The organism is Devosia sp. GW821-FHT12F11, assembly GCF_058806655.1.
The window spans coordinates 1-53,268 of the sequence record NZ_JBXAPX010000001.1 but is presented as its reverse complement, the minus strand read 5'-3'; the positions used below and the strand labels follow the sequence as shown (position 1 = coordinate 53,268).

Genomic DNA, 53,268 nt, shown 5'->3' with positions numbered 1-53,268 from the left:
GGGCTGTCGAGCACGGCGACGCCGCAATCCTTGAGTTTGGCAACCACCTCGGGCTTGAACAGCAGGTCCCAGCTATCGAGCGGCGCGGCGTCACCGAGCGCGGCCTGCACCTTGGCGACGTTGTAGCCGAGCCCGATGGTGTTGATCATGTAGGGCACGCCGTGGGCGTTGTCCGGATCCTGCGAGGCAGCCGTCGCCATCACGGCGGGGTCGAGGTTGCCGAGATTGGTCAGCTTCGACTTGTCGAGCGGCAGGATCAGGCCGGCCTTGATCTGGCGCTCGAGGAAGTTGCCCGAGGGAACGACGATGTCGTAGCCGGAATTGCCGGCGAGCAGCTTGGCGTCGACGATCTCGTTATTGTCGTAGACGTCGTAGTTCACCTTGATGCCTGTTTCGGCCTCGAAATTGGCAATGGTGTCTTCGGCGATGTAGTCGGACCAGTTGTAGACGTTGACAACATTGTCCTGTGCCAGGGCCGGCGTTGCGATGAGCAGCGCTCCCAGGGCCACTGAAATTTTGGCGACGAGCATCGGTTTGTGCATGGTGGTCTCTCCTTGATCGGTACCGCGGGTGGCCAGCGGTCATTGCCTCATGTCCGGACGCGTGCGGGCGCCGGTTGACGGATCGTGGGCGCAAGGCCCGGCGAATAGCGATGTATTGGGTGCTGTCGGCTCAGGTGACAAAGATGTCGGGGAGCGGGTGCGCGGGAGGGTAGGCCAAGCAGCGCGGGTGTCGCGCCGGGAGAATTCGGGTTCGCAATGTGCCCGGAGCCGGGCGCCCATCGATCCGGCGGAGGCTCCGGATCAACAATGACGGTAAGCAGTGACGTGACCCCTCGCGACAAGCCTTCCGGCCGGGCTGAAACCTAGTGGGAAATCCGACGTGGAGCAAGGGTATTAGGGGCATCGGAGCCCTGCGCAGCAGGCCATAAAGTCGGGATGCGACGCGCCGCCACAGGGGCGTGGCGTGCGCCCGGGGCCGGGGAGTTGAACTCGGGCGGTTTTCGGTTCAAGGGAAGGGCAAGACCTCCAAGAAAGAGCAACCCTCGTGAGCCTCAAGAAGCACCTGTCCATCTCACCCGCGGTCAAGAAGGCGCTCGACGCCGGCCAGCCGGTGGTGGCGCTCGAATCCACCATCATCACGCATGGCATGCCGTACCCGCAGAATCTCGAGATGGCGCAGAATGTCGAGGCGGTGATCGAAAAGCACGGCGCGGTGCCGGCGACGATCGCCATCATGGATGGCAAGTTCAAGGTGGGCGTGACGGCCAAGGATCTCGAGCGGCTGGCGCAGACCGGCGGCAAGGCCGCCAAGGCGTCGCGCCGCGATGTCGCGGCGCTGCTGGCGTCGGGTGAGGTGGCGGGCACCACGGTGGCGACGACGATGATGGCGGCGGAAGCGGCCGGCATCCAGGTGTTCGCCACCGGCGGTATTGGCGGGGTGCATCGCGGCGCCGAGACCACCTTCGATATCTCGGCCGATCTCGACGAGCTCGGCCGCACCCAGGTGGCGGTGGTCTGCGCCGGCGCCAAGTCGATCCTCGATATCCCCAAGACCCTCGAAGTGCTGGAGAGCAAGGGCGTGCCGGTGCTGGGCTTCCAGACCGCGGATTTCCCGGCGTTCTGGGCCCGCCAGTCGGGCGGCAAGGTCGACCATCGGGTGGAGAGCGGCAAGGACGCGGCCAAGGTGATCGCGCTGCAGTTCGCGCTTGGCCTCGGCGGCGTGCTGGTGGCCAACCCGATCCCCGAGAGCGCGGCGCTCGACAAGGATGAGATCGAGGGCCGGATCAACGAGGCGATCAGAGGCGCCGAGAAGGAAGGGGTGAGCCGCAAGGAGCTGACGCCGTTCCTGTTGAAGCGCATCTTCGAGCTGACCGACGGCAAGAGTCTGGTCGCCAATATCGCGCTGGTCGAAAACAACGCGCGGGTGGCGTCCGAAATCGCGGTGGCGCTGGCCAAGCTCAACAAATGAGCGACAGCACCGGCCGGGTCATCGTCATCGGCGATGTGATGACCGACGTCATCGTGATCCCGGAGGGCCCGCTGGTGCGTGGCTCAGACCGGCGGGCGCAGATCACGCAGCGCCCGGGCGGCTCGGGCGCCAACCAGGCGGTGTGGCTGGGGTCGATGGGCACGCTAGTCAGCTTCGTCGCCCGCGTCGGGGCGCGCGACAAGCCGCATCTCGAGGCGTATCTGCGCGGTTTCCATGTCGATCCGGTGCTGATCGCCGATCCGGTCAAGCCATCCGGCATCCTCGTGGTCATCGTCGATGCGGGCGGGGAGCGCAGCTTTCTTACCGATCGTGGGGCGAACCTCGATCTCCAGCATTCGGACATGCCGGTGTGGCTGCTCGAAGAGACGCGCTACGTGCTGGTTTCCGGCTACTCGCTGTTCGCCGAAAAGCCGCGACATGCGGCGCGCTGGATGGCCGGCGAGGCGCAATCGCGCGGTATCCCGGTGGCCGTGGATGCGGCGTCGGTGGGGTTCGTCGAGGAGGTCGGGGCCCAAAAGTTCCTCGAGTGGACCAAGGGGTTCTCGACCCTGTTCGCCAATGCCGACGAGGCGCTGGCGCTGGCCGGCAGCGACGATCTCGAAACGCAGATGCGGGTGCTCGGCCCGAACTATGGGCGCGTGGTCGTCAAGCTCGGGGCCGGCGGCGCGGCGGTAGGCGATGCGGCCGGCGTCAAGCTGAAGCTGCCGGCGCCGGTGGTGAAGGTGGTCGATACCACCGGAGCAGGCGATGCGTTCGCCGCAGCGTTCGTTTCGGCGGAGCTGCGCGGCGTCGATCTCGAGACCTGCCTCAGGCGGGGGATCGAGGCGGGGTCGGCGGCGGTGACCAAGGTGGGCGGGCAGCCGGACTAGGGGTTGAGAGCTGGGTCCTGGCGTCTTCCTGGCGCAGGCCCATGTGCTCTACGTTATGGTCGTGCTCACCCACCGGCTGTCATCCCAGCGAAAGCTGGGACCCACCTATCCGCTTGCGCTGCGGCGAGTTGGGTCCCTGCTTTCGCAGGGATGACACCGAGTTTGGGGCGTCGTCTGGTGGGGCCGCTTCGCCGGAATGAAGGCCGGTGGGTGGGCGATCGAGAGCCCAACTACTCCACTTCCATCCCGCACCAATCCAGCGGCTCCTGCACATACTTGCCCCGCGTGCCTTCGATGTCGCCGAGTTCGGCGATCAGGTGGGAGCGGACGTCGTCCACCGTGGCGTGCGGGGCGGTGAGGCCGCAGCCGCGGGCCAGCTGGTATTGCTGGTTGTCGATCGCGGCGACTTCCTTGCCGGCTTCGGTGATGCGCTTCAATAGCCGCAGCAGGTGGCCGTCGGGGGCGAAGTAGAGCCGGCCTTCACGGGTGAGGGCGGGGCCGGTGGCGCCCTCAGCGACGTTGGGTGAGACCATCTCGGAATAGAGGAAGGCAAGGCTGCCATCGGGACGGAAGCACGAGGTGTCGGTCTGGGTGGCGATGGCGTCGATCAGCCAAGTCTGCACCAGTACCGAGGGGGCATCGTCACCGCCATCGTGGAACTCGAAATGATCGGCATAGCCGCCATCGAAGTTGCGGCGCCAACCGGTCCAGTCGTTCGGGGCGGTCTCCAGCAGCTTCGAGCAGGCGTCCCAGGCGGCGCGCACTTCGTCGATCTGCGGTTCGGCGGCTTGCACCGCGGGCGCGAGCAGCAGGCTGAGGGCGAAGAGCAGTCGGCGCATCGGAGGTCTCCGTTTGGCGCGACGCTAGCTCATCACTCCTCGCGCAGGAAGCTGGCGGGACGGGTGGAGAGTGCCGACCAGGTGGTGAGCATGCCGACGGCAATGGCGAGCGCGATGGTGCCGACGGTGACCCAGACGAGCAGCGCCGGATCGGCCCAGAAATCGATCTCGAGCACGAACTCGACAAAGGCCCAGGTGCCGGCAAGGCCAAGCAACGCCGCGAGCACGGCGGCGAGGAGGCCGAGCAGGCTATATTCGACGAGGTAGGCGCGGATCACGTCGCCGCGCGTGGCGCCCAGCACCTTCATCACCACGGCATCGGATTCGCGCTGCTTCCGGCCGGCCGCCATGGCGCCGGCGAGCACCAGCACGCCGCTGACCACGGCGAGGCCGCCGATCACCTCGACCGCGGTGGTGACGTTGGCGAGGATGGCGGCGAAGGTTTCGAGGGCCTCGCCGACCGGCAGGAACAACAGCTCGGGGAAGTCGGCGACGAGGCGCTGCTGCACCGCGGTCTCCTCGCCCGGCACCGCCTTGAGCAGGCCGAGATAGCTCAGCGGGAAATCGGCGAAGGCGTTGGGCGACAGTACGAAGCCGAAGTTCACGCTGCCCGAGCGCCAGGCATAATCGCGGAAGCTGCCGATCTTCGCCTTCACCTCTTCGCCGAAGACACGGAAGGTGAGGACGTCGCCGAGCTTCAAGCCGAGCGGCTCCTTGAGCCGGTGGAACACCGAAACTTCCGGCGGGCCGATGAAATTGGGCGGCCACCAGCTGCCCTCGGTGATGGTCGATTGATCGGGCAGGGTGTCGGACGCCGAGAGCGGGATCTCACCCTCGAGCACGAAGGCAAACTCGGCCGGCGGCTTGCGGTCGAGCTCAGTGATCGGGGTGCCATTGATCGCCTCGATGGCGCCGGTGACCATGGGCAGCGAGGAGAAGGTTTCGACCGATTTGTCGCCGACCGAGAACTGCTTCAGCGCGTCCACCTCATCCTCGAACAGGTCCATGAAGACGAAGCTCGGGGCGTTGGGGATCGACTCGCGGGCGAGCTGGTGGCGGAGGTTCCCGTCGATCAGCGTGATGAGCAACAGCAAGGCCAGGCCGAGCCCGAGCGACAGGATGACCACCGGGGCGGGGGCGCCGGGGCGCCAGATCGATTTGATGGCGTTGCGGAGCGGCGCACTGGCGAGCGGCGGAACCAGCTTCAGGCCACGCTGCAACAACCAGGCGGCGCCGCGCAGCACGACAAAGGCGCCGAGCACGCCGAAGGCGTACCACAGCACCAGCAAGGGGCGACCGGTGGTGAGCGCGGCGAGCGCATAAATGCCGGCGGCGGCGAGACCGAGCGGCAGCCACAGGCCGGGCTTCAGCACGTCACGCCAATCGAGCCCGCCCTCGACGGCCGATCCGGCGGAGCGGAACAGCAGTGCCGGTTTCAGCTTTTCGGCGCGGCGCAGCGGCAGGTAGCCGAAGGCAAAGCCGGTGAGGGCGCCGAAGCCGGCAGCGGTCCACAGCGTCACCACATCGACCACCGGCGGCAGCGACAGGCCAAGGAGGCTGCCGAGAATGGGCAGCAGCACCATGGTGAGGAGCGTGCCGAGCAAGAGGCCCAGAATGATGCCGACCAAGGTCAGCAGCATCACCTGGGTGAGGAAGTGGACGAGGATGCGCGGACCAGTGGCGCCGAGCGCTTTCATGGTGGCGATGGAGCGCTGGCGTTCGGTGACATAGGCCGAAATGGCGTTGGAGACGCCGAGCCCGCCGACCAGCAGCGAGGACAGCCCCACGATGCTCAGGAAGCGGGCGAACATATCGAAGAAGCGGGCGAGGTCGGCGGTCGCGTCCTTCGGTCCGGCAAGTTTCCAGCCGGCCTTGGGGAAGCTGGTCTCGATCGATTGCATCGCTGCATCGGGATCCGTGCCATCGAGCAGGATCTTGTAGCGGTAGCTGGCGAGGACGCCGGGCGCCAGGATGCCGGTGGCGTTGAGCGCATCGACCGACATCAGCACGGGCAGGCCGAACTGCAGGCCGGCGGTGATGCGATCGGGCTCGGTGCCGATGACACCGGTGAGGGTAAAGCTGGCATCGGAAATGGTGAGCTGGTCGCCGAGCTTCAGACCCAGCCGATCGAGCAGCAGCTGGTCGGCGACGAGGCCGAAACTGCCGTCAGCGCGAGGGGCGAGGAGTTGGGGCAACGGGGCGTCGGCATCCTTTACGGTGACGCTGCCGATCAGCGGATAATTGCCGTCGACGGCGCGGATGGCGAGGAAGCTGTTCTGCTCGCCGGCGTCGCCGCGGCCCATCACCTCGATGACTTCGCCGAGTTTGCCGAGCCGCCCGAAGGCTTGCCGCTCCTCCGGGTTGGCGGCGCGATAGGAGAGCTGGGCCTCGATGTCGCCACCCAAGAGGGTTCGGGCATCGCGCAGCAGCGCCGATTGCAGCGCCGCGCCGACCGAGCCGACAAGCGTGATGGTGCCGACACCGAGCGCCAGGCAGGCCAAGAGGATGGTGAAGCGACGGAGGTCGCCACGCAGGTCCTTCAGCGCGACCCGCAGCCAGCCGCGCAGTGTCGCGGCAGCGGCGTTCACGCCGGCACCCGCACGCTGAGATGGCCCTCGTTCATGCGCAGTTGGCGATCGGCCTTGGCCGCAAGCGAAGGATCGTGGGTGATCAACAGGATGGCGGTGCCGCGCTCGCGGGCGATGCCGAACATCAGTTCGATGACGTGCGCGCCGGTTTCCTGATCGAGGTTGCCGGTAGGTTCGTCCGCCAGCAACAGCTTCGGGTTGCCGACGATGGCGCGCGCGAGGCCGACGCGCTGCTGCTCGCCGCCGGAAAGCGCGCTCGGCAGATGGGTGAGGCGGCCGGAAAGCCCGACATCGCCGAGTGCGGTGGCGGCGCGGCTCTGGATCTCGGTCCAGGGCAGGGACGGCTCGGCGATCTCGAGGGTGAGGGCGACATTCTCGAGCGCGGTCAGCGACGGGATGAGATGGAAGCTCTGGAACAGGATCCCCAACGCATTGCGCCGGAAGATGGCGAGTTGGTCTTCGTTGAGCTTGGCGATATCGGTGCCGGCGACGGTGATGGCGCCGGAACTCGCTTGTTCGAGGCCAGAAAGCACCATCAGCAACGAGGTCTTGCCGCTGCCGGACGGGCCGACGATGGCGGCCACCTCACCGGGGGCGAGGCTGAGATCGACGTCTTTGAGGATATGCAGCGAAGTGGTGCCGCTCTTCAGATGCAGGTTGATGCCTTTGGCATCGACGACGGGAGCGGGCATGGGGCGGCCGGGTTTGCTGCTGTTCAGAAGCACATAGTGTGTCGCCGCTGCCATTCAATGGAAGGCCTGGCGAGGGGACTAATCGATAGTGCGGCATTTGGGTTCCGGCGGTGACGGAGCTTTGCCTGCCATCTTAACCCTAGCGCACGACGGGGGATCGGGCGATGCGGCGGGAGTGCTATGGCAGAGGGTAAACGAAAGGTTACCCGGATGGCCGGCAAGCTCTACTCGGTACAGTACCTGCGCGGCCTCGCAGCATTGCTGGTGGTGATCGCGCATGCGTCGGCCCATCCGCTGGCGGACCCGACCTATCTGCAACTGCGGCTGGGCGAGTTCGGGGTCTACCTGTTCTTCGTGATCAGCGGCTTCATCATGGTGGCGATCTCGGGTTCGGGGCCGTTCTCGGCGTTGGAGTTCCTGAAGCGCCGGGCGATCCGCATCGTGCCGCTGTACTGGATATTCACCACGCTCGCGGCGCTACTGGCGCTGCTGGCCCCGACGCTGTTCAAGAGCACGGTGTTCACGCTGCAGCACTATGTGCAGTCGATGCTGTTCATCCCGCACGAGGCGCCGGGGCGCGGCGGCACCAGCCCGTTGCTGAGCCTGGGTTGGACGCTGAACTACGAGGTGTTCTTCTACCTGGCATTCGCGCTGCTGGCCGGGCTGGCGGCAACCGGACGGGTGGTGACGCTGACGATCGCATTCGTGGCGCTTTACGTGGCCGGCGCGACGCTCAAGCCGACCGATCCGCTGCTCGGCTTCTACATGAGCTATGCAGTGCTGGCCTTCGTTGCCGGCGCGTGGGTGGGCCTCGGACACATCAAGGGGGTGTTTGCGCGGTTGACAGGCCCGGCGATGCTGGGGCTCCTGGGGTTGGCCGTCGTTGCCGTGATCGTGGCGTTCGGGCTCGACCAGACACCCTATGAGACGGCGCCGGTCTTCGTGGCGCTGGTCGTCCTGGCGGTAGCGCTGCTGGTGCTGGGGCTGGTGCGCGAGGCGGTGCTGCCGCGCAGCACATGGCTGGAGAGGCTCGGAGATGCTTCCTACGCCATCTACCTGGTGCACATGTTCGTGGTCGGGGCGGTCGTCGGGGTCGGGACGCGCCTGCTGCCGGATGGTCCGGTCAGCTATTTCGGCATGGTGGCGGCGGCGATCGGACTGGCGCTCGTCGCCGGGGTGACCGTCCACGAGCGCATCGAAAAGCCGCTGCTGCGGATGCTGCACAAGCGGCGCGCGGCAGTGCGCGCGGCGGTGCCGGCGCAGTAGCGCCGGCCGCCCGATCGGGTGGCTCAGTACTCGGTCATTGCGAGAAGGAACCAGGCCGCGTGCGGGAGCCATTGCTCGCTCCAGCGCCAGGATTGGAACGGGTCCTCGGTCTCGCAGAAGCCGATATCGGTTTCGTCCGTGAGCGACGAGGTGATGCCGTTGCAGATGCCGCCATCGGCATTGGGGAATTTCGCCGGCCCGTAGATTGCCCAGTTGCGGCCGAACCCCTGCAGCATGCACGCATGATAGGGGTTGAGGCCAAGGATCCAGTCCAGCGCCCGCTGCGACTGCACGCGGGCAAGTTCGGCGGTCTCGGCATCGATATGCGGCATGGCGCGGCGCAGCGCGTAGGCGAGGCTGCCGAGGCGGGCGTTCTCGCCCTGCCACCAATAGCCGCTGTCATTGCCGTGCGGATAGAAGAACTGGGTGCCGATCTCGCCATCGCTGCGCTTCACCAGCTGGCGCGGGTAGGCGAAGGGGTTTGCCACCTCGGCAGTGATCCTGGCGAGATGGCGAACCACCTTGGCGAGGGCGGCGGAGACGCGCGGCCGATCGGCTTCCGGAGCGATGGCGAGGTAATCCACCAGGGCGGCGATCGGCAGGCCTTCGTCGGAGGCGTGGAAGAATGGCCGCGTGCCGTTATCGGCGCGCCACCAGCCATCATGGCCATGGCCGCTCGTCAGCCGGTTGAGCAGGCTCGTGGCGCGTTCGCCGGCCTTCACCAGATATTCGGGCTTGTGGGTGGAGCGGCTGAGTTCGGTGGCGGCGAGCAGCGCGCAGTAGTCGTCGATGATGTTTTCCTCGCCATTGTCGAGGTATTCGAGGTTGTGCACCTCGAGGTGGGCGAAGGCGCGCTCGGCGGTCGCCAGATACTCTGCGGCGGTGAATTCGCCGTCCTGTCTGAGCCGCGCGGCACGGGCGAGGGCGGCGATGGCCATGCCGCCGCCCTGGCGGTAGCCGGCCTCCCAGGTGTCGTGCTTATGGCCCTTCTGGGTGGCGTAGGAGCAGATCTCGCGCTGCGCGGTATCGCCCGACCAGCGGTCGAACACCGTCATGTAGAACATCCCTGCCGGATCGCACATGCGCACCAGGAAATCGGCGCCCCACAGCGCCTCGGCGCGGAAGGCGGCGTGGAGCTTGGCATCGATATGCGGGCAGATCGCCGCCTTCGACAGCGCCCAGACCACCAGCGGGGTCTGCTGCGGGTTCATGAAGTTGGCATAGCTCAGGTGGCTCAGGTATTTCGACACGTCGCCCGAGGCGTCGTACCAGCCGCCATGCACGTCTACGCGGGCGTTGCGCTTGTTGCCGATGAAGGCGATGGCGCGGTCAGCGCTGAGATAGGGCTCCGTCGTGCGCTGGCTCTGGAAATAGCCCAGCAGCGCTGTGGGGAAGCGCTCGGCGTAGAGTTGCTCGGCGATCTCGAAGGGCTCCGAGACGAGGCGGGCGCCGCTGGCGTCGAGGGCTTCGAGCAGGAAACGGCCGACGCCGGTGAAGGAGGTGAACTCGGCGCTTTGCCAGCGCTGGGTCTTCCAGCGGTCGACGCCGGTGGCCTCGCCGGGCGTCGTCTCGAAGACGAGCTCGCCGGTCGTTGCGTCACGCAGGCGGAGCGCAGTGAAGTCGGGGCCGTCGCCAAGCGCAAGAACGGCGAATTTCGGACCGGCGGCTTCGTAGCCGACCTGGTTGGTGGCGATGGCGCGGCTCGAAAACAGCGCGGGATACTGGGCGTTGATCGCCAGGAGCTGGTTCATCTTTGGAGGGTCCGGTCAGAGGTCGTGGCAACTTAGAGGTGATGGCAGCGGGCCATGTGGCTGTCGCCGACGGGCGTGGGGTCGGGCATGATTTCGCGGCAGATATCGGTGGCGCGCGGGCAGCGCGGCGCGAACGGGCAGCCGCGGCTTTCGGCGGTCCACAGCGGGATATCCGCGGCACGACGCACCGCGGCGCCGGTGATCTTGTGCTTCGGGTTGGGCACCGCGGCGATCAGCAGCTGGGTGTAGGGGTGGCGGGGGTGATCGGTGATCGCCTCGCTCGGTCCCTGTTCGACCAGGTGCCCGGCGTACATCACGGCGGTTTCCTCGGCGAAATAGCGGGCGGTGGCGATGTCGTGGGTGATGTAGAGGGCGGCGAGGTTCTTCTCGCGCTTCAGGTCCTCGAGCAGGTTGAGGATCCCGAGGCGCACCGAGACGTCGAGCATCGAGGTGGGTTCGTCGGCCAGCAGCACGGTGGGGTTGACCGACAGGGCGCGAGCGATGGCGACACGCTGGCGCTGGCCTCCGGAGAGCTCGTGCGGACGGCGCTTCAGGTACTCCGGAGCGGGGACGAGACCGACCTGGGTGAGCAGGGCTTCGCTCTCGGCCCGTACCTCTTTGCTGCCGAGCTCGGGGCGGTGGAGGCGGAGCGGCCGCTCGAGGATATAGCTGATGGTCTGAGTGGGGTTCAGCGAGCCGAATGGATCCTGGAAGATCATCTGCACCTGAGCGCGATAGTCGGTCAGCGCCTTGCCGCTGAGCTTTCCCACATCGGTGCCGCGGAAGCTGATCTCGCCGGCGGCCGGCTCGTAGACCCGGGCCAGCATGCGGGCGCAGGTGGATTTGCCGGAGCCGGATTCGCCGACCAGCGCCAAAGCGCGGCCGGGGGTGAGCTGGAGCGAAATGCCGCTCAGCGCCCGCAGCGTCGTGCGCTTGCCGACGAGGCCGCCGAGCACGAAGCGCATGTCGACATCGCGCATCTCGAGGATGGGCACTTCGCTCATGACAGCAGATGGCATGCTGCTTCTCCTCCGGTGGCGGGCGTGGGGCGGAGTTCAGGGGCAAGGCGCACGCAGACCGGGATGGCTTCGCCGCAGCGCGGCGAGAAGCGGCACCCCTCGGGCAGGGCGCTGAGGCTGGGTGGCGAGCCGGCGATGCCCTCGAGGCGGACGCGTGGCCCGCTGAGCGGCGGGAAGGAGCGGCCGAGGGCCCGGGTATAGGGGTGCTGCGGGGCGGTGAGGATGGCGCTGGCCGGAGCCACTTCCACCAGCTCGCCGGCATACATCACGCCGATGCGGTCGCAGAACTCGATCATCAGCCCGAGATCGTGGGTGATGAACAGCACCGAGAAGCCGAAGCGCGCCTTGAGCTCGCAGATCTGCTCGATGATGTCGCGCTGCACCACCACGTCGAGGGCGGTGGTGGGCTCATCCATGATGATCAGCTTGGGCTCGAGCGCCAACGCCATGGCGATGCAGATGCGCTGGCGCATGCCACCCGAGAACTGATGCGGATAGTCGTCGAGCCGGCGCGGGCTGATGCCGACCAGCTCGAACAGTTCGGCGGCGCGGGCCAGGGTTTCGGCGCGGCGGGCTTTCGGGCGATGCGCGAGGATGGCGTCCTCGATCTGCTCGGAGACCTTGATTACCGGGTTCAGGGCATTCATCGCCGACTGGAAAACGAAGCTGACTTCGCTCCAGCGATAGCGGCGCAACCGCTCAGCCGAAAAGCTCAGCACGTCTTCGCCCATGAAACGCACGGCGCCGCCCGACACGAGGCCGGGCAACCTGGTAAGCCGGGCCAGCGCGAAGGCGACAGTGGATTTGCCGCAGCCGCTTTCCCCGGCGAGCCCGAAGGCTTCGCCGGGGCGGATGTCGAAGTCGATGCCGTTGACGGCGCGCGACACGGTGTTGGCGCCGACATAGTCGACGGTGAGGTTGCGGACCTCGACGAGGGGTGCGTCAGACAAAGTCGGCACTCCGGTTGCGGCGCCTCAAGAACCGGCGGATGGGGCCGATGCGGCGGGTGGCGGCGAGTTGCGGGTTGGTGATTTCGTCGACGGCGAAGTTGACCATGACGAGTGCCGCGCCGGTCAGCATGATGGCGATGGCCGGTGGCCAGATTTCGTACCAGGCGCCGGTCTGCAGCGCCTGCGCCCGCATGGCCCAGTAGAGCATCGTGCCCCAGGTCACCGAGTTGGGACTGCCCAGCCCGATGAACTCCAGCGCTGCCTCGGCGAGGATGCCGTAGATGGTGGCGAGCACGAACCCGCCGACCACGAACGAGCTCATGTTGGGCAGGATCTCGCGCACGATGATCCGCCACTTCCTTTCGCCCATCAGCTCGGCGGCGAGCACGAATTCTCGGTTCTTGAGCGCCAGGGTCTGGGTGCGGATGGTGCGCGCACTCCAGCCCCAGCCCGTCAAGGCAAGGACGAGGCCGATTACGGTCGGCGACGCCTCCTCGATGAAACTGGCGAGGACGATGATCAGCGGCAGCGCCGGCAGCACCAGCGAGACATTGACGAAGAAGGTCAGCAGCTCATCGGTCTTGCCGCCGAAATAGCCGGCGGAAATGCCGACCGCGAGGCCGATCAGCGTGGCGGAGAAACCGGCGATGAAGCCGACGGTGAGGCTGGCGCGGCTGCCTTCGAGCAACTGGCTGAAATTGTCCTTGCCCTGGCGCGAGGTGCCGAGGAAGTGCTCGACCCCCGGCTGCACATGCGGCTTGCCGGCGCGACGATAGGGGTCATAGGGGGTGATCAGCGGCGCCAGCAGCGCGAGGAGCACGAAGATGGCGAGGATGGCGAGCCCGACCATGCCCTTCTTGTTGGTGACGAACAGCTGAGCCCAGCCGGGGAGCCTCGCGAGAAGGCGCGAGCGCGGGCGGAGGCCGAACTCGGCCATCAGTTCGCGCTGGGTCGGGGCCGTGAGTTCGGCGCGTAGTGGCGTGGCGGTGATGGCGGGGAGGATGTCGGTCATTCGACGGCCACTCCTGCCAGCGCGGGAAGAGTACCCCCCACCCTGTCCCTCCCCCGCAAGAGGGGAGGAGACCAAAACACTGACGCCGGTTTGAGCGTCTCCCTCCCCCTTGCGGGGAGGGGACAGGGTGGGGGGTGCTCTTCCCGCACCGGATATGTGATTGCCCGGCCTTGCGGGGAGGGGACAGGGGTGGGGGTCAGGTTGCGCAGAGCCATCATCATGCCCTCCCTGCCGAACGCAGACGTGGGTCGAGGATGACGTTGAGGACGTCGGAGGCGAGGTTGGCGACGAGCACGCTCATGGTCAGCAGGATCAGTTGCGCCTGGATGAAGGAGTAATCACGGGTCTGGATGGCATTGAGGGTGAACTTGCCGAGCCCGGGGTAGTTGAACACCACCTCGGTGATGAAGGCGCCGCCCAGCACAAAGCCGATCGACAGCGCCAGCGAGGTGATCTGCGGCAGGATGGCGTTGCGTGCCACGTAGCGGATGCGGATGCGCCGGTCGGATAGACCCTTGGCCTTGGCGAGCAGCACGAAATCCTCGTTGAGCAGGTTGATCATGGTGTTGCGCATGCCCAGGTGCCAGGCGCCGAAGCTGACGATGACGATCGAGGCGACCGGCAGCACAGCATGCCAGGCGACGCTGAGCAGCGTTTCGAGGTTGAAGCCGGGGGTGAGGTTCATCTCGTGGGCCCGGCCGAGCGGGAAGATCGGCCACTGCATGGTGAAGGCGTACCAGAGCAGCAGCGCCACGACCGCTGGGGTGAAGGCGTTGAGCATGACGTTGATCGGGGTGAAGAAGGTGTCGAAGAAGCCGCCACGCCGCCAGGCCGACCAGATGCCCATGGTGATGCCGATGCCGAAGGAAAGCGCGGTGGCGGCGCCGACAAGCACCAGCGTCCAGCCCGCGGCGTAGAACAAGAGGCTCGCCGTCGGCTCGGGGAAGTTGACGGTCGAGATGCCGAAATCGAAATGTGCGAGGCGCCAGAGATATTGCAGGTACTGGTCCCACAGCGAACCCTCGAAGCCATAGGTCTTGCGGATGGCGTCGATCTGGTCGGGCCGGAGCTTGCCGCGCAGTGACAGCAGGATGCGGGTCGCCGGATCGCCGGGCATCAGCCGCGGGATCAGGAAGTTGAGGGTGATCGCGACGAAGAACGCCCCGAAATAGAAGCCAAGTCTGCGGAGGAGGAAGGCCATTCCTGTTCCTGTCTGCCTGCCGGTGGGGGATGCGCAGTCGAGAGGGATGGCCCGGCGTCATGCAGGGCCATCCGAGATCAGCCTACTTCGCCACCGGCGTCAGGCTCAGCAGCACCTTGACGCGTTCGTGGATGCCGGCGGGGTTGTTGGGGCGGGCCCAGGCGTTGGACTCGTCCGGCCAGCCGGTGAAGTTGCGGGTCGAATACTCGTACCAGGCGGGGTTCGAGAACAGCGTGATCACCGGCAGGTTCTCGGCCACCTGCTTCATCACCGAGGTGATCTTTTCCTTCTGCACCGCGACATCGGCGGTGGCGCTGATGGCGGCCAGATCAGCCTCGATGCCCGGGATCTTCATCTGGTGCATGGCCTGCTCGTTGAGCGTGCCCGGCACCATCGAGCGCGGGTTGAACATCGAATAATAGGTGAACCAGGGGGTCGAGCTCAGGTTGGTCCACATGATGTAGACGTCGAAATTGCCGGTCGGGATATTGTCGAACCAGGCGCCTTCCTCGGGTGTCTCCATCTCGCCGTTGATGCCGATGTCCTGCAGGTTCTCCGAGACGGTCTGCAGCGTGTTCACCCAGTCGTCCCAGCCGGCCGGCACCGCCATCTTGAAGGCGATCGGGGTGCCGTCGGGGTTGTCGCGCCAGCCATCGCCGTCCTTGTCGACGAAGCCGGCGTCATCGAGCACTTTCTTGGCCGCCTCGGGATCATAGGTCATCAGATACTGGTAGGGCGCCAGCGCCGCGGTATCGATCCAGTCCTTGTAGAACATGCCCTCGCCGATCGGGTACTCGGCCGGCGTGGTCAACCCGAAGGTGGCGATATCGACCAGCGTGCCGCGGTCGATGGCCATCGACATGGCCTTCCTGAATTCGAGGTTGTTGAACGGCGCCTTGGTGGTGTTGAGCTGCAGGTTGGTGCCGGCGTCGGGCGGCAGCCAGTAGTGGTTGTCCGGGCTCTTCGAGGCGTAAGTGATCTCGGGATCGGTGATGCCGTCGGTGGCCCAGTCGAGGTCGCCATTGGTGATGGCGGCGATCACCTGCAGGTTGTCGCTCAGCTGCGGGTATTCGATGCAGTCGACCTTCACCTCGGCGGCTTCGCGATAGAGCGGGTTCTTGCAGAGCTTGAAGGCATTGCGCGAGAAATCGCGCACCTCGGTGAACGGGCCGGTCGCCACCACCTTGGGGTTGGCGTAGTTCACCGGGTCGGCAATGTCCTTCCAGATATGCTCGGGCAGCGGGAAGACCGGGCCGATATTGAGGCGCGCCAGCGAGTCGGCGGTCTTCAGCTCGAAGCGGACGGTGTGGTCATCGACCGCCACCACGTCGACGATCGAGCCGGTGTCCTTTTCGGCATTGTAGATGTCGTAGCCGATGGGGAAATCGAGATGCGCCTTGGCGTAATTGAAGGTGAAGACCACGTCGGCGGCGCTGAACGGCTCGCCGTCGGACCACTTGACGCCCTCACGCAGGTGGTAGGTGACGCTCTTCAGGTCGGCGCCGACTTCATATGAGGTGGCGAGCGCCGGGAAATCGTTGTCCGGGTGCCAGACATTGTCGATCCACAGCGGCTCATAGGCGAAATCCTGCACATAGGCGTGCGGGCCGGTGAGATTGTAGGGGTTGTAGTTCTCGACATGCGCATCGGTGTGGACCGGAGCGATGCGGATGATCACCTCGGCGTCGGCCGTGGTGGCAAGGGTAGCGCTCGTAAGCGCGGTGGTGGCGAGAAGGGTCAGTAAACGCAGTCGGTGCATGGCTTTGTCTCTCCCTGTGAGATCGATCCCATATCGATCAGCCGTTTGCAGTCGAAGAAGCTCCTGAGGCGTAGTCCTGGTTTCGTCGCGAGATACTGATTTCGCTCTGGTCAACTCGCAGTCAGCGCCGGCGCGGCAGTGCGGGGCGTCGGCGAAAGGCTCCGGACCGGGCCGACGCTCTGGCGCAGGATCAGTTCGGTGGGGATGGTGATGACGGGTGCAGCGGGCGGCTCGCCATCGAGGATGGAGAGCAGCAGCCGAGTGGCGACGCGGCCGGCCTCGTCGACCGGCTGGCGCACCGTGGTGAGGCCGGGGGTCAGATGCCGGGCGTGGAAATTGTCGTCGAAACCGAGCAGCGAGATCTCCTCGGGGACCCGCCTGCCGGCGGCCTTCAGCGCCAGCAGCGCGCCGGCCGCGACGTCGTCGTCGCCAGCGAAAATGGCGGTGGTCTCGGGGCGCTCGACCAGTAGCCGGGCGGTCGCCTGCTGGCCGAAGGTTTCCGAGAAGCTGCCATGCTCGACATAGATGTCGTCGCGGGCAAGCCCGAAGCCGGCCAGTGCCGCATCGATGCCGCTGAGGCGCTCGTGCGTGTCGCGATAGATGGTGCCGCCCGACAGATAGGCGATGTGGCGGTGGCCCTGTTCCAGCAGCAGGCGCATGCCGGCCTCGGCGCCGGTGGCGTTGTCGATAGTGACGCGCGCCCGCGCTGGCGGGCACTCGTTGCCGCCGACGGTGACCACCGGGGTCTTGGACCGCGCAATGATCTCCAGCACGTCATCGCGCAACGCATTTTCGAGATAGAGGATCAACCCGTCGCAGGCCCGGTCGAGCAGCTCGATGATGGCATGCGCCTCCTCGTCGCGATCGGCGTAGCCGGACGCGACGATGATGCTCTTGCCAACGCTGCGGGCGGTTTCCTGCATGCCGCCGATCATCTGGGCATAGAACGGGCTCGAGACGTTGACGACGACCCCGCCGATGATGTCGGATCGGTTGGAGCGCAGACCGCGCGCCATGGTATTGGGGCGATAGCCGAGTTCCCGGATGGCCGCTTCGACCGCCTTGCGGGCTTCGTCCGAGACATAGCCGTTGCCGGCGATCAGCCGTGAAACGGTGGATCGGGAAACCCCGGCCTTCTTCGAGACATCGGTAATCGTCGCCATGGGAGCTCGACATGAGATCGATCCCACATATCAGCGTGATGCAGATGGCGTTGTCAACGGGGTGCGACCAGCTGAGCGAAATCCAGAGGGATGCGTTCAGGTGACATTCAGTTGGCGAAGCCGAGGATATCCTCGTTCAATCAATAGTTTAGTACGGGAGAATTGCTATGCGCCGTGCCATTATCCTCGCGCTTTCGGTTGTCGCCATTTCGTCGCTCAGCGGCAATGCGATGGCCTTCCAGACGGGCACGATCTACGTGACGAAGGACGGCGAATGGATGTGCATCGACCGTTGGGGCAATGAGATTCCGCCCAGCTCCACTGGTGGCTGGACGGTTGTAACTCCGCCGCGCAAGGTCGGTGGCGACTGCAACAACCAGTATGTGGTGCGCACCGGCACGACGCTCGGTGTTGCCGCCGAGCTGGCATCGCCGCGGCTGCAGGGGCCGGCGGTCAGGGCCGAGAAGGGCATCACCGAAAAGGGTATCAAATAGCCCGCCACCCGGTCAGGCTGCCCGGTTGCATCGGGTCGCGGTTTGCGGCCTGATGCGGCTCTCAGCCTCGGCGAGGGAGCGATGACCAGCTTCTCGACAAGACCGCTCGATCCCGGCACCTGGCCGGCTTTCGCCGCGCTGGTGGAGCGCAGCAACGGCGTGTGGGGCGGTTGCTGGTGCATGGCGTTCCACGCCGAGGGGGTGGGGAAGGACCGGCCGCCCGCGCGGAACCGGACCGACAAGCAGGACCGCGTGCAGCGTGGTGAGGCGCATGCGGCGCTGGTGTTCGACGGCGAGACCTGCGTGGGCTGGTGCCAGTTCGGCTCGCCCGCCGAATTGCCGCGTATCAAGGCGCGACGGGCCTATGAGGCAGAGTCGGCGCCGTTGGCGGACTGGCGTATCACCTGCCTGTTCGTCGACAAGGCACAGCGCCGGCGCGGCGTGGCTGCCGCGGCGCTGGCCGGTGCATTGCGCGAGATCGCCCGGTTAGGCGGTGGGCTGGTGGAGAGCTTTCCCGAGGACACCGAAGGCCGCTCGGTGTCGGCGTCCTTTCTCCATAATGGGAACCTGGCTATGTTCGAGCAGGCCGGATTCACCCGTCTACGCCGGCTGGGAAAAGACCGCTGGCTGGTAACGGCCGTGGTGGCGGACGACCTTCTCAATCCCTGACGTCCAGTGCTTCGCCCCCCGTCAGCTCGAATTGAGGGACAAGGGCCGCATGGTCGGCAGATCGTGCGGGTGCAGTGGACTCAGAGCATCCGGAGGCCGGCGTCTCCCGGTGGCTTGCGGACTCCTGGTGCTCGCCGCGCGGCTTGTCGTATGTGACAGGGTATGCGACGGATGCACGGCATTGTCCAACGCGAGCCATTGTCTTGACGACCACGCAACGCGAAATTGCCCGCCGCGCCAAGACCTCGCTCAAGACCGTATCTCGAGTGATCAATCGCGACCCGCTGGTGAACGCCGAAACGCGAGCCCGGATCGAAGCGATCATTGCCGAGATCGGCTACGAGCCCTCGCAGGCGGCGCGGATGATGCGCTCACAACGCAGCAACATCATTGGTTTTCTCGCCGATGGAGTGACCACGACCACGTCCTCCATCGACCTGGTGCGCGGAGCGCAGGATGTGGCCTGGGAACGCGGCAAGCAGATGATGCTGTTCAACATCGAGCGCGGCACGTCCAGCGCGACGTTGGCTGACAGCCAGCTCGCCGCCTTCCGCGCGGAAGCGGTGATCTACGCGGCGGTGTTCCATCAGCGAATAGACATCGCGCCCGGCGATACGCCGCATGTGCTGCTGAATTGTTTCGATGGCTTTGGCCGCCATCCAGCGGTTTTGCCTGACGACTATCAGCTCGCCCATGACCTCACCCGGGTCATTTTCGAGCGTGGTTATCGGCGCCCCGTCTTCCTCAATCTCTCGACCGACATCGTCGCGAGCCACCTGCGGGCGAGAGGCTTCGTCGATGCCGCCGCGGCGCTGGGTCATGACGTGGCGGCCGACATCCATTCAGCGGTCATCTCCAAGGTCGGTACGCCCCCGGTGTTCATCGCCGACCAGATCCTGCCCAGGCTCTTTGCCGGAGATGCGCCCCCGGACCTGATCATCTGCGGGCAAGACATCCTGGCGATGAACGTCTACTTCGTTCTGGCGGAGCTCGGTCTCAAGGTGGGCAAGGATGTTGCCGTCGCCAGCTTCGACAACCTCGACCCCATCGCCGGCCTGCTGCAGCCCGGTCTGTCCACGATGGAACTGCCTTACTACGACATGGGCAGGATGGCGATGACCCTCGCCATCGATGGTGTCGCCGGCAATCAAGTCCTTCGACTCAAAGGCAAATTCATCGAACGCCAGTCCCTCTGATACGGCGGCATTTCTGATGATCGCCGACGCGATTGACAACGTGAGACAATGTACATTATCAATTGTCTCACGTTGTCAATGAACGACGACGCGCTCTTGGAGGAGACAACAGATGAAGCATGCCCTGTACGCGGGGGTGGCCCTGGCCGCCTGCCTGACGTCCTCGCACGCTCTGGCCGGCCAACTCACAGCCTGGGTCATCGACGGCGATAGCGAGAAGCCCTATTTCACTCAGCTGGAAGAGACCTTCAACGCCAAGTACGGCGCCCAGGGTATCTCCCTCGATGTGGTGCCAATCCCCAGCTACAACGAGGCAATCCAGGCGGCGACGCTTTCGGGCGATCTGCCCGATGTGATCATGCTGGATGGCCCCAACATGGCCTCCGTCGCCTGGGCCGGCACGATTCAGCCGATCGGAGATCTGCTCGATCCCGCGATCCTCGAGGATCTGCTCCCGGCCATCAAGGCGCAGGGCACCTATGGGCCCGAGCAGACATTCTACTTCGTCAGCCCCTATGACTCGGGCACCATCCTGTGGGGCAACAAGGCGCTCCTCGACAAGGCGGGCGTCCGCATTCCGACCTCGATCGAAGACGCCTGGTCTCGTGAGGAGATGGCCGAGGCGCTGGCAAAGCTCGATGCGTTGCCGGAGGTCGAGTGGCCGCTCGACGTCAAGATGAACTACGGCGCCGGCGAGTGGATGACCTACGGCTTCTCGCCCTTTGCGCAGTCCAATGGCGGCGACATCATCGATCGCCAGACCTGGGTCGCCGAGGGAGCGATCAACTCCGAGGCCAATGTCGATACGCTGACCGAGCTGCAGAGCTGGAACAAGAACGGCTGGATCGTGCCGGCGAGCGCCGGCGACAACAAGTTCTACGGCGAAAAGACCGCGGCCTTGTCGTGGGTCGGGAACTGGATGTGGCCTGCGCACCGTGAAGGGCTGGGCGACGATCTGGTGCTGATTCCGCCGCCGAAGTTCGGCGCAGCCGGGCCGATCTCGGCCAATGGCGGCTGGGGTTGGGCGGTGCCGGCGAGTTCGACCAACCTCGAAGATATCAAGGTGTTCCTCAACTACGCGATGTCGAGCGAGCAGGTCGCCGCCTATGCCGACATCACCGGCTATGTACCGGCGCGCGCCTCGGCAATTCCCCTGTCGAAGACCTATGGCGCCGGCGGTGAAGGCGAGCTCTTCGCCAAGCTGGCGGCCTGCTGTGCGGTGGTCCGGCCGGTGCATCCGGCCTATCCGATGATCACCAGCGCCTGGGCCACGGCCGTGGTCAACATCCTGTCGGGGGATGTCGATGTAAAGGCCGAGCTCGATCGCGCCGCCAAGACCATCGACCAGGATATTGCCGACAACGACGGCTACCCGCCCTTCGGCCAGTAGTCGAAGCTTCGTCCTTTCGGCTCCCGCAACGGGGCCGAGGGGGGCTCGTCGAGCCCTGGCCCCTTCTCCAATCCCCTCTCTATTGGGGAGGGGCCGACTCGCGAACGCGCCAGGACTGGGCAATGTCGTCGGCCCGAGGAGACCATCATGCGCATCAGAACCCGCAGCCATGGCCAGGAACTGGCCATGCTGCTCCCCGCGTTGATCTTCATCATCGCGCTCATCGTCGTGCCGTTTCTGCTCTCGATCTGGTTCTCTTTCACGGACCAGCGGCTGGTCCCCCGGCCGATCCCGACCAAGTTCATCGGCACGACGAATTACCAGCGCATGTTCGTCGATCCCCTGTTCTGGCAGGCGATCTGGAACACCGTGCTGTTCGCACTGGTGGTGACGCCGGTGCAGCTCGCCCTGTCGCTTGGCGCGGCAATGGCTCTGAATTCGGCCATTCCGTTCCGCAGTTTCTTCCGGTCGGTGGCCATCCTGCCCCTGCTGCTGCCGATGACGGTTATCGTGTCGATCTGGGCCGTGCTGTTCCGCATCCCCGCTGGACCGTTCAACGCGGTCTACCAGTGGTTTGCCGGCTCCGGGAGCTACGTTGATTTCCTTGGCAACCCCGCCACCGCGATGCTTTCCATCGTCGCGCTGTCGGCCTGGGCGACGTTCCCGTACCAGATGCTGATCTACCTCGCCGGCCTGCAGGACATCCCGGGCGAGCTCTACGAGGCCGCAAAGCTCGATGGCGCCAACGCGTGGGAGCGCTTCCTCCATGTCACCTGGCCGGGGCTGAGGAACGTCAACATCTTCCTCTTGATCATCACCACGGTGGGGGCGCTCAAGCTCTTCACCCAGGTCGATATTCTGACCAAGGGCGGGCCCAACGGCGCCACGACGACGATCATCCACTACCTGTTCAAGCAGGGCTATGCGACGCAGAAGGTCGGCTACGCCTCGGCCATTGCGGTGTTCTTCTTCCTCGCCGTCACCGCCATTGCACTGCTGCAACGCCGGGCGCTCAAGAACGAAGGGGAAGCATGATGCGCATTCCCCGCGAAGCGATCCTGCCGGCGTTGTTCGCGCTTGTTCTGGCGCTGGGCGTATTGCTGCCATTGCTGATGATGGTCACCATCAGCCTCAATCCCAACGAGCAGGACATCATGGTCTCGATGGGGTCGATCCGCTCGTTCATCCCGCAGGTGTTCTCGCTCGAGAACTATGTGGAGGTCTGGACCGATCCTGTGCATCCGTTCCCCCGCTATCTGGCGAACACCGCACTCATCACCTTGTCGACGCTCACCCTGTCGATCCTGTTCAATTCGATGGCTGCGTTCGTCTTGGCACAGGGCACCTTGCCGATCCGCAAGGCGGTGATGATCCTCATCCTCGCCACGCTGGCCGTGCCGGGGGAAAGCCTGGTGCTGCCGCAACTGATGATGGCGGGCTGGTTGGGACAGGTGGACAGCTATCAGGTGCAGATCGTGCCGGGCGTTGCCAACGCCATGTCGATCTTTCTGTTCTACCAGTTCTTCTCGCGGCTGCCCAAGGAGCTGATCGAGGCGGCGCGGATCGACGGCTTCTCCTTTTTCCAGACCTACCGTCACATCGCCATGCCGCTGTCCAGGCCGGTGATTTCGGCCATCGCGGTGCTGCAGTTCCTGGAGATCTGGAACGCCTATCTGTGGCCGGTCATGGTGACCCGTGGGCCCGAATACCGGCCGCTCTCGGTGGCGATGTCCGCCTATTTCGGCACCAACCAGGCGGCCTGGGGCAACATCATGGCCTTCGCGGTGTCGATGGCCATTCCCGTCATCCTGTTCTTCCTCATTATGCAACGCCAGTTCATCGCCTCGGTGATGAGTTCGGGCGTCAAAGGCTAGTTCATGACCGAAATATACCGCCCGAACCTGCATTTCTCGCCGCGCGCCGGTTGGATGAACGATCCCAACGGCATGATCCGCATCGACGGTGTGTGGCATCTGTTCTTCCAGCACGATCCGGACAGCACCAGTCATGGGCCGATGCACTGGGGGCATGCCACGAGCACGGATCTCGTCCATTGGGACGAACAGCCCGTCGCCCTCTATCCCACGGGATTGGGCACCTGCTTTTCGGGCAGCGCCGTGGAGACCGGCGAGGGCGAGGTGAAACTGTTCTACACCGCCCACAGCCGCACCCCGGAGGGTGCGGACCACCAGGTCCAGTGCCTCGTTCATGCCGACCATTCAGCGAGCCGCTTCGAGGCCGATCGGGCAAATCCGGTCGTGCCGAATCCGGGTCTCGCCGCGTTCCGTGATCCCAAAGTGATCTGGCACGCGCCGACCGGCCGCTGGATCATGCTGGTGACGGAGGGACAGTCCATCGGGTTTTACGGCTCCGGCAACCTCAAGGACTGGGACTATCTCTCAAGCTTCGGGGTGGGGCATGGCCGCCACAGCCCTGGCCCCTGGGAGTGTCCCGACCTGGTGCCATTGAGGGCTCCCGATGGGGAGATGACCTGGGGGCTGATCGTTGGTCTCAACCCCGGCGGCTATGCGCCGGGGTCGGGGACCCAGTATTTCCTCGGTCACTTCGACGGAACGCGCTTCACCAACAGCAATCCGGCCGAAACCGAGCTTTGGCTCGACTATGGCCGCGACTACTACGCAGCCCAGACGTTCTTCGAGCGTGGCGGCACAGAAACGCCCACGGCCATCGCCTGGGCGAGCAACTGGCTCTATGCCAGGCAAACGCCGACCGAGGCATTCCGCGGCGTCATGTCCCTGCCGCGAGAGTTGCATCTGGTCGAGACTGCCGACGGGCTACGGGTCGCTGCCCGCGTGCCCCTGGCAGTCCAGCAGATCATCGGGGCCGACGATCTGGCCGGCACCAGCCGGGTCGATCTGATCGCCGATCTGACGGTCGGCGAGGAACTCGTCATAACGCTGTTCGGCGAGGGGCGGCCGCATTACCTGGTGCGGCGCGACAGCGCCAGCCGCGGCAGCATCCGCACGGTGCGCGACATGGTGCCGGGGATGGATCAGTTCGCGCACGACTACTCAGTCGATCTGGCCTGGCCGGAAACCGGCCGGCTCGACGTCACGATCTTTGTCGATCGCGGGCTGGTCGAGCTGAGTGCAGCAGATGGCCTGGTGTGGATCACCAATCTGTTCTTTCCGGCGAACCCCGACATTGCCGTCCACACCGAGGTGCGTCGGCCGGAGCCGGCGCATGCCTAGATACTCTCACCGCTCAGATGAAACGGTGTGTGAGGCCAGGGCATGAGCAGGCGGTAGCTCTGCCGGCTCCGGGACTATCGGGTCTCCGGCAAATCCGGTCCGGCCTGGCGCAGCCGTTGCCGAACCTCCGAGACCAGGGCGTCCCGTTCGGTTTCCGTTATGGCGTCGGCCGCGAGCTTTCGTGCGGCGATGGGCCCCAGCCAGGGATCGATCTCCGCCTCCCCGATGCCGGTCAGGCTTTGATACTCCGTCGTGAACAGGCGGATGGAATGCTCGCGAGTGGCCTCGAACAGGCCGACGACCTCCGGCGGTGCGCCATGCGGCAGCCTGGCATGGCGGAGCATCAGAACGTACTCGGCCAGGTCGGCTTCCGGGTTGCCCAGCGTCGCATTGTTCCAATCGACGATGACGACACCGCCTTCTGTCAGCAGGAAGTTTCCGGGATTGGGATCGCCGTGGCAGAGCTGCCGCTTGTGCGGCAACGCCTCGAGCAGGCCGATCACCGCATCCTTTTCTCCGTCCGTCAGGTGGTCAGTGCGCCGGATGTCACGCTCGAGGCTGGCGCGTTGCCCTGGTAAGTCGTCGGAAGTCTTGCTGTGGATGAGATGCAAGGTTCGCGCCGTGGTCCGGGCCTCGAGGTAGTCTGGCCCGGCATCAGGCACTGGCCGGGACGCCGTGGACAGTGCGTAGCCCGCAAACTTTTGCAGGAGGGTGTCCCCGGTCGCCCGTGCGAAAACGATGCCATGGCGCCCGTTCGCCTGCACCAGATCATAGGGTTGGGGTACGGACAGGCCAAGTCGCCAGGCGATGTGGCAATGGCGAAGTTCACGCTCGAGGGCAAACAGGTTGGTGTTCGGTTTGGCCAGCTTGACGACTTTGCTGTCGCCGGCGCCCCAGGCGTAGATCTCGGCGCAGGCGCCCTCGGCAAGCTTCGCGCCCAAAAGCTGTTCCGTCACGCCAGATCCGCCACCTCTGAAGACACGCCAAGCGGCTCATGTTTGCCCAGTTGCCCGCAACCGGCAAGAGGGCGCTCGCCGCACCTGGCCCCGTGGCGGTCCCGCCAGTCGGCTATCGCCCGGGCCGCCACGGCATCTTGAGGCATCGGCTCCGGCTTTGCCTGCTCACGGCCACGGGTAGTCCGGAACCTCGATGCCGTCTTCGGCCAGCTTGTCGGCGACCACCCGGCGGTACTTGACCACGTTGCCGATCTCGGTCGCGCGCAGCGCTGTCACCGCATCGGCGGTGAACGGCTCGAACGGGACGGGTAGCGAGTCCCCCGCATAGATCTCCATCACGTAGTTGAGCAGGTCGGCAATCTCCTTGTCCGTCAGGCTCGAGCCGATCACTCCGGGGACGTGGAGCAGATAGGCGCGGCCTTCGGGCAGCCGGGCAAAGACACCGACCTTGCCGACGAAGTCGGGTATGCCTGCGCTGGGCAGACCCGAGCCATCCTGAAGGTGGCAGCCGATGCACTTGAGGACATAGTTGGTCTGAGGCGTCCGCTCGGCGGTTTGACCGGGCGCGGTTCCCGCCAGCAGCAGCGCCGCCGCGAGTAAGCGCTTCATGGCGCGGCCTCCTGCCGCAGCGCCTGCAGTTCGACGTGGCTGGGCGGCTTGGCGCGCATTTCGGCCACCGTGGATGCCGCCAGTCGCGCGTCCAGTCCGTTCAACTCGCCCAGTACGTAGTTGGCCACAGCTGCAAGTTCCTCGTCGGTCATCGAGCTCTGCGATGGCATGGCCAATCCGGCATAGACTTCGCCATTGGCGACGATCTGACCGGACAGGCCCCCGAGCAGCACACCGGCGACATAGGTGGAGGCGCCCTCACCAAACCCGGCAAACAGCGCGGCGTCGACCAGCGGCGGCGCCAGACCCGGAGAACCGATGCCGCCGATCTGGTGGCAGCCACTGCAATTGTCGTCGAACAGCACGCGGCCGGCGTCGTCGGCGAGGACCGGCGCCGTCAACAGCGCCAGTCCGGTTGCGATAAGTAAAAGCCTCATTGGGCGATACCGACCACGACAGCCAGCGTGCAGTGGATGCCCTTGTCGGTGTTGGCGACACACCAGCTGGACTCGCTGGCCAGCCCCATGCGGTAGCCCGGGCGATCGCCTTCCTGGCGCGAGCAGCCATCGCCGCAATCCCCACCCTTGCCGCAGCAATCGTTGTAGGACACCAGGTAGTCCTTGTCGTCGTTGGGGTTGCGGCAGGTGCCCACCCACGCGACCTTGGAGGGCGTGGAGCCGGGCGGGCACTGGGTGATGCTGCCGCCGCACTGGGTGCACAGGGTGCCGTGCAGCGAGCAATAGCGCCAGTACTCGCAATCGGTGGGGATCTCGTCCGGCTCACCCAGGCCGCGGGCGAACGCGACACCGTTCGAGTTGTCATAGGGCAGCATGGGCAGCACGGCGCCGCCGACCAGCGCCCAGCCGGCCTTCTGCAGGAAACTCCGTCGGCCGGCAACGCTGGCAATCCGGCGCGTGCGCGCCTCTGCCATCGTGTCCACCCACTCCATCAGGTTGTCGAAAAACTTGGCCATATCGGCTCTCCGTCGTGAGGAAAAACTGCGCCCGACCGGCGTAGGGGCCGGTCCGGGCAGGGTCAGTGCTGAACTGCTGGCTGCTGGTCGAGGTAGGACTGGATGGACCCGACCTTGAGGTCATAGGCGTTGAACAGGCTGTCGAACTGCTCGCGGCTGTTGATCAGGCCCTTGGCCCGGATGGTGCCGTGCTGGTCGAGCAGCACCGCATAGGGCAGGCGCGCCACACGATAGGCGAGGCCAAGCTCGGTCGACACGACATAGGGGAAGTTCGACAGCTTGGCGGTTTCGATGAAGCGCTGGTGCTGGGCCTTCTCGCCGTCGCTCGCCAGCACTACGTCCAGCCAATTGCCCTCGGCTTTGCGCACCGAGTCGACGATGGGCAGCAACTTCTTGCAGACCGGGCAGGTGGGCGAAACGAAGAAGACCAGCGTCGAGCGGTTGGGCTTGGGTCCGATCGACACCATGCCGCCGGTCAGGCTGGAGAGGCTGAACAGCGGCGTCTGCTGTCCCACCTCGGGGCCGGAATCGTTGACGAGAGCGCCCATCGGCGAGACCCGCTCGAACAGGATGCCGATCTGGCGACCGAGTGCGAGCAGGCCGACGGTCAGCGCCACGACCATGAGAAGCAGGGCAGCCAGCGCGAAATAGATGAGGTTCATGGTATTCACCTGGTCAGCGCGTCAGACGCGCGAGGGATGAGTTTGCGAGGATTTGTTCGGCGAGCAGAAACACCACCCAGGTGGCGAGGCCGCAGGCGATTGCGGTGATCGTGCCCCCGATATCCAGGTTGAGCGGGCCGGTCAGCATGGCGAGGCCGGCGAGCAGCACCAGAACGGCATTCCTGACGACCAAGGCCCAGGACAGTGGCTGTACCGCGCCGCCGCAACCGCACTCGATGTGGGTGCGGCCACGTCGGATGTTGAACGCCATGGCCACCGCGTAGAGAACGAGCATGCCCGCCGCGATCGCCAGCCCGGGCAACTGGCCGCCGGGCACCAGCTGCAGCGCCACGACCGCGATTTCCGCGGCCACGATCGCCATGGAAGCGGGGCGAACAAGTCGCTCGCCCAGCAGCCGGTAATCGTTGACGAAGCCGGTGAACTCGGTGAATTCGGTCAGCTTGTGCACGGCGGCCCAGGCAAAGATCAGCGCGATGAACACGGTGATGGTTGCCGAAGCGAGGGAGGCGAACGAGCTCTCCATCAGGGAGAACTCGTCAGCGTCGTCGCAAAACCGAAATCGGCGTGCTCCGCCACCTTCTTGGCCGCGAACCTCGCCGCCGGATCCACGTCGTAGCGGTAGATCTTCCGATCGCCGATGCTGAGGCCGTAGAGCACGGGAATAGCGGCGTCGGTTACATAGACGGCGTTGAGACCATCCACGTTGGAGCGATAGAGCAGCTCCTTGTTCTTCAGGTCATAGGCCCAGACTTCCTTGGCGCCGTGATAGTGGCTGCCGTCGTGATGGTCGGGCGCCATCGGCACGAACAGGATGCCGTTCGCGTCGTTATAGGTGACGACGCTGTAGCCCGACGTGCCCCAGTTGCCGTCGATGCCCTCGGCAATCGGGGTGACGCTGAGTTTCTTGACCACGCCGTCGCTGTCCGACAGCTGGTAGACATTGGCGTGATAGGAGATGAACAGCAGGTCCCCGTCGACCCGCTCGGAGGCGAGATAGAGCGGGTCGGCATCGACGTCGAAGATCTTTTCGCTCTTCTTGCTTTCGAAGGCCGTGCCTTCGGAGGTGAGCGTGAACGTCGTGAAGGCGCCGTCGTTGCAGATGGTCGAGTAGCTGTAGCCCGCGGTGGCCGGGTAGATGCCGTAGCAGCCCGGCGAGGGCACTTCCTGAACCACTTCCCCCTTGCTCAGGTCGACCACGGTGACCGAAGTCGCCGGCGTGGCGTTCTGCACATAGAGGAAGCGCTCATCGGCGCTTAGCTGCAGTAGGGCGCGATCGTCGGTGTACTGCGTCACCTTGAAGGGCAGGACGATTTCCTTCTGGATGCGGTTGGTGGCCACATCGAAGATCTGCAGCACGTGCTCGCCACTGCCCGAGGCGAGGCGGGAGTAGAAGCCGGAGACCAGGTAGATGGTCTTGCCGTCCCTGGAGGTGGTGAAATGGCTCTGCGCCCCACCGCTGACGCTGCCCTTCAGCTTAAGGTCGTCGGCTGAGTAGATATAGATGGCGCTGGGCCCGCCGCCCCAGTTCTGCATGTTCACGAACACGTTCGGGCCTGGATCCATCGCCTCCTTTGCCGTCGGCGTTTCGGGAACGAACTGGGTGTCCTGCGCGAGTGCACATGCCGGCCCGGCGATGCCGCCGACAAGGCAGGCAGCGCCGAGCAGGGCTGACAGTTTGGTAGCCATCAAGGTCTCCATGAATGAGGAGACGGCAATCGACCAAACCCGCCACGGGTCGGAAATCCACTTTCCCAAAAACCAATGCACGAAATTTAGGCATTCATTTGTATTGCTCTGTTGGTAGGCAGGAGCTACCCATTTCCGGCTGGAGAAACCACCGTTGCGAAACACCGGGACGCTGACCATTGCCACGCATGCCGACGCCTCCGAGCAGGAGGTCGCGCTGAAAGGCTGGGAGCAGCGATACCGGCAGATGAGCAGCGGGCGGTTCGAAGGAACGACCTCGTCGGTGGATTTCGGCCGGGTGTCGATCGGGGAGGAGCGACTGAACGTCGAAGTCGCGCAGACCTCGTCGCCGCCTCCCGGAAAGCTGGTGCTGATCCTCCACCCCCGCGTGGTGGCGCGGCGGTTGAACGGGCAACCACAATCGGCTCAGTTGTTCTTTCATCGCGGCGGCAATGTGCTCGATGTTGCGAGCGCGCCGGGAGACAGTCGCGTCTGCTATCTCATCGTCGACGAAGCGCTGTTGCCCGACCTCGATCTTAGGCAGGTCGAGCCGATCAGGGCCGTCGCCGGCTATCCCGGTACGAACGACCTCGCCGATTGGGCCTTGTCGGTACTGTCTTCCGCGCCCACCACCATGCGACAATCGCCCGGCGCCATGGAGCAGGTCCTGCCCGGCATGATCGCCGACAGAGTGTGGGAGGTCTGCAGCAGGATGATCGTGGCGGAGTCCGACAAGCGGCCGCGCGAGACCTATTCCTATTCCCTGTTCAAGCGGGCCAGGAGCCGGGTGATGGACGACCCGGATCAGGTCCTCGGCGTCGCCGACCTGGCGGCATACCTAAATGTGCCGGAACATGTGCTCAGGGGCGCCTTCCTCGATGCCGCCGGCGTTACCCCCCGCACCTGGCTGCGGATCTACCGCCTCGACCGGGCGCGCCGTGCCATCCTGCAGTCCGGCCGGACACCGAAAACCGTGGCGCAGGTGGCAATGGAGGCGGGCTTCTTTCACCTTGGACGCTTCTCGGCCTACTACGCACAGCTCTTCCACGAGACCCCGCTGGAAACCCTCAAGGGGGCGCTGGGGTAGCGCCGGCAACGGCCGGGGCGACACCAACGGCGGGCTGATGAAGGTCCATGGTCGAACGCAAGACGCCGTGGCGTCGTCGGTTGCCCGTCGGTACCGGGACTTCGGCCTGCGCGGGTCTCCAAGCCGGAGCCGATTACACGACCGCAGGCATGGCGCCGGTGGTGAGGCCACGCAACCTCTCAGCGTCCAGACTGGGAGGCGCGCCGAACTGGCGGCGATACTCGCGGCTGAATTGTGAGGGGCTTTCATAGCCGACCCGGAAGCCCACGCCGGCCACATCATCGGGATGCGCCACCAGCTGCAGCCGAGCTTCCTGCAGGCGGATCTGCTTCTGGAACTGGATGGGGCTCATCGCCGTCACCGCCTGGAAATTGCGGTAGAACGCCGAGGCGCTCATGCCGCAGACTTCGGCAACTTCCTCGACGCGGAACGAGCGGGCATGGTGCTCACGTATCCAGCGCACGGCGCGGGCGACGTGGCTCAAACTGCTGTCGGCGAGGCCGAGTTGGCGCACCGCTGCGCCCTGTTCTCCGACGATCAGCCACCACAGGATTTCGCGTTTGATCAGCGGCGCCAGCACATCGAGGTCGCGCGGCCGGTCGAGCAGCCGCAGCAGCCGCAATACCGCGTCGAGCAGTTCTGCCGGGGCGTCGCTGACGATCATGCTGGAGGGCGCCGCGCCGGCGGATCGGCGGGCGCTGCCTGACCCGGCCTGCAACAGCAACTCGGCAATGCTGGGCGGGTGCAGCAGCATGCCGAAGCCGAGTGCGGGCTGCTCGGGGCTGGCGCCGACGAACTGGCCGGTGATCGGCAGATCGATCGAGGCCACCAGGTACTGGCCGACGCCATAGCGATAGACCCGCTCGCCCAGCGCGATGCGCTTCTCGCCCTGCGCAATGAGCGCCATCACCGTGCCACTGGTCGCGAACTCCTGCACGGAGGCATCGTGCCGCGCGATCATCACGCCGTCGACCGGCGTGGAACCGTCGGGCCTGGCGTGGCGCGAGATAAGGCTTCTGAGTTCGTCGATCTGCATGGTGTCTGCGTAGCGGAGGACAGGGCGCTGTTCAAATGATTCTCCCAGATGCGGTAGGATTAGGCAAGTCAACGATAGCCCGGTTCTACCACCTTCGCCGCGGGAGATGGTTTGGTGTCGATGCCGGCGAGCAATGGGCCGACCGGCTTCGAGGACACTCAAATGATCATCAAGCACGGCTTTCATGCCGCAATGACCGCCCATCCGGGCAAAGGCGACGCCCTCGTCGCACTGCTGCGGCGCGCTCCGTCGCTCAACAATGACGATTGCGCCGTCTTCCTGATCGGCCGTTCAGCCAGCAATCCGGACCTCGTCTTCGTCACCGAGGGCTGGTCCAGCAAGGAGGCGCATGGCCGCTTCTTCGGCAGCGACGTGGCGAAAGCCTACACCGCCGAGTTCGGCCCGCTGGTCGTCGACACGAGCTACGCCGATGAGGTGCCGCTCGGCGGCAAAGCCGCCCTCTAGATCATTGAGTTCGTCGCGCTTTCGAGGCGGGAAAGTCTCTGAACCTTTCCTCAAAGCAGCGCCCCCCGATCCCCCCGCGACGCCTTTCGCGCCATCCGGCGTGAGCATCGCTTTCCCAAGGACGATATCATGACTCTGTCTCGCCCCGCCCTCGACGCCGAACTGGCTCGGCTGCTGGCGCAACTGCCGGCGGCGCCGTCGCTCGATGCCGGCACTCTGCCCCTGCTGCGCCAGTACCGGATGCCGGCCGAAGCGTTTCTCGAAGGCCGTTCGATCGAACGGCGTGAACTGACGATATCGGCCGCCGACGGCGCCGAACTGCCGCTATCGATGTTCCGCCCGACCGGGCTCGATGTCGCCGCGCCCTGCATCTACTGGCTGCATGGCGGCGGCATGGTGATGGGCGACCGCTTCGCCAATCTCGACATTCCGCTGGACTGGCTCGAGCGCTTCGACGCGGTGGTGATGACGCTCGACTATCGGCTGGCGCCGGAAGCGAACGGCACGACGCTGGTCGAGGACTGTTATGCCGGTCTCGTGTGGGTTGCGGCGCACGCCGCAGAACTCGGCATCGACCCCGAACGCATCATCGTGGCAGGCGCCAGTGCAGGAGGTGGATTGACTGCCGGCATGACGCTGCTTGCCCGCGACCGTGGCGGTCCGGCGATCGCGGCACAGGTGCTGATCTGCCCCATGCTCGACCATCGCAACGACACGGTGTCGAGCGGCCAGTACAGCGAGGGTCCCGCCACCTGGACGCGCGACGCCAATGCCTTCGGCTGGCGCTCGGTGCTCGGCGACGACCCAGGCGTTCCAGCCTATGTGTCGCCGGCGCTGGCGACCGATCTCGCCAACCTGCCGCCGACCTTCATCGACACCGGCTCGGCCGAAGTGTTCCGCGACGAAGACACCGCCTATGCGAGCCGGATCTGGGCGGCAGGCGGTGAAGCCGAGCTGCATGTATGGCCCGGCGGCTTCCACGGCTTCGACGCGCTGTTTCCGCAAGCCCAACTGTCCACCGTGGCGCGCCGGACGCGCAGCGACTGGCTTGGCCGCATCCTCAGCAAGACCAACTGAAAGAGCATCATGAGCACGATCCTTATCACCGGCGCATCCTCGGGCTATGGCCGCGAGACGGCGCACCATTTTCACCAGCGGGGCTGGAGCGTCGTCGCCACGATGCGTCGGCCCGAACCCGGCATCCTGCCAGAGTCCGATCGCATGCGGTTGCTGCCGCTCGACGTCACTGACCCTACCAGCATCGCCGCATGCATCGTGGCGGCTGGTCCGATCGATGTGCTGGTCAATAATGCCGGCGTGGGGATGGGCGGCGCTTTCGAGGCTGCGTCGCTGAGCGACATCCGCCGCATCTTCGAGACGAACACCTTCGGCGTGATGGCGATGATCCAGGCAGTGCTGCCGGCAATGCGCGAGCGGGGACGTGGGCTCGTGGTGAACGTCACCTCGTCGGCGACTCTGGCCGCCTTCCCATTCGCCGCGCCCTATACGGCGAGCAAGACGGCCATCGAGGGGTTTTCGGAAGCACTGGTGCCCGAGCTCGCGCCATTCGGCCTCAAGGTGAAGCTGGTCGAGCCGGGGCTCGGACTCAGTACGCGCTTCGCACAGAACTCGGCATTCGACTTCGCCGCCCACGTTCCGGCCGCCTACGCTGCCCACGCAACCGAATCTTTAGCGCCCGCCCGGCTGCGTCCACCCGGGAGAGCGATGTGGCCGAGGCCGTGTGGCGGGCCGCGCACGACACGACGGGGCAGTTGCGCTTCCCTGCCGGCGCCGATGCGCTGGACCTCTGGGACAAGCGGTCCTGGTAGCTGACGGGAGCGATCGCGCCCAAGCTCAGGGCCCCGACGGGATGGCGGGGCGGACTATCCGCGCCCATCCTGTCGGGGGGGGGTAATCGGAGGTTTGGGACGGTGCGGGATCGACTGTTCCGTCCCAAATCGCATGGGTTGTCGCGATGAGTGCCCGGGTCGATCCTGGTATCGGGCGCCCGCGGTCCACAGGATCAGCGGCAGAATTCACGGGCGCAGCGGCACAGCAGCCTGCGCAACTCTCTGCCAGGCCGTTGTATTTACTTGTCTATTTGTGATGACATCGAAGTGGTGGAGCTGAGCGGAATCGAACCGCTGGCCTCATCATTGCGAACGATGCGCTCTCCCAACTGAGCTACAGCCCCGCTTCGATGGCGCGCTTATTAGCCAATCCCGGCGCCGAGGACCAGTCCTTTTTTCATGCGACGAGGCGCTGGGCGATGAGGCTCCGGGCGGTGGCCACCGCGGCGTCGGGACCGGGGATGGTCGGGCGGGCGAGCAGCAGGCGGCCGCTATTGCCGTCGACGCGTTTGACATGGCCGAGTTCGGCGGCGTTGGAGCCGATCTGCGCATCGAACAGGCCGATCAGGCGGACCACCCAGTTGGGCAGCTCGAAGCGTGGGGCGCGGGCAGCGACCTGCGGCAGGGCAGCGCGGAGCGCCGAGGCAAGTTCGAACAGGCTCATCTCGCGGTCGGCGAGGATGTGGCGCTTGCCGCCCGCGGTTGGTGCGGTCATGGCGGCGAGATGGGCGGCGGCGACGTCGCGGACATCGACGATGGAAAAGCTCATCTTCGGCGCGGCGGGGATCGAGCCGTTGAGCAGGCGCTGCACCAGGAGGCCGGAGGTGCCGACATCTTCGTCGAGCAGCGGGCCGAGGATGGCGCCGGGATTGATGGTGGCGAGCCGCTCGCGGGCGCCAAAGCTCTCGGCAACGGCCCAGGCTTCGCGCTCGGCGCGCAGCTTCGATTCGGCGTAGGCGCCGACCTTGGGGCTATCGGTGTTGGTCCAGTCGGCGGTGGTGAAGGTGCGGCTGTAGTCGTCGTGGCCATAGGCAATGGCGGCGATCGAGGAGGTGACGACGACGCGCTCGACGCCGGCGGTGAACGCGGCGCTGACGGCGCGACGGGTGCCCTCCACGGCCGGGCGGATCAGGTCGTTCTTGTCCTTGGGCATTTCGAGAACGAAGGGCGAGGCGACGTGCTGCAGGTAGCGGACGCCGGACATCGCCTCGGCCCAGCCCTTGTCGGCGAGAAGATCGAGGGCAACGAACTCCAGCCGCGAAGTGTCGGCCCCGTGCGCGGCAAGGGTTTTCCTCACTTTTTCGGCCCGTTCGAGGCTGCGCACCGAGCCGCGGACGGTGTAACCTTGGGCGAGGAGCTGCAGGGCGACATGGCCGCCGAGAAAACCGGAAATGCCGGTGACGAGGACGCGGTCAGACTGATCAGGCAGGTCGGACATTTGGGGGTATCCCTCCGTTGAACTGAACGATATGTACGAATATCGTTCAGTTCGTTCAAGGTATCGACGAAGGAAAATCGGCGTGGCGGACATCGACAAGCAGGAGCAGATCCTTTCGGCGGCGCGGCGGCTGATCCTCAGGCAAGGTTTGCGCGCCACCTCGATGGAGGCGATCGCGGCCGAAGCGCGGGTGGCCAAGCCCACGCTCTACAAGTACTTCGGCGACAAGAACGCGGTGTTCGAGGCGATCCTCGCCGAGCTGATGGCGGAACTGCACGAGGGGTTCGTTACGGCGCTGCACAGCGACGGGACAGTAGTCGCCCGATTGGCGGCGGCTCTGTCGGCGAAGTACGAGGCGATCGACCGGTTGCTCGGAGCATCGCCGCATGCCGACGAGCTCTATGACGAACACGAGAAGGCGCGGCCCGAGGTGCGGGCGACCGAGGACGTGATCGACGCGATGGTGGCCGAGGAGCTGGAGAAGGCGGGGGCGAAGCAGCCGCAACTGCTGGCGCGGCTGGTGCTCGATGCGGCCTGGGGGATCAAGCGGAAGGCGCGGGATGGCGCGGAAGTGGGGCCGGGGATCCGGTTGCTGGTGGAGCGGCTGGTGGGGCCGGAGGTGCGGGGGTAGGGTGGCCGCGGGCGGCGGGGACGGTCCGCCGATCATGCCAAGTTATTGAACTTAAAAATGAATCTCGGTGTCATCCCAGCGAAAGCTTGGATCCAACTCGCCACAGCTCAAGCGGTGAAATGGGTCCCAGCTTTCGCTGGGATGACAACCGGTGGGGAGGGGAGTCGGTACCTCCCCCCGCAAATTCTCCGCCTAGGTCAGACGTCGGCCCAGGCGCCGGTCTTTTCGCTGGCGAAGACGGCGTCGATCACCTTCATCGATTTGATGGCGTCCTCGACGCCCCATTCGAGCGGCTTGTTATCGAGGATGGCGCGGCAGAAGGCGTTGGCCTGTTCGGTGTACTGGTCGCAGGGCGGGATGATCTCGCGGCGGCTGAGGTGGCCGTCGGGCGAGTAGCCGTTGTCGATGATGATGGCCGTGGCCGTGTCGGCCGGGGCGTTGAACGGGATCACCAGTTCGACCCGGCCCCTGGTGCCGATCAGCTCGAGCGACTGGTGGCTGACCGACTGGGTGGAGCAGACGAAGCTCGCCTGCCTGCCGCCGCCGAAATCGAGGATCACCGAAGCGAGGCGGTCGGTCTTCATCGCGGGGTCGCGGTCGACCAGCGACACGGCGCGCTTGGGTTCGGCCTCGAACAGGAAGCGCGAGCCGGTGATCGGGTAGCAGCCGACATCGTAGATGCCGCCGCCGCCGATATCGGCCTGGTTGCGTACGTTGGTGGGGTCGGTGAGAAAATACTCGAAGATGCCGCGCACGGTACGCAGCTCGCCCAGCTCGCCCGAGCGGGCGATCTCGCGGGCACGCTGCCATTGCGGGTGATGACGGACCATGAAGGCTTCGTGGAAGACGATGCCCTTGGGCAGCTGGCGGAGTTGTTCGGCTTCCTTGGCGTTGAGCGCGATGGGTTTTTCGCACAGTACGTGCTTGCCGGCTTTCGCCGCGGCCAGCGTCATCGGCACGTGCAGGTGGTTGGGCAGCGGGTTGTAGATGGCGTCGACATCGGGATCGGCGAACAGCGCTTCGTAGCTGCCATGCGCCTTGGCCTTGCCGGTCAAACCGAGCTCGGCGATGTACTGCTCGGCCTTGGCGACGTCGCGCGAGGCGACCGCGACCACTTCGCTCAGTGGCGACTTCATGATCGCCGGGGTGACCTTCTTGAGCCCGATATTGGCGGTGCTGAGGATGCCCCAGCGAATCTTCTTTTCTGCCATGATGTTTCTCCCCAAGCGAGATCAGGAAAGTTGCAGGCTTTTTCGGTTCGATCTCGCGACAAGACAACCACGAGAAGCTGGAGTGCGGTTCAACGAAACGCAATCCTGCTCTCGAGTTGCCCCATTGGTAGCGGATGGACAGCGTCGCTGCCATAAGACTTCCGCGAGTTCTGGCGCTGCAACGAGGGATGAACACGATGATATTGAACTATCTGCAGACGGTGCCGATCCTGCGTTCGTTCGATGAGGCGAAGGCGCGGGAGTTCTATGTCGATTGGCTGGGCTTCACGGTCGATTGGGAGCACCGGTTCGAGCCGGGGATGCCGCTCTACATGCAGGTCAGCCGGGACGGCCTCGTGCTGCATATTTCCGAGCACCATGGCGATGGCTCGCCCGGCGTGCGGGTGCGGGTGAACTGCACCGGGGTAGCGGAGTTGCAGGCCGAACTGATCACCAAGCGCTACAAGAACAACCGGCCGGGACTGGAGCGTCCGGACTGGGGCGGGCTCGAATGCACCGTGGTGGATCCGGTCGGCAACCGCATCACCTTTGCGGAGGCGGATCACGACTGACGACCGGGCCGTTGTGGTAAGGCGACGACCGGCATAGGCTCGGTGAGGTTCGGCAAGAGGAGGTCCCGATGAGGAGACTTCGCACTGTGCTGCTGGCTGTGACGCTCGGCATCGCGATGCCGGTGCTGCCGGCGCTGGCGCACCATGGCTGGGCGTGGACCGAGGACGGGTTCTTCGAACTCACCGGGACGGTCAAGTCCGTGTTCGTCGGCAATCCGCACGCGACGCTCGATCTCGAGGTCGAGGGCGTGGTCTGGCGGGTGGAACTGGCGCCACCTGGGCCAACCATGGCGGCGGGGTTCACCGAGGATACGGTGAAGCCGGGCGATGAGGTGGTGGCGCTGGGCAACCGCTCGCTCGATCCGAACGAGAAGCGGATGAAGGCGGTGCGGATCACCGTGGGCGGGAAAGCCTACGACATCTATCCCGCTCGTGTGCCGGCGAACTAGGTGGAGGCGCTGCTCGGCAGTATCGAGCAGCTGGCGCTGATCAAGGCGCTGAAAACCTCGTTCTTTGCCTATCCGGTCGTCAACGCGCTGCACATCCTCGCCATTGGAGCGCTGATCACCTCGGTGCTGTTGATGGATCTCAGGGTGATCGGGGTGATCCGGAGCCTCGAGGAGCAGCCGTTCGTCAGGCTGCTGCGCCGCGTTGCGCTCGGGGCGTTTGCCCTCGCCGTGCTGACCGGCGCGCTGATGTTCGCGGTGCGGGCGACGGAATATGCGGGGATGCCGCTATTCTGGATCAAGATGGGATTGATCGGGCTCGCCGGGGTAAACTTCGTGGCATTCAGCCTGCTGCGGCAGCCGGCGGCGAAGCGGGTGCTGGCAGGTGTGTCGATCACGCTATGGCCGCTGGTGCTGCTGGCGGGGCGGTTTCTCGGCTTCGTGCTGTGAGGGATGGGACGGCGATCAGCGAACGCTCTGCAGGCTGCCTTCGGGGGGCGGTGATTTCAGCGGCCCAGCTGGCTTCGCCCTGTCCTGGGCAAGAGAATCGCGCTGCCCAGACCGATGGCAGGTGAGAGCACTGCATCGACCTGGGTCATGCGGTTCAAGCGACCTGACCGGCGGCCCAACCGGAGGCCCAGGCCCACTGGAAGTTATAGCCGCCGAGCCAGCCGGTGACATCGACGGCTTCGCCGATGAAGTAAAGGCCGGGGACATTGCGGGCCTGCATGGTGGTCGAGTCGAGGCCGTCGGTGTCGATACCCCCCAGGGTGACTTCGGCGGTACGGTAGCCTTCCGAGCCGGTCGGCTTGATGGTCCAGCGGCGCAGCGCATCCTCGATCTTGCTGAACGATTTGTCGCTCATGTCGCCCAGCATGGTGGTGATGCCGATCTCCTCTGCCAGCATCTGGGCGAGGCGCTTGGCAAGGTGCTGCGACAGGACGGTCTGCAATTGCAGTTTCGGCGTGGCGCTGCGCGCGTCGCGCAGGATGTCGCCGAGGTCACCATTGGGGAACAGGTCGATGACGATGGCATCGCCCTCGCGCCAGTAGCTCGAGATCTGCAGGATCGCCGGGCCCGAGAGGCCGCGATGGGTGAAGAGCATGGCTTCGTCAAAGCTCTTCTTGCCGACGGAAATGCGGGTCGGATCGACGGCGATGCCCGAGAGCGGCGCGAGGCGCTCGAGGATGCGCGGCTCGAAGGTGAGCGGCACGAGGGCCGGGCGGGTCTCGGTGACCTTCAGGCCGAACTGGGTGGCGAGTTGATAGGCGAGGCCGGTGGCCCCCATCTTGGGGATGGATTTGCCGCCGGTGGCGACGACCAGCGATTTGCCGATCAGCGTTTCGTTCGCCGTCATCACGGTGAAGCTGCCGTCGGCGTGGCTGACGCTGTCGATCTCGGTGTCGAGCAGCAGGTTGCCGTGCGCCTTCTTCAGCTCGCTGAGCAGCAGGTTGACGATCTGCTGGCTGGAGCCGTCGCAGAACAGCTGCCCCAGGGTCTTCTCGTGGAACGGGATGGCGTACTGGTCGACCAGCGCGATGAAGTGTTCCGGCGTGTAGCGGGAAAGGGCCGAGAAAGCGTAACGCGGGTTGCTGGAGAGGAAGCGGTCGCGGCCGGCTTTGACGGTGGCGTTGATGTTGGTGAAGTTGCAGCGTCCGCCGCCGGAAATGCGGATCTTCTCGCCGGCATTCTTGGCGTGGTCGATCACCAGCACCGAGCGGCCGCGCTTGCCGGCTTCGATGCCGGCCATGAGACCGGCCGCGCCGGCGCCGAGGATAATCACGTCGTAGGTTTGCATGGGGTGGGAGATACACGGTGGGTGAGGCGGTGAATAGGGTGCGATCCTTCACCGGGTGGTCAAAACGGCGGCGAGGGTCTGGCCCGCTCCACCAGCTTGGCCGGCAGCCCGGGCGTAGGCGATGTCCTATAGGTGATTGACTATTTGCGATTTCGGCGTAGAAACGCGGCGCCGGACAAGAGGATCGGGTTGCGGGATGCGCAAGACCCACCACATTACAATGACCAAAGCGAAGACCATGGGTCTTCGTGGTGTCGTTGTTTCGGCGACCAAAACCACCAAAACCCCCTGAGCCGATCCCCGGGCAACTCCCGCCGGGGAGCGGCCGGATGCCATGTGTGCCGCGGACCACAGCCGGTCCAGCGCGGGGGAAATGAAGGCAAAGAGGACTTTCCAAAATGGGTTATCGCGTCGCCGTCGTCGGGGCCACAGGCAATGTGGGCCGGGAAATGCTCAACATCCTCGCCGAGCGGAAGTTTCCCGCCTCGGAAGTGATCGCTTTGGCCTCCGCCCGCTCGCAGGGCCAGGAGATCAGTTTTGGCGACAAGCGGCTCAAGGTACAGAACCTCGAGCATTTCGATTTCAAGGGCGTCGATTTTGCGCTGATGAGCGCCGGCTCGGCCATCGCCAAGGAATATGGCGAGAAGATCGGCGCGACCGGCTGCATCGTCGTCGATAATTCGAGCTTCTGGCGTTACCACGGCGACGTTCCCCTCGTCGTGCCCGAGGTCAATGCCCACGTGCTCGACACGTATATGGCGCGCAATGACCGCAAGAACATCATCGCCAACCCGAACTGCTCGACGGCGCAGCTGGTGGTGGCGCTGAAGCCGCTGCATGACCTCGCGACGATCAAGCGGGTGGTGGTCGCGACCTACCAGTCCGTCTCGGGCGCCGGCAAGGAGGGCGTCGATGAGCTGTGGGACCAGACCAAGGGCGTGTTCGTCAACGACAAGCTCGAGCCGAGGAAGTTTTCCAAGCAGATCGCCTTCAACGTCATCCCGCACATCGATGTGTTCATGGAGGATGGCTATACCAAGGAAGAGTGGAAGATGGTGGCCGAGACCAAGAAGATCCTCGACCCCAAGATCAAGCTCACCGCCACCTGCGTGCGCGTCCCGGTGTTCGTCGGCCACTCCGAAGCGGTGAACCTCGAGTTCGCCAACCCGATTTCGGCTGACGAGGCGCGCGAAGCGCTGCGCGAAGCGCCGGGGATTTCGGTGATCGACAAGCGCGAGGCTGGTGGCTACGCCACGCCGGTGGAAGCGGCTGGCGAATACGACACCTATGTGAGCCGCATCCGCGAGGACGTGACGGTCGAGAACGGGCTCAGCCTCTGGGTGGTGAGCGACAACCTCAGGAAGGGCGCGGCGCTCAATACCGTGCAGATTCTCGAGACGCTGATCGAGCGGAAGCTCGTGGAGAAGAAGGCGGCTTAGGCTGTACTGTATCAGTGGTCGCCTTCTCCCTTTGTGGGAGAAGGCACCGACTGACAGATTTCGGGCGTACCTGCCCTCGGAAATCACTATATGCCCATCCGCCACATCGTTCTCGCCCTCTCGGTCGCCGTCGTCTGGGGGCTGAGTTTTGTCGCCATCCGATGGGGCGTCGATGAGGTGGCGCCGCTGTTGCTGACGGCGGTGCGCTATGTGTTTGCGGCCTTGCCGGCGGTGTTCTTCGTCAAGCGTCCCGCAGTGGGCTGGCCGCTGCTGATCGGCTATGGCCTCGCCATCGGCGTCGGGCAGTTCGGGTTGCTGTTCCTTGCCATCAAGCTCGGGATGCCGGCGGGGCTGAGTTCCCTGGTGATCCAGCTGCAGGTGTTCTTCACCATCTTTCTCGCCTTCGCCTTTTTCGGCGAGCGCCCGGGCCTCGCACAGCTGGGCGGGGCGGCGGTGGCGCTGGTGGGGATCGGAGTGATCGCGGCGGAGCGGCTCGACGGGGCGGCGCTGCTGCCGCTGCTCTTGACCATCGCCGCGGCCGGCTGCTGGGGCCTCGGCAATATGGTGGGCAAGGCCGCAGGGCGGATCGACATGCTGGGCTTCGTCGTCTGGTCGGCGCTGATTCCGCCGATCCCGCTGCTCGTGGCTTCGCTGCTGCTCGACGGGCCAGGGGCGATCCCGCTGGCGCTGTCGCAACTGACCCTCAAGGGGATCGGCTCGATCGCCTTCATGGCCTATATCGCGACACTGTTCGGCTTCGGCGCCTGGGCATGGCTGTTGAGCCGCTACAATACCGGGCAGGTGGCGCCGTTTGCGCTGTTCGTGCCCGTGGCGGGAATCGCCAGCGCCGCGCTCTTCCTCGGCGAGGCGATCACCGGGGTCGAGATCATCGGCAGCGTGCTGGTGTTCGCAGGTTTGCTGATCAACGTGTTCTGGCCGCGGCTCATGCGGCGCAAGCCGGCATGATTACGCTGCGCCCGGCGACCGAAGCGGATGCGGCTGGTATTGCGGCGCTGTTCGCGACGTCGCGGCGGCTGCTGACCTTCCTGCCGGACCTCCACACCGTCGAGGAGGACCGGGTCTATGTGCGCGACAAGGTGCTGCGCGATTTCCGGGTGACGGTGGCGGAGCGGGACGGGGCGATCGTCGGTTTCATGGCCGAGCTCGAAGGCTGGATCGAGCATCTCTATGTCGAAGCGGCACAGCTGCGCTCGGGCGTCGGATCGGTGCTGATCGCCGATGCGCAATCGCGCAACGAGGACCTGCAACTGTGGTGCTTCGCCAACAACCTGCGCGGCCGGGCGTTCTATGAGCGGATGGGGTTCGAGGCGGTGAAATTCACCGATGGGGCCACGAACGAGGCGAAGGCGCCAGATATTCTGTATCGGTGGGAGCGGGAATTCGGCAGCGGGTGAGGGATGCTGTGCGTGCCCCTCCCCGGCAGCAGGTCAGACGTCCGGCCGGTAGAAGTCGCCGTCGGCGTTCATCACCCAGAGTTCGCCGGTGGAGATGTCGAACCAGGCGCCGTGGACGGCGAGCTTGCCTTCCTCTTCGAGGCGCTTGACGTAGGGGAAGGTGCGCAGGTTGTTGATCGAGTTGCGGATCGAGAAGCGTTCCAGCATGGTCTGGCGCTCCTTGTCGGTCAGCAGGGTGTATTTCGACACCGCGTCGGAAACCGGCGCGAGCATGGCCATCCACTTGCCGATGAAATCGCCCTGGGCCAGCGGATTTGCTGGGGCGAGGGCGGCCCTGATGCCGCCGCAGCGGCCGTGGCCCATCACCACGATGTTGGAGATCTCGAGCGCGTTGACCGCGAACTCGATGGCCGCCGAGGTGCCGTGCTGGCCGCCATCGGGCTGAAAGGTGGGCACCAGATTGGCGACGTTGCGGAGCACGAACAACTCACCGGGACCAGCGTTGAAGATGGTCTCAGGCGCCGCGCGGCTGTCGCAACAGGCGATGATCATGGTGGTCGGGGATTGTCCCCGATCTGCCAATTCCCGGTAACGGCCCTGTTCGGGGTCGTAGCGGTCGGACATGAACGACTTGTAGCCGTCGAGCAAAAATGCTGGAAACCCATCCATACCGCAGCGGATTAGCGGTTACTGGACGCAATTTCAATCGCCCGGGGCAAAGAGGGCGAGCAAAAGGAGTAGTGCATGTTGATCTATCGGTTCCTCTCGGGGGAGGACGATTCCGCTTTCTGCCACAAGGTTACCAAGGCGCTGAGCGAGGGCTGGGTGCTGCACGGTTCTGCCAGCTATGCGTATGACGCAATGAACAAGAAGATGGTCTGCGGCCAGGCGGTGACCAAAGTGGTCAGCGACCAGCCATACGACCCGGACAAGAAACTGGTCGACTACGTCTAGCTGAAGGCGACGGCGGCGCCTCGTGGGTTGGGAATACCCGAAGCGCCCTAAACCAAGCCGTTCAGGTGGATGCGCCGCAGGGCCTCCATCTGGGCGGCAACTGCTCCGGGCCCGCCGCGATCGCGGGCCTCGCCGGTCGCCGCCATTTGCGGATCGACCGGCTGATACTTCCGGCTCCAGCGGCTGATCTCGGCAACGATCGGCAACAGCTCGATCCCCATCTCGGTCAGCGAATAGATCGCCTTCAGCTTGTGGGCGGGATCGCCGGCGCGCGTCAGCACGCCCGCATCGACGAGCTTCACCAGCCGATCGGCAAGGATGTTGGTGGAGATACCCTCGTCGGAGGCGAGGAACTCGCGGAAATGCCGCTTTCCCGCAAACATCATGTCGCGAACGATCAACAGGCTCCATTTGTCGCCAAACACCTCGAGGCCGAGGTTGATCGGGCAGCCGGAACGGTGCGGGGAAGGCGAGGCGTTTTCCATGGTTGCAAAATACAATCTTCGGTTGTAAAACGCAATCACTTGCAAAATGCAATCACTGGAGGAAGAGATGGCGACGTTCGTGATCGTGCATGGGGCCTGGACGGGGAGCTGGTCATGGGTGCGGGTGATCGATCGGCTGCGGGCGCGGGGCCATAAGGTGCATGCGCCGACGCTGAGCGGGCTCGCCGAGCGCTCGCATCTCAACCAGCTGCCGATCACGCTGAGCACCCATATCGACGATATCGTCAACGAGGTGCTGTGGAACGACCTCGAGGACATCGTGCTGGTGGCGCATTCCTATGGCGGGATCGTCGCGACGGGGGCGGTGGAGCGGCTCGGCAGGAAAGTGCGCTCGATCGTCTATCTCGATGCCTTCGTGCCTGAGGACGGACAGGGGTTCACCGATTTCGCCCCGGGCTGGGAGCTGAGCGGGCAACTCACGGAGTCGCCGCCCTCTTCGCCGGGCGACTATCTCGACGAAGCCGATCGCGCCTGGGTGGAGAGCAAGGCCTCGCCGCAGCCGACAGCGACGCTGACCGAGCGGCTGAAGGTCACAGGCGCCTACAAGGCGGTGCCCAGGAAGACCTATATCGTCGCCACCGGCTGGGACGGTTTCCAGGGCATCGCGGATGGATTCCGCAATCAGCCCGGGTGGACGGTTCGCGAAGTCAAATGCGGCCACGACGTGCCGATCGACAGGCCGGAGGAACTCAGCGGACTGCTCGAGGAGGCGGCAAGATGAATGTGCATATCGACAGCTTTACCGAGGTCTTCCTCGGCGACGGGGCATTCGTGCCGACGGTCGCCGACGCGGTGGTGGGGCCGAGCCGGATCGCCGGCCGCGGGTTGTTCACCAGCCGGGCGCGCAAGGCCGGGGAGCTGCTGGCCGAACTCGACGGACAGTTGGTCGAGTGGGAGCGGTTCCCTGAGGTGCTCGAGACGCTGGAGTGGAACGCGGTGACGCCGGAGCTGCTGCTGGTGCGACCGCTCAGGACCAGCTACGGGTTGATCAACCATTCCTCCGACCCCAATGTGGTGATCGATCCGGACGGCCGGCACATGCGCTGTGGCCGGGCGATGGAGCTGGGCGAGGAATTCACCATGGATTATTTCGCCCAGCCCGTGCCGGAGGCCTATCTGGCGTTGCCGGAAGCAAGGGTGTTGCGCGGCGAGCGGTAGGGATCGGGCTAAACCGAACATGAACGGTGGGTTCAAGGCGGGTTCGGACGGCTGGGGCTAGAAGGGGACAACAAACGCGCTGGGATGCGCCAGGTCTTGAGGTCCCGAGATGCAGATCAAGCTGATTGTCGCCGCCGCCGCACTTGCCGCCCTGGCGCTGCCGCTCGCGGTGTTCGCCAGCCAGCCGCAGGTCGGCGCCGCCAAACCGGCGCCGTCGCTGGCCAAGGCGCAGATGCTGTCCATGCTGATGCTCGACCCGCGCGAAACCGGCGCCGAGTTCACGGTGAAACTGCCCGAGGGCTATGCGACGCTGGATGTGGATGCGGACCCGTTTGTAACGAACTGAGCGTTTCGCTGCTCCCACCCCGTACTCGATGTCACCCCCGCGAAAGCGGGGGCCTCTGTTTTCTGAGCGTGTTGATAACTCTGCAAACGGAGGTTCCCGCTTTCGCGGGAATGACCCGGTGGATCGTGTGAGGTTAGGCGGGCAACCGCGAGTTACCCGAACAACCCATCGTACAAATCATCCCAATGGGGATTGTCCTTTTCGATCAGTTCGATCTTCCAGGTCCGCCGCCACTTCTTGATCTGTTTTTCGCGCGTGATGGCGTTGTAGGGGTCGTCGTGCTGTTCGAAGTAGACCAGCTTGTGCACGTGGTAGCGGGATGAGAAGCCCGGGACCAGGTCCTCACGGTGGATATAGATGCGGACGGGCAGGTCGCCGGTCACACCGGTGTAGAGCGTGCCGTACTTCCGACTGGCGAGGATGTAGACGAAGAACCGTCCGCTTGTGCTCATGCCAAACGGCTACCACGGAGTCATTCCCGCGAAAGCGGGAAACTCTGTTTGCTGAGCGTGCAGCGGGCCTGGCAGTGAAGGCGGTCGTCCACCTTCATGCTCGCCACACACTCGATGTCACCCCCGCGAAAGCGGGGGCCTCTGTTTTCTGCGCGCCGCCGCAAGCTCCGTAAACAGAGGTTCCCGCTTCGCGGGAATGACCCCGTGGGTGGGACGGATCCCAGGGGACACTCCCTCACAAGATCCCCTTCAACCGGACATGCTGCAGCAGCATGATGGTCTTGGCGTCGGCGATCTCGCCTGACGCGATCATGTCGAGCGCGGCGTCGATGCCGAGTTCCAGCACCTCGATGTCTTCGCCCTCATGCTCGAGGCCGCCGCCGGCGGAGACTTTCGAGTCGGCGTCGTATTCGGCGAGGAACAGCGAGAGTCTTTCGGTGACCGAGCCGGGGCTCATATAGGCGCTCATCACCAGCTCGACGTCGTGGACACGATAGCCGGACTCTTCCTCGGCTTCCTTCCTTGCTGTCGTCACCGGGTGGTCGCCGTCGAGCTTGCCGGCCACGACCTCGATCAGCCAGCCCGGGTCGCCATGCGTACCTGGTTCTCCATGAGCGAACACCGGGAAGCGGAACTGGCGGGTGAGGATGACGGTGCGCTTCTCGCGGTTGTAGAGCAGCACCCCGGCGCCATCGCCGCGATCGTAGGTTTCGCGCTCCTGGCGCTGCCATTCGCCATTGCGGCGCTTGAGCTCAATGGTGGTCTTCTTCACCAGGCCCCAGTTGTTCGACAGCACTTGTTCGCTGAGCACCCGTACTTTTTCGTTCACGTCATCTCTCCCTCCGGGAACCGGCACAAAGATCATGCGTTGCTGAACCGATTGTGAATAGCGGCTTCAGCGCAGGGCCAAGTGAAGGCAGCTAGAAGCCTCATCAAGCAGCGGAAACCGGATACCGGTCGCCCGCAACAAGGACGAAAGAGATGGGCAGACTCGCGGCAGGAACGTTCATTGCACTCGCGGTTCTCGCGATGCAGGGCAACCTGGTGCGGGATGTCCTGGCCGAAGACAGCCAAAGGCTGATCGCCTCGACCACGCTTTCGTCCGCCACCCCGGTGGCGTCCGGACCCAGCAGCGAGCGAGTGCTGAGCCTGTTGCTCACGCTCGAGGCGCTGCGGGCCGCGCCCGAAGTTCTCGGCTCCCCGCGCCGCTAGAGATGCGCTCAGTGCATAGCGGTACCAAAGTGCAATGCTCGGCATAAGCAGAGCCTTTGACCTGCGGGCAAAGCGCCGCTAGAAGTCTCGAACCATTCCAAACTGGAGCGTCCGGCCTTCTCGGCGGGGCGAGGCGCGAGACTAGCATGGCTCCTTCTTCACGGCCGCTTTCGCCGCATCTTTCGATCTACCGCTTTACCCTCACCATGACGATGTCGATCGTGCACCGCGCGACCGGCATTGCGCTCTATGGCGGCACCCTGCTCTTGGTGCTGTGGCTGGTGGGAGCGGCGGTCGGCGGCGGCTTCTTCGATTTCGTCACCTGGCTGTTCGGCATGTGGCTGGGGCAGCTGGTGCTGTTCGGCTACACCTGGGTGCTGTTCCACCACATGTTCGGCGGCATCCGGCACTTCATCTGGGACACCGCCAAGGCGATGGATCCGGCGGGCCGCGAACTGGCGGTGCGGATCCAGCTCGGGGCCTCGATCCTTGTGACGCTGATCGTCTGGGCAATCTTCGTGTGGTTCAAATGAGCGTTCTCGGCAAACCCACGCGGGCCCAGATTCAGAACCCGTCGACGCATTACGGCAGGGCCAAGGCCTCGACCCGGCATTTCATCACGCAGCGCATCACCGGCGCGATCAACATCGTGTTCGCGATCTTCATCATCTGGTTCGTGGTCAGCCTCGCCGGCCGGGCGCCGGCCGAGATGATCGAACTGGCCCGCAACCCGTTCGTCGCGATCGGGTTGGCGCTGCTGGTGGTCAACGTCTCGATCCATATGCGCAACGGCATGCGTGACACGATCGAGGATTATTTCGACAAGGGCGAACATGGCTGGGCGATGCTCGCCAACAACCTGTTCGTCGGTTTGTTCTTCGTGGTGGCGCTGGGCGCCATCGCCAAGCTCGTCTTCTGGGGATAGCCCGTATGGCCGCTTATGAGATCATCGACCACGAATTCGACGTGGTCATTGTCGGTGCTGGCGGCGCCGGGTTGCGCGCGACGCTGGGCATGGCCGAGCAGGGGCTCAACACCGCCTGCATCACCAAGGTGTTCCCGACCCGCTCGCACACCGTAGCGGCGCAGGGCGGCATCGCGGCGTCGCTGGGCAATATGGGCCCCGACAGCTGGCAGTGGCACATGTACGACACCGTCAAGGGGTCGGACTGGCTGGGCGACAACGACGCCATGGAATATCTGGCGCGTGAAGCGCCGGCGGCGATCTACGAGCTAGAGCACTATGGCGTGCCGTTCTCGCGCACCGAAAAAGGCACCATCTACCAGCGGCCGTTCGGCGGCCACATGACGGAATTCGGCGACGGCCCGCCGGTGCAGCGCACCTGCGCCGCGGCCGACCGCACCGGGCACGCCATTCTCCACACGCTCTATGGCCAGTCGCTCAGGAACAATGCGCAGTTCTTCATCGAGTACTTTGCGCTCGACCTGATCATGGGCGCCGATGGCTCGTGCCAGGGCGTGATGGCGTGGAAGCTCGATGACGGCACGCTGCATCGTTTCCGCGCCAAGCTGGTGGTGCTGGCGACCGGTGGTTATGGCCGGGCGTATTTCTCGGCCACTTCGGCCCACACCTGCACCGGCGACGGCAACGGCATGGTGGCGCGAGCCGGGCTGCCGCTGCAGGACATGGAGTTCGTGCAGTTCCACCCCACCGGCGTCTATGGCGCGGGTGTGCTGATCACCGAAGGCGCCCGCGGCGAGGGCGGCTATCTCACCAATTCCGAGGGCGAGCGCTTCATGGAGCGCTATGCGCCCAACGCCAAGGACCTGGCGAGCCGCGACGTGGTGAGCCGCTGCATGACCATCGAGATCCGCGAGGGCCGCGGCGTCGGGCCGAAGAAGGATCACATCTTCCTGCATCTCGACCATCTCGACCCGAAAGTCCTGCACGAGCGGCTGCCGGGCATCACGGAATCGGCCAAGATCTTTGCCGGCGTCGACCTGACGCGCGAGCCGATCCCGGTGCTGCCGACCGTGCACTACAATATGGGCGGCATCCCCGCGAACTATCACGGCGAGGTGCTGAACCCGACCGAAGGCGATCCGGACCGCGTGGTGCCGGGGCTGATGGCGGCCGGCGAGGCGGCCTGCGCCTCGGTGCACGGCGCCAACCGGCTGGGCTCGAACTCGCTGACCGACCTCGTGGTGTTCGGCCGGGCTGCGGCCCTGCGAGCGGCCAAGGTGGTCGACAAAGGCGCGATGGTGCCGGCGATCCGGGCGTCGGAAGACGAGCGCATCCTCGCCCGCTTCGACCGGCTGCGGCACGCCAATGGCTCGTCGCCGACGGCTGAGGTGCGCGACAGGATGCAGCGCATCATGCAGGAAGATGCGGCGGTGTTCCGCACCTCGGAATCGCTGAAGTCGGGCGTCGAGCGGATTACCGCCCTCTATGGCGAGCTCAGCGATCTCAAGGTTTCGGACCGTTCGATGATCTGGAACTCGGACCTGGTCGAAACGCTGGAACTCGAGAACCTGATGGCCTGCGCCGCAACCACGGTGGTTTCGGCCGAAGCCCGGCACGAAAGCCGCGGCGCCCACGCGCATGAGGATTTCCCCAACCGCGACGACGTCAACTGGCGCAAGCACACGCTGAGCTGGATCAATGATGCGGGCAAGGTGGATCTCGGCTACCGACCGGTGCATGTCGACCCGCTGACGCCGGAAAGCGAGGGCGGGATTTCGCTGAAAAAGATCGCGCCGAAGGCGAGAGTGTATTGAAGTGAAGGCGCTGGCGCTCGTCGTGGCAGTGCTGGCGACGGTGAGCGCCGCCGACGCGGATGAGGTGCGTCAGGCGACTGAACAGGAATTTGCTCGCGCGCTGGTGGGTTGCTGGGGCTCCGAGTGGCGCGCAACATTCATGGATGACACCGAGAAGAGTGGCGTCGATACGATCTGCTTCAGCCGAGCGGGGGAGGTGAAGAGCTACGGAGGTCTCGCCGGCACTGTCGATACCGGACGATACTGGCTGGCGGATCGGAAGCTGCATATCAAGGCGGACGTTCCGGCAGACTACTGGATGCTTGGCGCTTCGCAAATGACCTGCGATGCCACGGTGAGGCGGCGCGACACCTTGAATCTCCTGGCGTGCAAGGGCGCTCGCCACGATTCCGGGCCGGGAGCGCAGGATGACCTCGGAGATCTCTCGCTTTTCGCGGTCGATGATGATGGGGGTGCGGGCAAGAATTGACCTCGAACCCAGGCTATTCCGGCACTCCCCTGCCGCAGAAGCTGGGGCTCAAGGATGGGCAGCGGGTGCTGTTTCTTGCGCTGCCGGATGAGCTTGGGAAACTGGCGTCGGCGCGAGATTTCGCCGAGGCGCGCAAAGCTCAGTGGGATAACTGGCGCGGGACCAAGGGCTGGGACTTCGTCCATGGCTTCACCGCCTCGCGCGGCGTGCTCGAGGATAATGCGCGGCCGTTGATGGAGGCCATCACCCGCGATGGGGTGATCTGGATTTCGTGGCCGAAGAAGGCATCAAAGGTGCCGACCGACATCACCGAGGATGTGATCCGTGAGGTGGTGCTGCCGATCGGGTTGGTCGATATCAAGGTGGCGGCGGTCAGCGAAATCTGGTCGGGTTTGAAACTGATGATCCGCAAAGAATTGCGGTGAGAGATACGGGGCGAATGATGAAGCGGGTATTGGTGGCGCTGCTGGCGCTGGGGATGCTGTCGGGTGTGGTTCAGGCCGCGCCGACCGAGGCGCAGAAGGCCGATTTCTACAAGACCTGCATGGGCATCGCTTCGGACGATGCGCTCTGCTCGTGCAAGGCGGATGCAGCGATGACGCTGATCGACGAGGAATTCATGGCCATGGTCATCGCCTCGATGAAGGGCAAGTCGCCGCCGGAAGGCCAGTATGCGGCGTACAATACCTACGTCGCCAAATCGAACCAGATCTGCAAGCCGAACTACTGACCAAACGAGGTAACGCCCGTGTCGCTCATCTCCACCAAAGCCTTAGGACTCGTCGCCGGCGCGTTCGCGACGCTCTGGCTCACCGGCTGCGGCGGGCTGTCGGCGGATGCGCGGGCGGTGGCCGATGCCTGCTCGAAGGTGCCGGGCGCCACGGCGGAAAGCTGCCAGTGTTATGCCAAGGAACTGTCGAGCAAGCTGAAGCCCGAGCTGATGAAGCTCGCGACCTATGCCCAGACCGACCCGGGCAAACTGTTCGACCCCGCGGTGATCGGCAATCTGAGCGCCAATGACGTGATGGCGGTGACCAACACGTCGGCCGCGGCGCTGAAGACATGTAAAGTTGTAGGATAGTCCCATGGCTGAACTGACGCTCCCAAAGAACTCACGGATCATGCCGGGCAAGACCTGGCCGAAGCCCGTGGGGGCGACGCGGCTCAAGGAGTATCGGGTCTACCGCTACGACCCGGACAGCGGCGAGAACCCGCGGCTCGACACCTATTTCGTCGATCTCGACGATTGCGGGCCGATGGTGCTCGACGGGCTGCTGTGGATCAAGAACAAGGTCGATCCGACCCTGACGTTGCGCCGCTCGTGCCGTGAGGGCATCTGTGGCTCATGCTCGATGAATATCGGCGGGGCCAACACGCTGGCCTGCACCAAGGGCATGGACGATTTCGCCGGCCATATCAGCGTCTATCCGCTGCCGCATATGCCTGTGATCAAGGACCTGGTGCCTGACCTCACCACCTTCTACGACCAGCACCGTTCGATCGAGCCGTGGCTGAAGACCACGACGCCGACGCCGGAAAAGGAGTGGCTGCAGAGCCGCGACGACCGTGCCAAGCTCGACGGGCTGTACGAGTGCATCCTGTGCGCCTGTTGCTCGACCTCGTGCCCCTCCTACTGGTGGAATGGCGAGAAATATCTCGGCCCCGCCGTGCTGCTGCAGGCCTATCGCTGGCTGATCGACAGCCGCGACGAAGCAACCGAAGAGCGGCTCGACAACCTCGAGGATCCGTTCAAGCTCTATCGCTGCCACACCATCATGAACTGCGCCAAGGTCTGCCCGAAGGGCCTGAACCCGGCCAAGGCGATCGCCGAGATCAAGCAGATGATGGTGACGCGGGAGTTCGCGTAGGGCGGAACAGGCCTGGGAGTCGCATAAGCTGTACGAGACCGTTGCCGAGATCGAGGATCCGTCCGTTGCCCGCGTGCTGATCGCGGCGCTGAAGGCGCATGGCTTTCACCCCAAGGAAGGCGGCGAGCACGGCCTGCCGGGGCTCGCGGGCGTCTATGGGCCGAAGGGAATCCCGATCGAGCTGCCGGAGGACGAGGCGGCGGATGGGAAAATCCTCGCCGAAGCGCTCGTGGCGGAGATGGTGAAGCGGTAGGGGTGGGTACCGATGGATGAGGGGTGGCCCGGTGGCTGCCAGACCCCCTCTCTGGCGAAAACTAAGGACTTAGCTACGCTAAGCCCAAGTTTTCGCTTTCTCCCCCGCCAAGGGGGAGAGTCCCGACTGATACTCCGGCGCAAGTGGAAGGCACGGATCATCTCCCCCTTGGCGGGGGAGAAAGCAAAATCTTAGGTTTAGCCGTTTGGCTAAGCCTTAGATTTTGCAAGAGAGCATCTGTGTTTGCCGTCAAGCTGTTTTGGGTTGGTCAGGCTCCCAAGGGCGGTTCTGCGTAAGCAGGGTGTTTGCGAGCACGACGAGCTTTCGCATGAGCGCGGTGAGCGCGACCTTGGGCGGCTTACCGGCGTTGCACAGGCGCTGGTAGACCGCCTTGAGGTCGGGGTTGTAGCGGGCGGCGCTGAGAGCAGCCATGTAGAGGGCGTTGCGCACCAGCATGCGACCACCGCGGATGTGGCGTTGGCCCTGCCTGCGGCCGCTGTCGTCAGCAATGGGCGCCAGGCCCGCGAGCAGGGTGGCGGCTTTGGCCGAGCACCGGCCCAGCTCGCTCAGTCCGGCCAGTAGCGCAGCAGCGGTAGTGGCACCGATGCCGGGGATGGACAGCAGTATGGTGTAGCGAGCGGCCAGCCCGGGATCGGCCTTGATCAACTGCTCGATCGCGGCCTCGAGGCGCTTCCCATGGCCCTTGAGGCTGGTGTGGCGGCGCCTTAGTTCGGTCTTGAGGAACGGGATCGTTGACTGCTCCAGCCGGTTACCAAGCGCTATCGCCTCGGTGCGAGCGGCACTGTGGGCGTTGACCAGCTCCTGCAACTGCTCGAGCTGCAGTGGCGCCGGCTGGTTGGGCTGGGGAGCAAGGCTGTGGCCCATCACTGCCAACAGCCGCGCATCGATCCGATCGGTCTTGGCTAGCACCCCACACGCCTGGGCGAACAGCCG

Annotated in this window: 61 protein-coding genes, 1 tRNA gene and 1 pseudogene (1 of these 63 only partly in view); 35 read left to right on the top strand and 28 right to left on the bottom strand. The window is 65.1% G+C overall.

Features of this window, described 5'->3' with window-relative positions; genetic code table 11:
- A protein-coding gene (locus AC1ROK_RS00315; protein ID WP_492842703.1) for a polyamine ABC transporter substrate-binding protein crosses the window boundary here: on the bottom strand, positions 1 to 542 show its 5' end (the start). 562 nt of this gene lie to the left of the window's left edge; 542 of the gene's 1,104 nt are visible here — the first part of the coding sequence; it begins with the start codon at positions 540 to 542; the stop codon falls past the left edge of the window.
- A gap of 505 nt (positions 543 to 1,047) precedes the next feature.
- Between AC1ROK_RS00315 and AC1ROK_RS00310 the strand changes: the two genes are divergently transcribed.
- Together AC1ROK_RS00310 and AC1ROK_RS00305 are read left to right on the top strand one after the other, a co-directional pair.
- Positions 1,048 to 1,971 (top strand): pseudouridine-5'-phosphate glycosidase, encoded by a 924-nt coding sequence (locus AC1ROK_RS00310; RefSeq protein WP_492842701.1) that lies wholly within the window; start codon positions 1,048 to 1,050, stop codon positions 1,969 to 1,971.
- The gene (locus AC1ROK_RS00305) at positions 1,968 to 2,861 is read left to right on the top strand and encodes a carbohydrate kinase family protein (RefSeq protein ID WP_492842699.1); all 894 of its coding nucleotides are present in this window, start codon (positions 1,968 to 1,970) and stop codon (positions 2,859 to 2,861) included. Before AC1ROK_RS00310 ends, AC1ROK_RS00305 begins: the two co-directional genes overlap by 4 nt.
- Positions 2,862 to 3,091: 230 nt before the next feature.
- Here the strand turns inward: AC1ROK_RS00305 and AC1ROK_RS00300 are convergent, their stop codons facing one another.
- From AC1ROK_RS00300 to AC1ROK_RS00290, 3 genes are read right to left on the bottom strand one after another with little or no spacing between them, the layout of a single operon-like run.
- Positions 3,092 to 3,700 (bottom strand): hypothetical protein, encoded by a 609-nt coding sequence (locus tag AC1ROK_RS00300; RefSeq protein ID WP_492842697.1) that lies wholly within the window; start codon positions 3,698 to 3,700, stop codon positions 3,092 to 3,094.
- A gap of 32 nt (positions 3,701 to 3,732) precedes the next feature.
- A complete protein-coding gene (locus AC1ROK_RS00295) occupies positions 3,733 to 6,288 on the bottom strand; it encodes an ABC transporter permease (RefSeq protein ID WP_492842695.1) in 2,556 nt (851 codons plus the stop codon).
- Positions 6,285 to 6,980, bottom strand: coding sequence for an ABC transporter ATP-binding protein (locus AC1ROK_RS00290; RefSeq protein WP_492842693.1), 696 nt, complete (start codon positions 6,978 to 6,980; stop codon positions 6,285 to 6,287). Before AC1ROK_RS00290 ends, AC1ROK_RS00295 begins: the two co-directional genes overlap by 4 nt.
- A gap of 210 nt (positions 6,981 to 7,190) precedes the next feature.
- Here AC1ROK_RS00290 and AC1ROK_RS00285 point away from each other — a divergent pair, with 210 nt between their 5' ends.
- Positions 7,191 to 8,246 carry an acyltransferase family protein gene (locus AC1ROK_RS00285; protein WP_492842691.1) on the top strand — a complete coding sequence of 352 codons (1,056 nt, stop codon included), beginning with the start codon at positions 7,191 to 7,193 and terminating at the stop codon, positions 8,244 to 8,246.
- Positions 8,247 to 8,269: 23 nt separating this feature from the next.
- Here the strand turns inward: AC1ROK_RS00285 and AC1ROK_RS00280 are convergent, their stop codons facing one another.
- From AC1ROK_RS00280 to AC1ROK_RS00250, 7 genes are all read right to left on the bottom strand, one after another.
- A complete protein-coding gene (locus AC1ROK_RS00280) occupies positions 8,270 to 9,997 on the bottom strand; it encodes a glycoside hydrolase family 9 protein (RefSeq protein ID WP_492842689.1) in 1,728 nt (575 codons plus the stop codon).
- A gap of 32 nt (positions 9,998 to 10,029) precedes the next feature.
- Complete coding sequence (locus tag AC1ROK_RS00275; protein ID WP_492842687.1) at positions 10,030 to 11,016, bottom strand: ABC transporter ATP-binding protein; 987 nt, start codon at positions 11,014 to 11,016, stop codon at positions 10,030 to 10,032.
- Complete coding sequence (locus AC1ROK_RS00270; protein ID WP_492842685.1) at positions 10,998 to 11,966, bottom strand: ABC transporter ATP-binding protein; 969 nt, start codon at positions 11,964 to 11,966, stop codon at positions 10,998 to 11,000. The genes AC1ROK_RS00275 and AC1ROK_RS00270 overlap by 19 nt, the downstream gene beginning before the upstream one ends.
- Entirely contained in the window at positions 11,959 to 12,978 is a 1,020-nt protein-coding gene (locus AC1ROK_RS00265) for an ABC transporter permease (RefSeq protein WP_492842683.1), read from the bottom strand. Before AC1ROK_RS00265 ends, AC1ROK_RS00270 begins: the two co-directional genes overlap by 8 nt.
- 217 nt (positions 12,979 to 13,195) lie before the next feature.
- Positions 13,196 to 14,179 (bottom strand): ABC transporter permease, encoded by a 984-nt coding sequence (locus AC1ROK_RS00260; protein ID WP_492842681.1) that lies wholly within the window; start codon positions 14,177 to 14,179, stop codon positions 13,196 to 13,198.
- Between the two features lie 82 nt (positions 14,180 to 14,261).
- On the bottom strand, positions 14,262 to 15,938 hold the full coding sequence (locus tag AC1ROK_RS00255; protein WP_492842679.1) for an ABC transporter substrate-binding protein: 1,677 nt from the start codon (positions 15,936 to 15,938) through the stop codon (positions 14,262 to 14,264).
- A 110-nt stretch (positions 15,939 to 16,048) separates the two neighbouring features.
- Positions 16,049 to 17,101, bottom strand: coding sequence for a LacI family DNA-binding transcriptional regulator (locus AC1ROK_RS00250; protein WP_492842677.1), 1,053 nt, complete (start codon positions 17,099 to 17,101; stop codon positions 16,049 to 16,051).
- Between the two features lie 167 nt (positions 17,102 to 17,268).
- Between AC1ROK_RS00250 and AC1ROK_RS00245 the strand changes: the two genes are divergently transcribed.
- The 7 genes from AC1ROK_RS00245 to AC1ROK_RS00215 all read left to right on the top strand — a co-directional run bounded on the left by AC1ROK_RS00245 (position 17,269) and on the right by AC1ROK_RS00215 (position 24,062).
- Positions 17,269 to 17,595: a hypothetical protein gene (locus AC1ROK_RS00245; protein ID WP_492842675.1), complete on the top strand. Its 327-nt coding sequence runs from the start codon at positions 17,269 to 17,271 to the stop codon at positions 17,593 to 17,595.
- A gap of 81 nt (positions 17,596 to 17,676) precedes the next feature.
- On the top strand, positions 17,677 to 18,264 hold the full coding sequence (locus tag AC1ROK_RS00240; protein ID WP_492842673.1) for a GNAT family N-acetyltransferase: 588 nt from the start codon (positions 17,677 to 17,679) through the stop codon (positions 18,262 to 18,264).
- A 203-nt stretch (positions 18,265 to 18,467) separates the two neighbouring features.
- A complete protein-coding gene (locus AC1ROK_RS00235) occupies positions 18,468 to 19,460 on the top strand; it encodes a LacI family DNA-binding transcriptional regulator (protein WP_492842671.1) in 993 nt (330 codons plus the stop codon).
- A 112-nt stretch (positions 19,461 to 19,572) separates the two neighbouring features.
- The gene (locus AC1ROK_RS00230) at positions 19,573 to 20,850 is read left to right on the top strand and encodes a sugar ABC transporter substrate-binding protein (RefSeq protein WP_492842669.1); all 1,278 of its coding nucleotides are present in this window, start codon (positions 19,573 to 19,575) and stop codon (positions 20,848 to 20,850) included.
- A gap of 147 nt (positions 20,851 to 20,997) precedes the next feature.
- A complete protein-coding gene (locus tag AC1ROK_RS00225; RefSeq protein WP_492842667.1) occupies positions 20,998 to 21,885 on the top strand; it encodes a carbohydrate ABC transporter permease in 888 nt (295 codons plus the stop codon).
- Positions 21,882 to 22,724, top strand: coding sequence for a carbohydrate ABC transporter permease (locus AC1ROK_RS00220; RefSeq protein WP_492842666.1), 843 nt, complete (start codon positions 21,882 to 21,884; stop codon positions 22,722 to 22,724). Before AC1ROK_RS00225 ends, AC1ROK_RS00220 begins: the two co-directional genes overlap by 4 nt.
- A gap of 3 nt (positions 22,725 to 22,727) precedes the next feature.
- On the top strand, positions 22,728 to 24,062 hold the full coding sequence (locus AC1ROK_RS00215) for a glycoside hydrolase family 32 protein (protein ID WP_492842664.1): 1,335 nt from the start codon (positions 22,728 to 22,730) through the stop codon (positions 24,060 to 24,062).
- 74 nt (positions 24,063 to 24,136) lie between these two features.
- On the opposite strand, the gene AC1ROK_RS00210 is transcribed toward AC1ROK_RS00215, so the two are convergent.
- The 7 genes from AC1ROK_RS00210 to AC1ROK_RS00180 form a co-directional block, all read right to left on the bottom strand.
- The gene (locus tag AC1ROK_RS00210; RefSeq protein ID WP_492842662.1) at positions 24,137 to 25,018 is read right to left on the bottom strand and encodes a phosphotransferase family protein; all 882 of its coding nucleotides are present in this window, start codon (positions 25,016 to 25,018) and stop codon (positions 24,137 to 24,139) included.
- 165 nt (positions 25,019 to 25,183) lie between these two features.
- A complete protein-coding gene (locus AC1ROK_RS00205; RefSeq protein WP_492842660.1) occupies positions 25,184 to 25,627 on the bottom strand; it encodes a c-type cytochrome in 444 nt (147 codons plus the stop codon).
- On the bottom strand, positions 25,624 to 26,064 hold the full coding sequence (locus tag AC1ROK_RS00200; RefSeq protein ID WP_492842658.1) for a c-type cytochrome: 441 nt from the start codon (positions 26,062 to 26,064) through the stop codon (positions 25,624 to 25,626). Before AC1ROK_RS00200 ends, AC1ROK_RS00205 begins: the two co-directional genes overlap by 4 nt.
- On the bottom strand, positions 26,061 to 26,600 hold the full coding sequence (locus AC1ROK_RS00195) for a methylamine dehydrogenase light chain (protein ID WP_492842656.1): 540 nt from the start codon (positions 26,598 to 26,600) through the stop codon (positions 26,061 to 26,063). Before AC1ROK_RS00195 ends, AC1ROK_RS00200 begins: the two co-directional genes overlap by 4 nt.
- A 62-nt stretch (positions 26,601 to 26,662) precedes the next feature.
- Entirely contained in the window at positions 26,663 to 27,262 is a 600-nt protein-coding gene (gene mauD, locus AC1ROK_RS00190) for a methylamine dehydrogenase accessory protein MauD (protein WP_492842654.1), read from the bottom strand.
- A 13-nt stretch (positions 27,263 to 27,275) separates the two neighbouring features.
- Positions 27,276 to 27,806, bottom strand: a complete 531-nt coding sequence (locus AC1ROK_RS00185) for a MauE/DoxX family redox-associated membrane protein (protein ID WP_492842652.1) — start codon at positions 27,804 to 27,806, stop codon at positions 27,276 to 27,278.
- A complete protein-coding gene (locus tag AC1ROK_RS00180) occupies positions 27,806 to 28,969 on the bottom strand; it encodes an amine dehydrogenase large subunit (RefSeq protein ID WP_492842650.1) in 1,164 nt (387 codons plus the stop codon). The genes AC1ROK_RS00185 and AC1ROK_RS00180 overlap by 1 nt, the downstream gene beginning before the upstream one ends.
- Before the next feature lie 154 nt (positions 28,970 to 29,123).
- On the opposite strand from AC1ROK_RS00180, the gene AC1ROK_RS00175 reads away from it, so the two are divergent.
- Positions 29,124 to 30,056, top strand: a complete 933-nt coding sequence (locus AC1ROK_RS00175) for a helix-turn-helix domain-containing protein (protein WP_492842648.1) — start codon at positions 29,124 to 29,126, stop codon at positions 30,054 to 30,056.
- A 133-nt stretch (positions 30,057 to 30,189) separates the two neighbouring features.
- Here the strand turns inward: AC1ROK_RS00175 and AC1ROK_RS00170 are convergent, their stop codons facing one another.
- Positions 30,190 to 31,092 (bottom strand): AraC family transcriptional regulator, encoded by a 903-nt coding sequence (locus AC1ROK_RS00170; protein WP_492842646.1) that lies wholly within the window; start codon positions 31,090 to 31,092, stop codon positions 30,190 to 30,192.
- 162 nt (positions 31,093 to 31,254) lie between these two features.
- On the opposite strand from AC1ROK_RS00170, the gene AC1ROK_RS00165 reads away from it, so the two are divergent.
- The 3 genes and pseudogenes from AC1ROK_RS00165 to AC1ROK_RS00155 all read left to right on the top strand — a co-directional run bounded on the left by AC1ROK_RS00165 (position 31,255) and on the right by AC1ROK_RS00155 (position 33,386).
- Positions 31,255 to 31,557, top strand: coding sequence for a putative quinol monooxygenase (locus tag AC1ROK_RS00165; protein WP_492842644.1), 303 nt, complete (start codon positions 31,255 to 31,257; stop codon positions 31,555 to 31,557).
- 129 nt (positions 31,558 to 31,686) lie between these two features.
- Positions 31,687 to 32,634, top strand: a complete 948-nt coding sequence (locus AC1ROK_RS00160) for an alpha/beta hydrolase (protein WP_492842642.1) — start codon at positions 31,687 to 31,689, stop codon at positions 32,632 to 32,634.
- Positions 32,635 to 32,643: 9 nt separating this feature from the next.
- Positions 32,644 to 33,386, top strand: a pseudogene (locus AC1ROK_RS00155) (SDR family oxidoreductase).
- Positions 33,387 to 33,675: 289 nt separating this feature from the next.
- Here AC1ROK_RS00155 and AC1ROK_RS00150 read toward each other — a convergent pair.
- Positions 33,676 to 33,751 (bottom strand) — tRNA-Ala (locus AC1ROK_RS00150).
- Positions 33,752 to 33,804: 53 nt separating this feature from the next.
- The gene (locus AC1ROK_RS00145; RefSeq protein WP_492842640.1) at positions 33,805 to 34,845 is read right to left on the bottom strand and encodes an NAD-dependent epimerase/dehydratase family protein; all 1,041 of its coding nucleotides are present in this window, start codon (positions 34,843 to 34,845) and stop codon (positions 33,805 to 33,807) included.
- Positions 34,846 to 34,927: 82 nt separating this feature from the next.
- Here AC1ROK_RS00145 and AC1ROK_RS00140 point away from each other — a divergent pair, with 82 nt between their 5' ends.
- Entirely contained in the window at positions 34,928 to 35,476 is a 549-nt protein-coding gene (locus tag AC1ROK_RS00140) for a TetR/AcrR family transcriptional regulator (RefSeq protein WP_492842638.1), read from the top strand.
- A gap of 197 nt (positions 35,477 to 35,673) precedes the next feature.
- Here AC1ROK_RS00140 and AC1ROK_RS00135 read toward each other — a convergent pair whose 3' ends face one another.
- A complete protein-coding gene (locus tag AC1ROK_RS00135; protein WP_492842636.1) occupies positions 35,674 to 36,687 on the bottom strand; it encodes a Gfo/Idh/MocA family protein in 1,014 nt (337 codons plus the stop codon).
- A gap of 197 nt (positions 36,688 to 36,884) precedes the next feature.
- Between AC1ROK_RS00135 and AC1ROK_RS00130 the strand changes: the two genes are divergently transcribed.
- From AC1ROK_RS00130 to AC1ROK_RS00120, 3 genes are all read left to right on the top strand, one after another.
- Positions 36,885 to 37,259, top strand: coding sequence for a glyoxalase superfamily protein (locus AC1ROK_RS00130; protein ID WP_492842634.1), 375 nt, complete (start codon positions 36,885 to 36,887; stop codon positions 37,257 to 37,259).
- Positions 37,260 to 37,375: 116 nt separating this feature from the next.
- Positions 37,376 to 37,708, top strand: coding sequence for a DUF6152 family protein (locus AC1ROK_RS00125; protein ID WP_492844638.1), 333 nt, complete (start codon positions 37,376 to 37,378; stop codon positions 37,706 to 37,708).
- Positions 37,709 to 38,155: a hypothetical protein gene (locus AC1ROK_RS00120; protein ID WP_492842632.1), complete on the top strand. Its 447-nt coding sequence runs from the start codon at positions 37,709 to 37,711 to the stop codon at positions 38,153 to 38,155.
- A 154-nt stretch (positions 38,156 to 38,309) separates the two neighbouring features.
- Here the strand turns inward: AC1ROK_RS00120 and AC1ROK_RS00115 are convergent, their stop codons facing one another.
- On the bottom strand, positions 38,310 to 39,503 hold the full coding sequence (locus AC1ROK_RS00115) for a BaiN/RdsA family NAD(P)/FAD-dependent oxidoreductase (RefSeq protein ID WP_492842630.1): 1,194 nt from the start codon (positions 39,501 to 39,503) through the stop codon (positions 38,310 to 38,312).
- Between the two features lie 398 nt (positions 39,504 to 39,901).
- Here AC1ROK_RS00115 and AC1ROK_RS00110 point away from each other — a divergent pair, with 398 nt between their 5' ends.
- The 3 genes from AC1ROK_RS00110 to AC1ROK_RS00100 all read left to right on the top strand — a co-directional run bounded on the left by AC1ROK_RS00110 (position 39,902) and on the right by AC1ROK_RS00100 (position 42,357).
- Positions 39,902 to 40,942: an aspartate-semialdehyde dehydrogenase gene (locus AC1ROK_RS00110; protein WP_492842628.1), complete on the top strand. Its 1,041-nt coding sequence runs from the start codon at positions 39,902 to 39,904 to the stop codon at positions 40,940 to 40,942.
- A 90-nt stretch (positions 40,943 to 41,032) separates the two neighbouring features.
- On the top strand, positions 41,033 to 41,908 hold the full coding sequence (locus AC1ROK_RS00105) for an EamA family transporter (protein ID WP_492842626.1): 876 nt from the start codon (positions 41,033 to 41,035) through the stop codon (positions 41,906 to 41,908).
- Positions 41,905 to 42,357 (top strand): GNAT family N-acetyltransferase, encoded by a 453-nt coding sequence (locus tag AC1ROK_RS00100; protein WP_492842624.1) that lies wholly within the window; start codon positions 41,905 to 41,907, stop codon positions 42,355 to 42,357. Before AC1ROK_RS00105 ends, AC1ROK_RS00100 begins: the two co-directional genes overlap by 4 nt.
- Positions 42,358 to 42,390: 33 nt before the next feature.
- On the opposite strand, the gene AC1ROK_RS00095 is transcribed toward AC1ROK_RS00100, so the two are convergent.
- Positions 42,391 to 43,026, bottom strand: coding sequence for a carbonic anhydrase (locus tag AC1ROK_RS00095; RefSeq protein WP_492842622.1), 636 nt, complete (start codon positions 43,024 to 43,026; stop codon positions 42,391 to 42,393).
- Positions 43,027 to 43,101: 75 nt separating this feature from the next.
- On the opposite strand from AC1ROK_RS00095, the gene AC1ROK_RS00090 reads away from it, so the two are divergent.
- Positions 43,102 to 43,311, top strand: coding sequence for a DUF1737 domain-containing protein (locus AC1ROK_RS00090; protein WP_055046801.1), 210 nt, complete (start codon positions 43,102 to 43,104; stop codon positions 43,309 to 43,311).
- 47 nt (positions 43,312 to 43,358) lie between these two features.
- On the opposite strand, the gene AC1ROK_RS00085 is transcribed toward AC1ROK_RS00090, so the two are convergent.
- Positions 43,359 to 43,811, bottom strand: a complete 453-nt coding sequence (locus AC1ROK_RS00085) for a winged helix-turn-helix transcriptional regulator (RefSeq protein ID WP_492842620.1) — start codon at positions 43,809 to 43,811, stop codon at positions 43,359 to 43,361.
- 52 nt (positions 43,812 to 43,863) lie between these two features.
- Here AC1ROK_RS00085 and AC1ROK_RS00080 point away from each other — a divergent pair, with 52 nt between their 5' ends.
- The 3 genes from AC1ROK_RS00080 (at position 43,864) to AC1ROK_RS00070 (ending at position 45,321) form a co-directional block, all read left to right on the top strand.
- Entirely contained in the window at positions 43,864 to 44,538 is a 675-nt protein-coding gene (locus AC1ROK_RS00080; RefSeq protein WP_492842618.1) for an alpha/beta fold hydrolase, read from the top strand.
- On the top strand, positions 44,535 to 44,975 hold the full coding sequence (locus tag AC1ROK_RS00075; RefSeq protein WP_492842616.1) for an SET domain-containing protein-lysine N-methyltransferase: 441 nt from the start codon (positions 44,535 to 44,537) through the stop codon (positions 44,973 to 44,975). The genes AC1ROK_RS00080 and AC1ROK_RS00075 overlap by 4 nt, the downstream gene beginning before the upstream one ends.
- Before the next feature lie 109 nt (positions 44,976 to 45,084).
- The gene (locus AC1ROK_RS00070; RefSeq protein ID WP_492842614.1) at positions 45,085 to 45,321 is read left to right on the top strand and encodes a hypothetical protein; all 237 of its coding nucleotides are present in this window, start codon (positions 45,085 to 45,087) and stop codon (positions 45,319 to 45,321) included.
- Positions 45,322 to 45,473: 152 nt separating this feature from the next.
- Here AC1ROK_RS00070 and AC1ROK_RS00065 read toward each other — a convergent pair whose 3' ends face one another.
- Both AC1ROK_RS00065 and AC1ROK_RS00060 read right to left on the bottom strand, forming a co-directional pair.
- Positions 45,474 to 45,773, bottom strand: a complete 300-nt coding sequence (locus tag AC1ROK_RS00065) for a GIY-YIG nuclease family protein (protein ID WP_492842612.1) — start codon at positions 45,771 to 45,773, stop codon at positions 45,474 to 45,476.
- A 235-nt stretch (positions 45,774 to 46,008) separates the two neighbouring features.
- Positions 46,009 to 46,602 (bottom strand): NUDIX domain-containing protein, encoded by a 594-nt coding sequence (locus tag AC1ROK_RS00060; protein ID WP_492842610.1) that lies wholly within the window; start codon positions 46,600 to 46,602, stop codon positions 46,009 to 46,011.
- 152 nt (positions 46,603 to 46,754) lie between these two features.
- Here AC1ROK_RS00060 and AC1ROK_RS00055 point away from each other — a divergent pair, with 152 nt between their 5' ends.
- The 10 genes from AC1ROK_RS00055 (at position 46,755) to AC1ROK_RS00010 (ending at position 52,314) form a co-directional block, all read left to right on the top strand.
- The gene (locus tag AC1ROK_RS00055; protein ID WP_492842608.1) at positions 46,755 to 46,985 is read left to right on the top strand and encodes a hypothetical protein; all 231 of its coding nucleotides are present in this window, start codon (positions 46,755 to 46,757) and stop codon (positions 46,983 to 46,985) included.
- Positions 46,986 to 47,131: 146 nt separating this feature from the next.
- Positions 47,132 to 47,518 (top strand): succinate dehydrogenase, cytochrome b556 subunit, encoded by a 387-nt coding sequence (gene sdhC, locus AC1ROK_RS00050; RefSeq protein WP_492842606.1) that lies wholly within the window; start codon positions 47,132 to 47,134, stop codon positions 47,516 to 47,518.
- A complete protein-coding gene (sdhD, locus tag AC1ROK_RS00045) occupies positions 47,515 to 47,910 on the top strand; it encodes a succinate dehydrogenase, hydrophobic membrane anchor protein (RefSeq protein ID WP_492842604.1) in 396 nt (131 codons plus the stop codon). Before sdhC ends, sdhD begins: the two co-directional genes overlap by 4 nt.
- A 5-nt stretch (positions 47,911 to 47,915) precedes the next feature.
- On the top strand, positions 47,916 to 49,724 hold the full coding sequence (sdhA, locus tag AC1ROK_RS00040) for a succinate dehydrogenase flavoprotein subunit (RefSeq protein ID WP_492842602.1): 1,809 nt from the start codon (positions 47,916 to 47,918) through the stop codon (positions 49,722 to 49,724).
- 1 nt (position 49,725) lies between these two features.
- The gene (locus AC1ROK_RS00035) at positions 49,726 to 50,193 is read left to right on the top strand and encodes a hypothetical protein (protein ID WP_492842600.1); all 468 of its coding nucleotides are present in this window, start codon (positions 49,726 to 49,728) and stop codon (positions 50,191 to 50,193) included.
- On the top strand, positions 50,190 to 50,618 hold the full coding sequence (locus tag AC1ROK_RS00030; protein WP_492842598.1) for a DUF3052 domain-containing protein: 429 nt from the start codon (positions 50,190 to 50,192) through the stop codon (positions 50,616 to 50,618). Before AC1ROK_RS00035 ends, AC1ROK_RS00030 begins: the two co-directional genes overlap by 4 nt.
- Before the next feature lie 17 nt (positions 50,619 to 50,635).
- The gene (locus AC1ROK_RS00025; RefSeq protein ID WP_492842596.1) at positions 50,636 to 50,923 is read left to right on the top strand and encodes a hypothetical protein; all 288 of its coding nucleotides are present in this window, start codon (positions 50,636 to 50,638) and stop codon (positions 50,921 to 50,923) included.
- Between the two features lie 18 nt (positions 50,924 to 50,941).
- The gene (locus AC1ROK_RS00020) at positions 50,942 to 51,274 is read left to right on the top strand and encodes a hypothetical protein (protein ID WP_492842594.1); all 333 of its coding nucleotides are present in this window, start codon (positions 50,942 to 50,944) and stop codon (positions 51,272 to 51,274) included.
- A gap of 4 nt (positions 51,275 to 51,278) precedes the next feature.
- A complete protein-coding gene (locus AC1ROK_RS00015; protein ID WP_492842592.1) occupies positions 51,279 to 52,061 on the top strand; it encodes a succinate dehydrogenase iron-sulfur subunit in 783 nt (260 codons plus the stop codon).
- A 73-nt stretch (positions 52,062 to 52,134) separates the two neighbouring features.
- Positions 52,135 to 52,314: a hypothetical protein gene (locus AC1ROK_RS00010; RefSeq protein WP_055046786.1), complete on the top strand. Its 180-nt coding sequence runs from the start codon at positions 52,135 to 52,137 to the stop codon at positions 52,312 to 52,314.
- Between the two features lie 249 nt (positions 52,315 to 52,563).
- Here the strand turns inward: AC1ROK_RS00010 and AC1ROK_RS00005 are convergent.
- Positions 52,564 to 53,268: transposase (locus AC1ROK_RS00005; protein ID WP_492842590.1), on the bottom strand; the 705-nt coding region annotated here is incomplete at its 5' end.

What these genes read in the sequence shown, in the direction of transcription:
- AC1ROK_RS00305 (WP_492842699.1), top strand. Translation starts at nt 1,968, where the DNA reads ATGAGCGACAGCACCGGCCGGGTCATCGTCATCGGCGATGTGATGACC.
- AC1ROK_RS00300 (WP_492842697.1), bottom strand. Translation starts at nt 3,700, where the DNA reads ATGCGCCGACTGCTCTTCGCCCTCAGCCTGCTGCTCGCGCCCGCGGTG.
- AC1ROK_RS00290 (WP_492842693.1), bottom strand. Translation starts at nt 6,980, where the DNA reads ATGCCCGCTCCCGTCGTCGATGCCAAAGGCATCAACCTGCATCTGAAG.
- AC1ROK_RS00285 (WP_492842691.1), top strand. Translation starts at nt 7,191, where the DNA reads ATGGCCGGCAAGCTCTACTCGGTACAGTACCTGCGCGGCCTCGCAGCA.
- AC1ROK_RS00280 (WP_492842689.1), bottom strand. Translation starts at nt 9,997, where the DNA reads ATGAACCAGCTCCTGGCGATCAACGCCCAGTATCCCGCGCTGTTTTCG.
- AC1ROK_RS00275 (WP_492842687.1), bottom strand. Translation starts at nt 11,016, where the DNA reads ATGCCATCTGCTGTCATGAGCGAAGTGCCCATCCTCGAGATGCGCGAT.
- AC1ROK_RS00265 (WP_492842683.1), bottom strand. Translation starts at nt 12,978, where the DNA reads ATGACCGACATCCTCCCCGCCATCACCGCCACGCCACTACGCGCCGAA.
- AC1ROK_RS00260 (WP_492842681.1), bottom strand. Translation starts at nt 14,179, where the DNA reads ATGGCCTTCCTCCTCCGCAGACTTGGCTTCTATTTCGGGGCGTTCTTC.
- AC1ROK_RS00255 (WP_492842679.1), bottom strand. Translation starts at nt 15,938, where the DNA reads ATGCACCGACTGCGTTTACTGACCCTTCTCGCCACCACCGCGCTTACG.
- AC1ROK_RS00250 (WP_492842677.1), bottom strand. Translation starts at nt 17,101, where the DNA reads ATGGCGACGATTACCGATGTCTCGAAGAAGGCCGGGGTTTCCCGATCC.
- AC1ROK_RS00245 (WP_492842675.1), top strand. Translation starts at nt 17,269, where the DNA reads ATGCGCCGTGCCATTATCCTCGCGCTTTCGGTTGTCGCCATTTCGTCG.
- AC1ROK_RS00240 (WP_492842673.1), top strand. Translation starts at nt 17,677, where the DNA reads ATGACCAGCTTCTCGACAAGACCGCTCGATCCCGGCACCTGGCCGGCT.
- AC1ROK_RS00230 (WP_492842669.1), top strand. Translation starts at nt 19,573, where the DNA reads ATGAAGCATGCCCTGTACGCGGGGGTGGCCCTGGCCGCCTGCCTGACG.
- AC1ROK_RS00225 (WP_492842667.1), top strand. Translation starts at nt 20,998, where the DNA reads ATGCGCATCAGAACCCGCAGCCATGGCCAGGAACTGGCCATGCTGCTC.
- AC1ROK_RS00220 (WP_492842666.1), top strand. Translation starts at nt 21,882, where the DNA reads ATGATGCGCATTCCCCGCGAAGCGATCCTGCCGGCGTTGTTCGCGCTT.
- AC1ROK_RS00215 (WP_492842664.1), top strand. Translation starts at nt 22,728, where the DNA reads ATGACCGAAATATACCGCCCGAACCTGCATTTCTCGCCGCGCGCCGGT.
- AC1ROK_RS00205 (WP_492842660.1), bottom strand. Translation starts at nt 25,627, where the DNA reads ATGAAGCGCTTACTCGCGGCGGCGCTGCTGCTGGCGGGAACCGCGCCC.
- AC1ROK_RS00200 (WP_492842658.1), bottom strand. Translation starts at nt 26,064, where the DNA reads ATGAGGCTTTTACTTATCGCAACCGGACTGGCGCTGTTGACGGCGCCG.
- AC1ROK_RS00195 (WP_492842656.1), bottom strand. Translation starts at nt 26,600, where the DNA reads ATGGCCAAGTTTTTCGACAACCTGATGGAGTGGGTGGACACGATGGCA.
- mauD (WP_492842654.1), bottom strand. Translation starts at nt 27,262, where the DNA reads ATGAACCTCATCTATTTCGCGCTGGCTGCCCTGCTTCTCATGGTCGTG.
- AC1ROK_RS00185 (WP_492842652.1), bottom strand. Translation starts at nt 27,806, where the DNA reads ATGGAGAGCTCGTTCGCCTCCCTCGCTTCGGCAACCATCACCGTGTTC.
- AC1ROK_RS00180 (WP_492842650.1), bottom strand. Translation starts at nt 28,969, where the DNA reads ATGGCTACCAAACTGTCAGCCCTGCTCGGCGCTGCCTGCCTTGTCGGC.
- AC1ROK_RS00170 (WP_492842646.1), bottom strand. Translation starts at nt 31,092, where the DNA reads ATGCAGATCGACGAACTCAGAAGCCTTATCTCGCGCCACGCCAGGCCC.
- AC1ROK_RS00165 (WP_492842644.1), top strand. Translation starts at nt 31,255, where the DNA reads ATGATCATCAAGCACGGCTTTCATGCCGCAATGACCGCCCATCCGGGC.
- AC1ROK_RS00160 (WP_492842642.1), top strand. Translation starts at nt 31,687, where the DNA reads ATGACTCTGTCTCGCCCCGCCCTCGACGCCGAACTGGCTCGGCTGCTG.
- AC1ROK_RS00145 (WP_492842640.1), bottom strand. Translation starts at nt 34,845, where the DNA reads ATGTCCGACCTGCCTGATCAGTCTGACCGCGTCCTCGTCACCGGCATT.
- AC1ROK_RS00135 (WP_492842636.1), bottom strand. Translation starts at nt 36,687, where the DNA reads ATGGCAGAAAAGAAGATTCGCTGGGGCATCCTCAGCACCGCCAATATC.
- AC1ROK_RS00130 (WP_492842634.1), top strand. Translation starts at nt 36,885, where the DNA reads ATGATATTGAACTATCTGCAGACGGTGCCGATCCTGCGTTCGTTCGAT.
- AC1ROK_RS00125 (WP_492844638.1), top strand. Translation starts at nt 37,376, where the DNA reads ATGCCGGTGCTGCCGGCGCTGGCGCACCATGGCTGGGCGTGGACCGAG.
- AC1ROK_RS00115 (WP_492842630.1), bottom strand. Translation starts at nt 39,503, where the DNA reads ATGCAAACCTACGACGTGATTATCCTCGGCGCCGGCGCGGCCGGTCTC.
- AC1ROK_RS00110 (WP_492842628.1), top strand. Translation starts at nt 39,902, where the DNA reads ATGGGTTATCGCGTCGCCGTCGTCGGGGCCACAGGCAATGTGGGCCGG.
- AC1ROK_RS00105 (WP_492842626.1), top strand. Translation starts at nt 41,033, where the DNA reads ATGCCCATCCGCCACATCGTTCTCGCCCTCTCGGTCGCCGTCGTCTGG.
- AC1ROK_RS00100 (WP_492842624.1), top strand. Translation starts at nt 41,905, where the DNA reads ATGATTACGCTGCGCCCGGCGACCGAAGCGGATGCGGCTGGTATTGCG.
- AC1ROK_RS00095 (WP_492842622.1), bottom strand. Translation starts at nt 43,026, where the DNA reads ATGGATGGGTTTCCAGCATTTTTGCTCGACGGCTACAAGTCGTTCATG.
- AC1ROK_RS00090 (WP_055046801.1), top strand. Translation starts at nt 43,102, where the DNA reads ATGTTGATCTATCGGTTCCTCTCGGGGGAGGACGATTCCGCTTTCTGC.
- AC1ROK_RS00080 (WP_492842618.1), top strand. Translation starts at nt 43,864, where the DNA reads ATGGCGACGTTCGTGATCGTGCATGGGGCCTGGACGGGGAGCTGGTCA.
- AC1ROK_RS00075 (WP_492842616.1), top strand. Translation starts at nt 44,535, where the DNA reads ATGAATGTGCATATCGACAGCTTTACCGAGGTCTTCCTCGGCGACGGG.
- AC1ROK_RS00070 (WP_492842614.1), top strand. Translation starts at nt 45,085, where the DNA reads ATGCAGATCAAGCTGATTGTCGCCGCCGCCGCACTTGCCGCCCTGGCG.
- AC1ROK_RS00065 (WP_492842612.1), bottom strand. Translation starts at nt 45,773, where the DNA reads ATGAGCACAAGCGGACGGTTCTTCGTCTACATCCTCGCCAGTCGGAAG.
- AC1ROK_RS00055 (WP_492842608.1), top strand. Translation starts at nt 46,755, where the DNA reads ATGGGCAGACTCGCGGCAGGAACGTTCATTGCACTCGCGGTTCTCGCG.
- sdhC (WP_492842606.1), top strand. Translation starts at nt 47,132, where the DNA reads ATGGCTCCTTCTTCACGGCCGCTTTCGCCGCATCTTTCGATCTACCGC.
- sdhD (WP_492842604.1), top strand. Translation starts at nt 47,515, where the DNA reads ATGAGCGTTCTCGGCAAACCCACGCGGGCCCAGATTCAGAACCCGTCG.
- sdhA (WP_492842602.1), top strand. Translation starts at nt 47,916, where the DNA reads ATGGCCGCTTATGAGATCATCGACCACGAATTCGACGTGGTCATTGTC.
- AC1ROK_RS00025 (WP_492842596.1), top strand. Translation starts at nt 50,636, where the DNA reads ATGAAGCGGGTATTGGTGGCGCTGCTGGCGCTGGGGATGCTGTCGGGT.
- AC1ROK_RS00015 (WP_492842592.1), top strand. Translation starts at nt 51,279, where the DNA reads ATGGCTGAACTGACGCTCCCAAAGAACTCACGGATCATGCCGGGCAAG.